A 57,671-nucleotide genomic window follows, 5' to 3' on the forward strand; every position below is an offset into this window, starting at 1 on the left:
TCTGGTCGACGTGGGGCAGCGCGGACGAGCTCAAGCGCTACCAGGACTTCGACAAGGAGTTCATGAAGCGCCACCCCGACATCACGGTGAAGCTGCAGCCCGTCGCCGGCTACGACGATTACCACTCCAAGCTCCTCGCGCAGCTGACCAGCAACACGGCGCCCGACGTCTTCTACGTGGGCGACGACATGATCGGCCAGTTCGTCGGATCCAACCGGCTGATGCCGCTCAAGAGCCTCATGAACGGCTCGAAGAGCCAGAGCAAGGTCGATGACTTCTCGCCGGGCCTGTTCGGTGCGGCGGAGAAGGACGGCGAGATCTACGCGGCTCCGAACGACTCGAACCCCGACGTGTTCTGGTACGACAAGGAGGCGCTCAAGGCCGCGGGCGTCACCGACGACCCCGCGACCCTCGCCGCCGAGGGCAAGTGGACGACGAGCGCGTTCCTGGACATGAACAAGAAGCTGCACGACGCGGGCCTCACCGGCACGATGTTCTGGAACTACTGGGCCACGCAGTGGAGCTGGCTGAGCTCGCAGGGCGTGTCCGCGCCGTATGACAAGAGCGGGAAGTTCGTCGCGAACAAGGACGCCGACGCCGTCAAGGCGCTGGACCAGTTCGGATCCCTGTTCCAGGACAAGACCTTCCTCGTCGCCGACACCCTCCCCGACGGGGCGGGCGCCGACAGCGTCTTCGTCGCGCACAAGGCCGGGTTCTTCGTGCAGGGGCGCTACACGATCGGCACCGTCGAGGGCGCCGGCGTGAAGGACTCGTACGACATCGCGCCGTGGCCGACGCCCGACGGCAAGGCCGCGCCGACCGGCGTCGCCACCTCGTTCCTCGCGATCAACAAGGGCACCAAGGTTAAGGACGCGGCGTTCACGTTCTGGACCGAGTTCCTCTCGGCCGAGGGCCAGACCCTGCGCCTGCAGGGCGGCGGAAACGCGGTCCCGTCCATCAAGGGCGCCGACAAGGTGGTGCTGGACGGCTACCCCGCGCATGCGCAGACCTTCCTCGACATGCGCGACATCGGCTTCGTCAATTACCCGACCGAGGCGCGCCTGCCCGGCATCCGCGGCGGCATCGGCGATCAGTTCCTCGCCCTCTACCAGGGCAAGCAGGACGCGCAGGCCACGCTCGACGCGGTCGGCAAGCTGGTCCAGGACGGCAAGTGAGCATGACTGCACCGTCGGTGAGCACCCGGGCGTCGTCGTCGACGGCGCCCGGGTGGCGGCGCGAGGCCGCCTGGCGCCGCCGCGACCGGCGCTGGGGATACGCCTTCGTCGGGCCGCAGCTGATCGGCATGGGGCTGTTCGTGGTGGTGCCGTTTCTCGCGAGCCTCGTGCTCGCGTTCGCGCACTGGGACGGCCTGTCCGACCTCAGCTGGGTCGGTTTCGACAACTTCGGCGCCGAACTGGCGGATCCGCTCTTCGGCCGCGCGATCCTGAACACGCTGCTCATCGCGATCATCACGGTGCCGATCGGCCTTGCTCTCGCCGTGACCATCGCGGTGGCGCTGGAGAAGCTGAAGACCCGCACGCTCTACCTCGTGCTCTTCTTCGCGCCGGTGGTCACCTCGACGGTGGCGGTCGCGATGATGTGGCAGCAGATGTTCCGCGCGGACGGTGTGCTGTCGTCCGCCATCTCCACGATCTTCGGGATCGCGCCGCCGGACTGGTTGCAGGATCCGCGGCTCGCGCTGATCGCCGTGTGCATCGTGACGATCTGGTCGTCGCTCGGGCTCAACGTGATCATCTTCCTCGCCGGACTGCAGAACATCTCGCCGTCGGTGATCGAGGCCGCGCGGATCGACGGGGCAGGCGCCTGGCGGCTGTTCACCGCGATCCGGCTGCCGCTGCTGTCGCCGATCGTCTTCTTCTCCTCGGTGATCGCCTTCATCTCGTCGCTGCAGACCTTCGACACGGTCTACGTGCTCGTGCGGAACGCCGGCCCGGACAACGCCACCCGCACGATCGTCTATCACATCTACGACCTGGGCATGAAGAAGTTCGACTTCGGCCTCTCATCGGCCGCGAGCATCATCCTGCTGCTGCTGACCCTCGTGATCACGGGGATCCAGTTCGCCGCGCAGAACAAGTTCGTCCACTACGAGGATGACCCCGCATGAGCGTCGACACCACGCGCATCACGACCGGCGGCCACGCGCCCGCCACCGACTCCACGATCGCCCTCGTCGCCCCCGGCCGGCGGATCCGCCCTCGCGCCGCGGGCAAGGGCCGCCGTCGGCTGTCCGCCACGATCCTGCACGTCGTGCTGATCGTCGCGGGGCTCGGAATGGTGTTCCCGTTCGTGTGGATGCTGCTGACCTCGTTCAAGACCCTGCCGCAGCTGCTCAAGAACCCGCTCTCGCTGCTGCCGAGCCCGTGGACGTTCGACAACTACGTCCAGGCGTGGAACGCGGTGCCTTTCGCGCAGGCCTATCTGAATAGCGCCTACATCGCCGTGCTCGTCGTCGCCGGCACGCTCATCACCGCGTCGATGGCGGGCTACGCGTTCGCCCGCATCCGCTTCCGCGGATCCAAGGTGCTGTTCATCGTCTTCCTCGCCACGCAGATGATCCCCAAGCAGGTCACGCTCATCCCGTTCTACCTGCTGATGTCGCAGCTGGGCTGGGTGGATTCGCATCTCGCGCTCATCATCCCCGGCATGATCGCGAACCCGTTCGCGGTGTTCCTGATGCGCCAGTTCGTGCTGTCGCTGCCGCGGGAGCTCGAGGAAGCGGCGCTCGTGGACGGCGCGGGGCGGATCCGCACGTTCTTCCAGGTGATCCTGCCGAACCTGAGGCCGGGCCTTGCCGCGCTCAGCATCATCGTCGCCCTCGACGTGTGGAACTCCTTCCTGTTCCCGCTCGTGCTGCTCAACACACCCGACCTGTTCACGGTCCCGCTGCTGCTGCAGTCGTTCCAGGGTCAGTTCGGCTCGGTGAACTACGGGCTGGTGATGGCCGCCTCGGCGATCTCGACCGTGCCGATGCTGTTCGTGTTCGTGATCGGACAGCGGCGGATCCTGAACAGCATGGCCGCCTCCGGACTCGGAGGGCGCTGAGGTGACGGATGATGGTGCGCCGTCCGCGGCAGAGCTCGCACTCGCGGCTGGCGGCCATCTCGATCTGGTGACCGCCCCGTTCACGATGCCCCGTTCGCGTCTGCTGGTCTTCCGCGAGGGCGACGGCGTGCGCGTGCACACGTCCGAGTATGAGCGGGGGCTCGACGAGTGCCGCGTGCTGGATGCGCTCGAGGTGCTCGACGGCGCCGGCCGCGTGCTGCCCGTCGTCGACGTCCAGCCGCACCGGATCTCGTTCGGCAGCGTCACCCTCACCTTCGACGGGCTGCGTGCGCTCAGCATCGGCGGAGACCCGTCGGCCTCGGTTCTCCTCGCGCTGCCGGACGGCGCCGAATCCCGCCACGCGATCGGACCGGGCCTGCGCATCGATGTGGCCGCCGACCGTGGTGCGCTCGTCTCCGCACAGCCCGCCCCGGCGCACGACGATGCGCTCGCGGCGCTCGAACGGGAGTGGGGCGCCTGGTTCGACCGCTGCCCGCGGGTCCGCGAGGACCTGCAGGACATGGCGGCGTTCTGCTGGTGGGTGCTCGGCGCGAACATCGTGGAGCTGCCCGCGCTCGAGGGCGCTCGTGCGATCGTGCCGTCGAAGATCGGCTACGTCGGGCTCTGGCAGTGGGACGCGTACTTCATCGCGGTCGGCCTGCGCCACGGCGACCCCGAGCTCGCCAGGGAGCAGCTCGAGCTGGCGTTCCGGTTCCCGCGCGAGAACGGGCAGCTGCCCGACGTCGTGCACGAGCAGGGCGTGCTCGCCACGAGCGACGACCTGCCCGAGTCCGACCGGGCGACGCTGCGGCGCGCGGGCTCGCAGGTGGCGGATCCGAGCGCCCCTGTGCCGCTCACCAAGCCGCCGCTCGCCGCGTGGGCGCTGCGCAAGGTGCTCGAGGCCGAGGACGCGCCGGAGTGGGCCGCGGACCAGCTCGAGCGCGTGATCCGGTCTCAGGACTGGTGGTTCGCGGGGCCGGAGCGGAACGGATCCGACCTCGACCGCGACGGTCTGCCGGAGTACGGCCACCCGTACTCGTCCGGCCTCGACGACAGCCCCGTGTTCGACGGGCCGATCCCCACGACCGCCCCCGACCTCGCCGCCTACCTCGTGCAGCAGGACCGGGAGATCGCCGCGCTCGCGGCGCGCTACCTGCCGTGTCATGACACCGCGCCGCACCTGGCCCGCGCCGAACGCACGGCCGCGCTCCTCATGGAACGGCTGTGGGATCCGGCCGAGCGGCGCTTCATCGCGCGCGGTCCCGGATCCGGCGACCATGCGTCCGGCCACGACGGCGAGCGCATCGCGAGCGACACCGTGGTGGGGCTCATGCCGCTGCGCGTGGAAGGGCTTCCGCAAGACGCCCGCGCCGCCCTGCTCGCGGCGATCGACGACCCGGAACGCTACGCGTTGGAGTGGGGGCTGCCGACCGTGTCGGCGTCGGATCCGGACTTCTCCCCGGAACGGATGTGGCGCGGCCCGATCTGGATCAACACCAGTGCCCTCATCGCCGAGGGGCTGGACACAGCGGGTCAGCCCGAGCGGGCGAGGGCGCTGCGCGAGCAGACCGTGCGCCTGGTGATCCACGGCGGCGGCCCGCACGAGTACTTCAACCCGCGCACGGGCCTCAAGGCCGAGCGCGCGACCACGGCGTTCGCGTGGTCGGCCGCGCTGTTCCTCGACCTGGCGGTCGAACTCAGCCGCTGACCCGCGGCCCGCGCCCCCTCTGAGCATCGAGACCCCCTCCTGCCTGCGCGGCTGCGAGGGGGTCTCGGCGTTGCGAGGGGGCCTCGACGCATTCGCCGGCCCTGCCTCGACGAACCCTGGTGTTAGCGTAACCACGCGTGTACTGTATGCAATATCCAATATTGACGAGGAGGTCATGATGAAGCGACGCGGCATGCTCGCGCTGGCGATGGGGACTGCGGCGACCGTCGCCCTGTCCGGGTGCGCGTTCGGCGGAGGGGCGCAGACCGGCGGCGAGGCGCTGAAGCCGGGCGCCCAGGCCACAGGCACGATCACGATCTGGTCGTGGGACGTCGCCGCGACAGCGCTCAAGCGCCTCGGCGCCGACTATGAGAAGGCGCATAAGGGCACCACGATCAAGGTCGTCGACATCGGCTACGACAACGCCTACGACAAGATCTCGGTCGGGTTGCAGGCCGGCACCGGCCTCCCCGACCTGATCACGCTCGAGACCGACCACAACCAGAGCTACCTCACGCAGTTCCCGAAGGGCTTCGCGGACCTCTCGCCTGTGCTCGGCGACAAGAAGGCCGACTTCGACCCGTTCAAGTGGTCGACCGGCACCGACAAGGGTGGCGCGCTGCGCATGGCGCCGTGGGACTCCGGCACGGTCGGGCTGTACTACCGCACCGACTACTTCCAGGCCGCGGGCGTGGATCCCTCCGCCGTGAAGACCTGGGACGATCTCGTCGCCGCCGGGGAGAAGATCAAGGCGGCCACGGGACACACGCTGCTCACTGCCGACCTCTCCGCGGGCGGATCCCTCTCGATGTACCTGCAGCAGCAGGGCGCCGGCTACTTCGACGACAAGGGCGACATCACGGTGAACTCGCCGGACGCCGTTCGCGCGCTCACCCTGCTGCAGACCATGCAGCAGAAGGGGCTGATCACCAACGCCAAGGGCTGGGACGCGAGCGTCACGAGCGCGAAGGACGGCGACTCCGCCGTTACCCCCGAGGCGGTCTGGTGGATCGGCACCCTCGAGGGCGAGGCGCCCGAGCTTAGCGGGAAGTACGCCGTGCGGGACCTGCCGGTGTTCGACGACGCCAGCGCCCCGACCTCGAACAACGGCGGATCCGGTCTCGCGATCCCGGCGCAGGCGAAGAACCCGCAGCTCGCGGCCGACTTCATGAGCTACGTGCTGGCCAACACCGACAACCAGTCGAGCATGATGCAGAAGGAGGGGCTCTTCCCGGCGTATCTGCCGGCGCTGAAGGCCGACTTCTTCGAGCAGCCGAGCGAGTACTTCGGCGGGCAGAAGGTGTTCCAGACCTTCGCCGAGCTGACGCCGAAGATCCCGTCCATCGCCTTCACCTCCGACCAGTCGGTCGCGAGCGACGCCGTGATCAACGCGGTCAGCGCCGCGGTGCTGAACGGTGAGGATCCGAAGAAGGCGCTCGACGACGCGGCCGCGCAGATCGCGAACTCGACCGGTCGCAAGATCGCGGGCTGACATGACGGTCGCCACCATGCGGCGGTCTTCCGCGGAGGGGAGCCGAGACGAGAACCGTCACGACTCCCCTCGCACGGGCCGGCGCTTCGCCGCGCGCATGCAGCGCCCAGGGCTGTGGTTCGCCCTTCCGGCGGCTGCGCTGCTCGCGCTGTTCTTCGCGTACCCACTCGCGGTGTCGCTGCTGCAGAGCTTCTTCCGCACCTCGGGCGGCGTCAGCACCTTCGTCGGTCTCGACCAGTACGCGCGGATGTTCCGGGATCCGCTCGTACTGAAGAGCCTGGGCAACGCGCTGCTGATCCTGGTCGTGCAGGTGCCGATCATGATCGCGCTCGCCGTGGGCCTCGCCTACCTGTTGAACCAGGCATGGCTGCGCTTCCGGGCCGGGTTCCGTCTGCTCACCTTCCTGCCGTCGATTACGACGCTGGTCGCGTACTCGGTCGTGTTCCGGGTGATCATGACTACGGACGGCGGCATGCTGAACCAGTTCCTCGCCCTGTTCGGTGCGGGCCCCATCGATTGGCTGAACAACGAGTGGTGGGCGCGGGTGGCGGTGATCGCCTCGATCACCTGGCGCTGGACCGGTTACAACATGGTCATCATCCTCGCCGGGCTCCAGTCGATCCCGCCCGAACTCTACGAGGCGGCGCGCATCGACGGTGCGGGGCGCTGGCAGATCTTCCGGCACATCGTCGTCCCCCAGCTGCGGCCGGTGCTGATCTTCACCAGCGTCACGTCGACGATCGGCGCGCTGCAGCTCTTCGACGAGAACTTCATCCTCACCGGCGGCGGCCCGAACAACGCGACGCTCACGCCGGTGCTCTACCTGTACAAGATCGGCTTCCAGCAGTTCGACTTCGGCTACGCGAGCGCGATCGCCTGGATGCTCGTGATCCTCACCGGGATCATCGCCGTGATCCAGTTCCGCATCATGAGGGAGAAGCCATGACGACCCAGCTGATCACCACCGGCCGCGGCCGGCGCCTCGGTCAGCCCGCGGACCGTTCCGGCGAGCCGCTGCTGCGCAGGATCGTGCTGCGGGCGCCGGTCTACGCGGTCATGATCGTGGCGAGCGTGCTCGCACTGATCCCGTTCCTGTGGATGGTCATCGCCTCCACGCACAAGACCAGCGACCTCTTCGTCACCCCGCTGCCGATCCTGCCCGGTGGCGAGTTCTGGCAGAACCTCGGCCGGCTGCAGGAGAGCATCGGCTTCGGGCAGGTGATGCTCAACAGCGTGCTCGTGGCCGTGGTCTACACGGTGTTCAGCTCGCTGGTCAGCATCATGTGCGGATATGGGCTCGCCACCTACCGGTTCCGCGGTCGCAGCGTGCTGCTGGGCGTGATCCTCGTCACCATGATGATCCCGATGCAGGTGCTGCTCGTGCCGCTGTTCCAGATGATGGCCAGCGCCGGATGGATCGACAGCTACCAGGCGCTGATCGTCCCGTTCCTCGCGAACGCGTTCGGCATCTTCCTGATGCGGCAGGGGTTCCTCGATTTCCCGGCCTCGCTCATCGAGGCGGCTCGGATCGACGGCGCGAGTGAGCTGCGCACCTTCTACCGGATCGTGCTGCCGGTCGCGCGCCCGCAGATCGCGGCGCTCGTGATCTACACGTTCATCAGCCAGTGGAACTCGTTCATCTGGCCGCTGCTCATGCTCAACTCGGAGGACCGGTACACCGTCCCGGTCGCGCTGAACACGATGATCGGCCTGAGCCGGGTCGACTACTCCGGGCTCATGCTCGGATCCTTGCTGGCGACGCTGCCGCTGCTCGTGCTGTTCCTGGTCTTCCAGAAGCAGTTCGTGGCGGGCCTGCTCGGCGGCGCCGTCAAGGGATGACCCGGCGCGGGCGCTCGCCGCAGCGGGCGCTCGCCGCGGCCCGGAGCACCCGGCGGATGCGGCGTTTCCCTCCCCCGGTCGTCTTTCCCTCCTCGCAGCGACGTCTGTGCGGGGAGGGGAAGACGGCGAGGGGAGGGAAACGCGTGTGTCGCCGGCGGGGCGGGGCGGGCTGGAGTCAGGCGCTGAAGTACGCGCTGGAGGAGTTGTCGAGGATCCGGCGCATGCCATGCATCCAGTTGACCTTGAGGGCGTCGATCGCGGCCGGCACGTCGCCGTCCGCGAGGGCGTGCGCGATCGCGGCGTGCTCGGCGGCGACCCGATCGATCTTCACGTCATCCGCGACGAGGAGGGCCTCATAGCGGTGGAAGGATCCGCGCACGCTCTCGATCACGTCGAGCAGGCGCCGGTTCGGGCAGACGGACAGCATGAGGGCGTGCCACTCGTCGTCCTTGGTCATCACGAGGGCGTGCTCGACGTGCTCGTCGGTGAACGCGTCGGCGAGCTCGACCAGGCGCACGCCGACCTTCTTCAGATCCTCGACCGCGCTGAGCTCGAGGGCGAGGCTCTCCAGGGTCGCCATCACCGGCGCGAGGTCCTCGAACTCGCCGGCGCTGAGCGGCACGAAACGGAAGCCCTTGCCGTTCTCACTGGTGATCTGGCCCTCGGACTCCAGGGCGATCAGGGCCTCCCGCAGGGGGGTGCGGCTCACGCCGAGCTCAGCGGCGAGCTGCACCTCGTTGATGCCCTCGCCGGGCCTGACCTGTCCGGCGCGCATGCGGGTGAGCAGCTCCTCGCGCACCTGGGAACGCAGGTTCTTGCGTTCGATAGCCATTCGTTCTCCCCTTCGGCCGGTGCGGTCAGCCTACGGCTTGACCGGATCCAGCATTCGCCATACGCTTGCTGTATACAGAATACATTGAACAGCGTTTCTGTACAGACTCAGGGAGGAGCCGTCGTGGCCCAGCATCTCGACGACGAGCGGATCCGGGAGGTCCGCATCGACGCCCTGGCGTTCGGCGGCGACTACAACCCCGACCAGTGGTCCGAGGATGTGTGGCGTGAGGATATCCGCCTCATGCTCGACGCGGGCGTGAACATGGTGAGCCTGCCGATCTTCAGCTGGCCGCAGCTCGAGCCCGAGCCCGGTGTCTACGACTGGAGCTGGCTGGACCGGATCCTGGATCTGCTGCACGAGGCGGGGATCCGCATCGACCTCGCCACCGCCACCGCGACCCCGCCGTCCTGGCTGCTGCGCGCGCACCCCGAGATGGCGCCGTGGGACTCCGACGGGCACCGCCTGGAGTTCGGCTCGCGGCAGACCTACTGCCCGTCCTCGCCGATCTGGCGCGAGAACGTGGCCCGAATGACCCGCGCGATCGCCGAGCGCTACGGCGAGCACCCGGGGCTTGCGATGTGGCACATCTCGAACGAGTACGGCGATCACGTGTCGCGCTGCTGGTGCCCCGAATCCGCTCGGCACTTCCGTCGCTGGCTGCAGGACCGCTACGGCGACCTGGACGGGCTGAACGAGGCCTGGGGCGTGAACGTGTGGGGCCAGCGCTACACCTCCTGGGAGCACATCGAGACGCCGAAGAAGGCGCCGGGACCGATCAACCCCACCAAGCTGCTGGACTTCGAGCGGTTCTCCTCCGACGCGATGCTCGAGCTGTTCCAGATCGAGATCGACGTGCTGCGCGAGGTCACCCCCGACATCGCCGTGACCACGAACTTCATGAGCATGTTCCGCGACCTCGACTACTGGCGCTTCGCCGAGCGCGAGGACGTGGTCACCGATGACGCATACCCGGATCCGATGGATCCGACCTCGCACGTCGGTGCCGCCCTCAACTACGGGCTCATGCGCGCGCTCAAGGGCGGGCGGCCGTGGCTGCTGCTGGAGTCGTCGGCGAGCGCGACCAGCTGGCGCGACGTGAACGTGCCGAAGGCGCCCGGCAAGATCCGGGTGGAGAGCCTGCAGGCCGTGGCGCACGGATCCGACGCCGTCATGTTCTTCCAGTGGCGCCAGGCGAAGTACGGCCAGGAGAAGTTCCACTCGTCGATGCTGGGTCACCGCGGCGAGAAGTCGCGCAGCTTCCAGGAGACGAGGGCGCTCGGACACGAGCTGCGCCGGCTCGAGCCCGTGCGCGGCAGCCGGGTGCGCTCGCGCGTGGGCCTCGTCGTGGACTGGGATTCCTGGTGGGGCTCCAGTGCGCTCGAATCTCTGCCCTCGCAGCGGCTGCAGTGGGCGCAGCAGGCCCGTGCCTGGCACCGCGCGCTCTACACGCTCGGCCACCCCGTCGACGCCGTGCGCGTGGGCGGCGCCGCGAGCGGCACCCCGTTCGAGCGCTACGACGTGATCGTGGCGCCGAATCTGTACATCCTCGAGGAGTCGCAGACGGCCGCGCTGCGTGCCTTCGTCGCTCGCGGCGGGACGCTCGTCGTCGGGCCGTTCTCCTGCGTCGTCGACAGCACCGAGAAGGTGCACGACGGCGGCGCCCCGGGTCCGCTGCGCGACCTGCTCGGCATCGAGGTCGACGAGCAGTGGCCGATCGCGGACGGGCTCGTCGAGCATCTGGCCTACGCGGGTGCCGAGCTCGCCGTGCCGCACTGGGGCGAGTGGATCGAAGCGGGCGACGACGTCGAGATCCGCGGGGCATACACCACCGGCGAGCTCGCGGGCCTCCCCGCGATCACCCGCCGCACGGCCGGATCCGGATCCGCCTGGTACGTCAGCGCGATGCTGTCGCCCGAGGGTCTGGTCACGATGTTCCGCGACGTGCTCCGCACGGCGGGCCTGCCCGCCCGCGACGAGGTGTCCGTGCAGGCCGAGGCCGTCACGCGCTCGGACGACAAGACCGACTACACCTTCCTGCTGAACCACGCGGCCGACCCCGTGACCTTCCACCTGCCGGTCGCCGGCCTCGATCTGATCACCGGATCCGAGACCGCGGACACCGTGACGCTCGATGCCTACGGCGTCGCCGTCGTGGCCACGCCGCGCGCCGCGCAGATCCCTTTCCTCACCCTGACCCATACCCCGCGGCCCACCCCGCCCACCCCGTCGAAGGAGCTGGCATGACGCAGACGTTCGTGCACCCCTACATCCCGAACTCGGCGCCCGAGATCCGCGCCGAGATGCTTGCCGCCGTCGGCGCCGCCTCCGTCGAGGATTTCTACGCCGACGTGCCGGAGGACCTGCGCCTGCGCCGTCCGCTGGACGTTCCGGCCCCGCTGCCGGCCGAGCAGGACCTCGCCCGGCACGTGCGGGGGATCCTGGCGCAGAACCGCACCACCGAGGAGCGCCTGAGCTTCCTCGGCGCGGGCACGTACAACCACTACGTGCCGGCGGTCGTGGACGAGGTCATCCGCCGCAGCGAGTTCCTCACCGCCTACGCGGGGGAGCCCTACGAGGATCACGGCCGGTTCCAGGCGCTGTTCGAGTACCAGTCGCTCATGGCCGAACTGCTCGCGATGGACGTCGTGAACGTGCCCACCTATGACGGCTACCAGGCCACGGCCACGGGCCTCGCGATGGCCGGCCGGCTCACCGGCCGCGGCCGTGTGCTCGCCGTGAGCGACGTGCTGCCGGAGAAGGACTCGAAGGTGCGCGACTACACGCGCGCCGGCCTCGAGATCGAGCGGATCCCCACCGCGGGCGGCGTCGCGGACCTCGCGGCGCTGCGGGAGCGGCTCGGCGACGACGTCGCGGCCGTGTGGGTCGAGACGCCGAGCTTCACCGGTGCGGTCGAGACCCAGTTGCGCGAGATCGCCGGGGCGGCGCACGCGGCCGGGGCGGTCGTCGTGGTCGGCACCGACCCGATCGGCTACGGCGTGCTCACCCCGCCCGCGCTGCAGGGCGCCGACATCGTCACGGGCGACATCCAGTCGCTCGGCCTGCACCAGTGGTTCGGCGGCGCGCACGCCGGGTTCATCGCGGTGCACGACGAGCCCCGGTTCGTGATGGAGATGCCTTCGCGCCTGTTCGGCCTGGAGTCCACCGACGTGCCCGGCGAGTACGGCTTCGGCGACGTCGCCTACGACCGCACCTCCTTCGCGCATCGCGAAGAGGGCAAGGAATGGGTCGGCACCGCCGCCGCGCTGTGGGGCATCGCCGCCGGCGTGCACCTCGCGCTCATGGGGCCGCAGGGCATGGCCGACCTGGGCGAACTGCTGCTCGCCCGCACCGCGTACGCCCAGCAGAAGCTCGCCGCGCTCGACGGCGTCGCCCTGGGTGACGACGCGCTGCACTTGCGCGAGTTCACGATCCGCTTCGACACCGCTCGCGCCGCCGACGTCGTCACCGCGCTGCGCGCCGAAGGAATCGAGCCCGGCGTCGTCGTGGACGAGCACACCCTGCTCGTCTGCGTGACCGAGGCCACCTCCGCATCCGACATCGACCGCCTCGCCGCCGCGCTCGCGACGGCCATCGACACCGAGGAGCAGGCCGCGTGACCCTTCCCGTCGCCCCCAAGCAGAGCCCCCGCCGGTTCCAGCAGGCCAGCTGGGACGAGCCGATCGTCTTCGAGCTGTCCACGACGGGCGAGCGCGGCGTGCTCGTGACGCCCGTCGAGCCCGCCGTGCGCGAGGCGGTCGGCGATGTCGTCGCCGCCCTCCCCGAGGGGATGCGCCGTCCCATGCCGCCGGCGCTGCCCGAGATCGCGCAGATGCGCGTGCTCAAGCACTACCTGCGGCTGTCGCAGGAGAACCTCGGATCCGACCTCAACGTCGACATCGGTCAGGGCACCTGCACGATCAAGTACTCGCCCAAGATCAACGACCAGCTCATCGAGGTGCCGCAGCTGCGCGCACTGCACCCCGCGCAGGATCCCGCCGACACGCAGGGCGCACTCGAGACGATCTGGCGCCTCGAGCGGCTCATGGCCGAGATCTCCGGCATGGACGCCGTCTCGCTCGCCTCCCCGGGCGGATCCGCGGGAATCTGGACGAACATCGCGATGATCCGCGCCTACCACGCGTCGCACGGCGAGGCCGAGCAGCGCGACGAGGTCATCACGACGATCTTCAGCCACCCGTCGAACGCGGCCGCGGCCAAGGTCGCCGGGTACAAGGTCATCACGATCTACCCGGACGCCGACGGCTACCCCGACCTGGCCGCGCTCAAGGCCGCGCTCTCGGAGCGCACCGCGGCGATCATGGTGACCAACCCCGAGGACACCGGCATCTACAACCCCGCGATCAAGGAGTGGGTCGACGCCGCGCACCAGGTCGGCGCCCTCGCGTCCTACGATCAGGCCAACGCGGCCGGCATCCTCGGCATCACCCGTGCCCGCGACGCCGGATTCGACGTGTGCCAGTTCAACCTGCACAAGACGTTCTCAGCGCCGCACGGCAGCGGTGGTCCGGGAGCGGCGGCCAATGCGGTCAGCGCCGCCCTGGCACCGTTCCTGCCCGGCCCGCGCGTGGAGCGGGTAGACGGACGCTTCGTGGTGCGCGAGCCCGGCGAGCTGTCGATCGGGCACGTCGCCCCGGCGCACGGGGTCATCCTGCACGTCGTGCGGGCGTATGCGTGGATCATGGCGCTCGGTGCCGAGGGCATGCTCGAGGCCTCGCGGATCGCGGTGCTGAACAACAACTACCTCCTTAAGAAGGTGCTCGAGATCCCCGGGGCGTCCGCACCCTACGCGACCGGTCGCCGCCGTATCGAGCAGGTGCGGTACTCGTGGCAGGAGCTGTTCGAGGAGACCGGAATCTCCTCGGAGGAGATCGGCATCCGGATGGCCGACTACGGCTTCCACTACTGGACGAGCCACCACCCCTACGTCGTGCCGCAGCCGTTCACGCTCGAGCCCACCGAGTGCTACTCGAAGGCCGAGATCGACGAGTACGTCGCGGCGCTGGCGCAGGTCGCGCAGGAGGCGCGGGAGAACCCCGAGCTCGTGCGCACAGCGCCGCACAACCAGACCGTGCACCACACGCACCACGACGACCTGGACGACCCCGAGCGCTGGGCGATCACCTGGCGCGCGTACCGCCGGAAGTACTTCGGCGAGGCGCCGGCCGGTCCCGCGGAGAGCGCTCTGCCGAACGCGGAGCTCGTCGCGGCGGCAGGAGTCTGATCGCGTGATCGGACTGGTCGTCAACCCTGTCGCCGGAGTCGGCGGGCCTGCGGGTCTCGCCGGCTCAGACGGTGCGGTCGTGCAGGCGCGGGCGGCGGAGCACGGTTCCCTCCCGCGGGCGCACGAGCGTGCCGTGCAGGCGCTGACGATCATCGCCCGCTCGCACCCCGCGGAGCGGATCCTCACCGCCGCCGGGGCCATGGGTGGCACCGCCGTGGCGGAGGCGGGGCTCGAGCCGGTCGTGGTCTTCACGCCGTCCTCGGCCACGACCACGCCTGACGACACCGCCGCCGCGGTCGCCGCCGTGGCGGCGGCCGGCGCATCGCTCGTGCTGGTGGCAGGAGGCGACGGCACTCTGCGCGATGCCGTGCGGGGGCTGGGCCCGTCGTCGGGGAGCCCGGGTGCGCCGGCCGTCCTGGGCATCCCCGCCGGCGTCAAGATGTACTCGCCGGTGTTCGCGGTCACGCCGGTCGCGGCGGGATCCCTCGCCGCCGACTGGCTCGGGCCGGATCCGGTCGCCACTGCCGAGCGCGAGGTGCTCGACGTCGACGAGGCGGCACTGCGCCGCGCCCGCGTCGAACCCGCTCTGTACGGCACGCTGCGCGTGCCGCAGCGCCTCGGGCGAACCCAGGCGCGCAAGGCGCCGACCCCGGTGAGCGAGGAGGCGGCCGTTGCCTCGGCCGCACACGCGGCGGTGGCTGCGATGCAGCCGGGCATCCGCTACTTGCTCGGCCCCGGTGGCACCACGGCGCGGATCGCCGCCGTGCTCGGCATCGCGAAGACCCCGCTCGGCGTGGATGTCGTGCTCGACGGGCGCCTCGTCTCTGCGGGCGCCGACGAGCACCGGCTGCTCGAGGAGGTCGCCGCCGGTCCCGCGCAGGCCGTGGTCACCGTGATCGGCGGCCAGGGCTTCCTGCTCGGCCGGGGCAACCAGCAGCTCTCCGCGCACGTGATCCGCGCGCTCGGGCCGGATCCGCTCCTCGTCGTCGCCCCCGAGCAGAAGCTCGTCGACCTCGGCGGACGCCCGCTCCTCGTCGACACCGGTGATCCCCACGTCGACGCCTCCCTCGCCGGACACATCCGCGTCATCACCGGCGCCGCAGCCGCCGCGTTCTACGCTGTCGCCGCGCCCGAAGCCTCCGTCCCCGTCTGACCCGATCCCGCCCCCTCTCGGTCCCCAAGCACCGCACGAAACCCCGGTCCCTGAGCACCACACCAACCCGGTCCCTGAGCCTGTCGAAGGGGCCGCACCGAACCACCGACCCGCAAGGAGCATCCCATGCGTCTGCAGAACAAGAACGCCATCGTCACCGGAGGCGCCGGCGGCATCGGCCGCGCCACGTCCCTCGCCTTCGCGGCCGAGGGTGCCAACGTCGCCGTCGTCGACCTGAACGCCGAGGCCGCCGAAGCCGTCGCGGAGGAGATCCGCGCGGCCGGCGGCACCGCTGTCGCGATCGGCGCCGACGTCTCCAGTGAGGCCGACATCGAGCGCGTCGTGGCCTCGGTCGTCGACGGATTCGGCGGCGTCGACGTCGTCTTCAACAACGCGGGCATCATCCGGCGCACCACGGCGGTCGAGACCACGGTCGAGGAGTGGGACCGCGTGTTCGGCGTGAACGTGCGGGCGATCTTCCTGATGTGCAAGCACGTCGTGCCGGTCATGGCCGCGAACGGCGGCGGATCCATCGTGAACACGGGATCGGGCTGGGGCCTCAAGGGCGGCGGTCAGGCGATCTCCTACTGCGCCTCGAAGGGCGCGGTCGTGAACATGACCCGGGCGCTCGCGATCGACCACGGCCCGCAGGGCATCCGCGTCAACTCGGTCAATCCGGGCGACGTCGACACCGGCATGCTGCGCGACGAGGCGCGCCAGCTCGGTCAGGACCAGGCCGGCTTCCTCGCCGAGGCTGCGGAGCGCCCGCTGAACCGGATGGGCCAGCCCTCAGAGATCGCCGCGGCGGTCGTCTGGCTCGCGAGCGACGAGTCGTCGTACGTGACCGGTTCCGCCCTCGTCGTCGACGGCGGCGGCGGCATCGCCTGAGCCCCGGCGCCTGGGTGCACCGGGCACCCCGGGGCCCTGGGTACCCGGTGCCTCAGTGCGCCCGGGTGCGCCCGTGCGCCCAGGTGCGCGTTTCCCTCCCCGTGTGGTCTTTCCCTCGCCGTGCAGACGCCACTGCGGGGAGGGAAAGACGGCCATGGGAGGGAAACAGGACGGGATCCGGGTCTCGTCGCGGACGGGATGCGGGTCACGTCGCGAGTGAGATCCGGGCCGGGCTCTCATCCAGCCTGTTCGCGTAAAATCGTGACAATGACCGACGCCCCCTCCGACGCCCCGTCGACGCAGAGCGACCTCAGCGCCACGACAGGCGGCGACGCCGTCGGATCCGGCATCGACCCGGCCGACCTCGCGACCACCCTTCGAGTGCTCGCCGAGCTGCACGGGCTCGAGCAGGACCACCCCGACTTCATCACCGTGCGCCGTGCGACCGCGGCCATGTTCAAGGCCGCCAAGCGGGTGCGCCGCCGGGAGATCCGCGATGCCATCGCCGAGGCGGACAAGGCCGTGATCGCGGCGACCGCGACGGGCGCCCCGGACCGCATCGACGACGAGACCCGCGGCCTGGATCTTGCTTCCAGCGTGGTCGACGCTCCGATCGCGGGGGAGCTGCTGAAGCCCCGCAACTGCTACATCTGCAAGCAGTCGTACACGACGGTCGACGCGTTCTACCACCAGCTCTGCCCCGACTGCGCGCGGTTCAGCCACGGCAAGCGCAACGCCCGCACCGACCTCACCGGCAAGCGCGCGCTGCTCACCGGCGGTCGCGCGAAGATCGGCATGCACATCGCGCTGCGGCTGCTCCGCGACGGCGCGCACACCACGATCACCACGCGCTTCCCGCGCGACGCGGTGCGCCGGTTCGCGGCGCTCGAGGACTCGGCCGACTGGCTGCACCGGCTGCGCGTGGTCGGCATCGACCTGCGCGACCCGGCCCAGGTGATCGCGCTCGCCGACTCCGTCGCGGCCCAGGGTCCGCTCGACATCCTCATCAACAACGCCGCGCAGACCGTGCGCCGCTCGCCCGGCGCGTACTCGCTGCTGGCCGACGCCGAGCTGCAGCCGCTCCCGGACGGGCCGCTGCCCGAGATGGAGACCTTCGGGCACACCGCTGATCCGCACCCCGAGGCGCTGCAGGCCTCGGTCGACGCGCATCCGCTGCTGTCGATCGCCTCCCTCGGCGGCACGATCGCCGAGCAGGGCGGTCAGGCGCTGACCGCAGAGGAGCTCGCCCGGCTCGCGATGGCCCCCGGATCCTCTTCGCTCGCGAAGCACGCCGACGGCACCGCCATCGACGCGGGCGGTCTCGTGCCCGACGTGAACCGCGTGAACAGCTGGGTGCAGAGCGTGGACCAGGTGGATCCGCTCGAGATGCTCGAGGTGCAGCTCTGCAACACGACCGCGCCGTTCCTTCTGATCAGCCGGCTGCGTCCGTCGATGGCCGCGTCGCCCGCGCGGCGCAAGCACATCGTGAACGTCTCGGCGATGGAGGGTCAGTTCTCCCGCCGGTACAAGGGACCGGGGCACCCGCACACGAACATGGCGAAGGCGGCGCTCAACATGCTCACCCGCACCAGTGCCGGCGAGATGCTGGAGACCGACGGGATCCTGATGACCGCGGTCGACACCGGCTGGATCACCGACGAGCGGCCGCACTACACGAAGGTGCGCCTGGCCGAGGAGGGCTTCCACGCGCCGCTCGACCTCGTCGACGGCGCCGCCCGCGTGTACGACCCGATCGTGCGCGGCGAGGCAGGCGAGGACATCCACGGCGTGTTCCTGAAGGACTACGAGCCCAGCCCCTGGTGACCGCTCGCGTCCGGTGATGCGTCGCTGAGCCGGCCGTTCTGCAGGGAGGAGCCGGCGTTCTGCAGGGCCGCAGCGCCGGATGGTGCGTTCGAGGCCGGGAATCGCCGGGATCCGACACCCCCGCCCTGCGCAACGGCCGGACCGCCTTCTGCAACGGCGGAGCCGCGGTGCTCCACGGGTGACGGGATCCGCCGCGGTACCCTGAGCGCACCGGATCGCGGGTGCGGACCCGCCCGATCGAGCGAGGAGCACGACGATGGTTCCTGAGATCAACTACTGGGCCGTTCTGCTGGCGACTGCGTCGAGCATGGTCGTCGGATCCATCTGGTACGCCCGCGGCGTGCTCGGCACCCGCTGGGCGCGGTTGGCCGGCGTGGACCTCGACAACCCCAAGGGCAACCCTGTGCTGGCCATCATCGCGACGGTGATCGTGAGCTTCGTCACGGCGTGGGTGCTCGCGGGGGCCACGGCGATCGCCTGGCACTTCTACGGCGGATCGTTCTTCGTCTCGGCGCTGGTCACCGCAATCACGCTGTGGATGGGCTTCACGGCGGCGCGGTTCATCACGCACGACGCCTTCGAGGGGCGCCCCAGCTCGCTGACGGTGATGAACATCGCGCACGAACTCGTGACGGTCGTCGTGATGGCCGTGCTCATCGGGGTCTGGCCGCCGGCACTCGGCTGACCTCGGCGCGCTGTCGGCTGTGCCCGCGCGCCTGCCTCCCGAGGCTCCCGGGGGCCCGAGCGACCCCGCACGCCCGGGCTGAGCCGCGCCTCAGCGCCGGATGGCGTAGCGGTGCAGCGTGACGCCCTGGTCGTACGCGGCCTGCTCGAGCAGGTCGAGGATCACCGGATCCCGGGTCTCGCCGGGGCGGGGCTCGTCGAACAGCGGGCGACCGGATCCGAGGATCGCCGGGTGCGTGAACAGCAGCAGCTCGTCGAGCAGGCCGGCATCGAGCAGCGCCGTGGCGAGCGTCGCTCCGCCGACGCCGATGGCGCCGTCGGTCTCGGCGCGGACCTCGGCGAGCCGGTTGACCGCATCCTCGCCGATGACACGCGTGTGGAATGGCGCCTCGGTGCGCGTGCGCGAGACGAGGATCTTCGGCTTGTCGGTCCAGATCGCCCCGTACTCCTGCATGAACTCGGGCAGCGACCGGTTGTCACGCGCCGCGGGCCAGTACGACTCCATGATCTCGAACACGCGGCGGCCCTGCACCATGAGCGCGAGGTCTGCCGCACGCCGGTTGAACTCGCGGTGCAGCGGTTCATCGATCCGCATCCAGTCACCGCCGCCGTCCTCGCCGGGAGCGGCCTCGATCTGCAGGTCGAGGGACACGTTCATCCAGTACACGAACCGGCCGGCCATGCGCTTCTCCCATCCTCGGGGACGGGTTCGACGCTAGCCCCGGGGATCCGCGGACGCAATGGATACGGATCCGTCTCGGGGGCGGCAGGCGCCATGGATCCGGATCCGCCCGGGGGTTCAGCGTCCTCCGCAGCGTTCACCCCCTCCCGCGTCGACACCTCCCCGTATGGACGTCGCTCAGCGGGGGTAATGACGCGGCGAGGGGGTGAGGGCGAGGTGCCTGGAGGGGCGCCGCGATCGCGGGTTCGTACGAAGATCGCGGGCTCGTACGAAGAATGAGTCGTCCCCCTCAGCACGACCTATGGACCGTGCTGAGGGGGACGACTCGGAAGTAGAAAGAGAAAGGGGGCGGATTACGCCGCGATGCGGACGACCGCGGCGATCGCGCTCGTGAAGAACGGCAGGCCGTCGACGCCGCTGCGCATGGCCGCGGATGTATCCGGGCCGAAGCCGGGCTCGGTGGCGTGCTCGGGGTGCGGCATGAGGCCCACGACGTTGCCGGCGGGGTTCGTGAGGCCGGCGATGTCGCGGAGGGATCCGTTCGGGTTCACTCCGGCGTAGCGGAAGGCGACCAGGCCCTCGCCCTCGATGCGGTCAAGGGTCTCGTCGGAGGCGATGTAGCCGCCCTCGGCGTTCTTCAGCGGGATGATGATCTCCTGGCCGCGCGTGAACTCGTTCGTCCAGGCGGTGTCGGCGTTGGTGACCGTGAGCTTCTGGTCGCGGCGAACGAAGTGCTGGTGGTCGTTGCGGATCAGGCCGCCGGGCAGCAGGTGCGCCTCGACGAGCATCTGGAAGCCGTTGCAGATCCCGAGGATCGGCATGCCCTTGGCGGCGGCGTCCTTGATCTCGGTCATGATCGGCGAGAGCGCGGCGATGGCGCCCGAGCGCAGGTAGTCGCCGTAGCTGAAGCCGCCGGGCAGGATCACGGCGTCCACGCCGTCGAGGTCGTGCGAGCCGTGCCAGAGGGCGACGGGCTCGGCCCCGGCGATGCGGACGGCGCGCTGCGCGTCGCGGTCGTCGAGGGATCCGGGGAAGGTGACGACCCCGATCCGAACGGTCACTCCGAGACCTCGATGCCCACGACGTCCTCGATCACGGAGTTGGAGAGCACCTCTTCGGCGATCCGCCGGGCCTCGGCGAGCACGTCGTCGGTGACCTCACCGTCGACGGTGAGCTCGAAGCGCTTGCCGATGCGGACGTCGCTGAACGCGGTCACGCCGGTGCGGGCGAATGCTCCGGAGACGGCTTTCCCCTGCGGGTCGAGCAGTTCGGACTTGGGCATGACGTCGACGACGATGGTGGGCATTCGAGGCTCCGAAATGTCGCGGGCGGGGGCAGAGGCCAGTCTATCGCGCGGAAACAGGGCCTCCGGCCGGGGTTCGCGGAGCCGGGCCGGCGGGCAGGCTCGAAGGAGTCCGGCCGGCGGGCAGGCTCGAAGGAGTCGGGCCGGGCAGCGGGCTCGCGGCGTTGCCCGTCGACCGAGCGGGTCGGCCCGGGTCAGCTGCGGAACACGGTGTGCACGTCGCCGACGACGTCGCGGCCGCCCAGCCCGTCGATCTCGAAGAGCACCGAGATCCCGGCGACCGTGTAGCCGAGCTGCTCGACGATCTTCCGGCCGGCGGCCAGCGTGCCGCCGGTGGCGAGCACGTCGTCGATGAGTAGGATCCGGGATCCGGCGGGCAGGTCCTCGTGCATTTCGATGGTGGCGGTGCCGTACTCCAGCGCGTAGTCGACCGACGCTGCTGGCAGCGGCAGTTTGCCGGCCTTGCGGATCGGCACGAAGCCGGTCCCCGCCTCGATCGCCGCGGCCCCGGCAAGGATGAAGCCGCGCGCCTCGATCCCCGCAACGACGTCGAAGGCGCCGCGGAACGGCGCGACGAGAGCCTCGGTCGTGGCCTGCAGCGCCTCGCGGTCGGCCAGCAGCGGAGTGATGTCGCGGAACAGGATGCCCGGCTCCGGGTGGTCCGGGATCGAGCGGATGAGCGATTCGGCACGGACGAGCGCGGGCGATGAGGTCACCGCACCAGGCTACGCGGTGCAGTGCCTCGTGCGGGGGCGTCTGAAACTCAGTCGAAACCGGAACTTGCGGCGGCGAACGGCGCCAAGCGGCACGGATCGACTGAGTTTGGCGCGGCTCGCCCCCCGGACGGTGCGGTGAACGGGTGAGGGATGTACTGCGGAGGATCCGCTGAGCGCTGTTGACAGTCGTGGGAGCGCTCCCATAGCCTATCCGGAATGCGCGGCAACCCGCCGATGACCCGCGCGCACCGCCTTGAAGCCGCCACCATGAAGGAGCGTCCGCCCGCATGAGCACCGTGGATCCGTCCGCCCGCCGATTCCCCGACGGCTTCCTGTTCGGTGCCGCCACCGCCGCCTACCAGATCGAGGGCGCCGCCTTCGAGGACGGCCGCACCGCGTCGATCTGGGACGCCTTCGCCCGCGTGCCGGGCGCGGTGCACGACGGCGACACCGGCGACGTGGCGTGCGACCATTACCACCGCTATGCCGATGACGTGAAGCTCATGGGCGAGCTGGGCCTGCAGGCGTACCGCTTCTCCACCTCCTGGGCCCGGGTGCGGCCCGACGGCGGTGCGGTGAACCCCGCCGGGCTCGCGTTCTACGACCGTCTCGTCGACGAGCTGCTCGGCGGCGGCATCGTGCCCTGGCTCACGCTGTACCACTGGGACCTGCCCCAGGCGCTCGAGGAGAAGGGCGGCTGGACCTCCCGCGACACCACGGAACGCTTCGTCGAGTACGCGCTCAGCGTGCACGATGCCCTCGGCGACCGCGTGCAGCACTGGACCACGCTGAACGAGCCGTGGTGCTCCTCGTTCCTGTCCTACACCGCGGGCGTGCACGCGCCGGGCCGGCTCGGCATCGAGGACGGCATGCTCGCCGCACACCACCTGCTGCTGGCGCACGGCCGCACGATCCGGGCGCTGCGCGAACGGGATCCGCAGCTCGACCTCGGCATCACGCTGAATCTGACGGTCGCCGATCCTGCCGACGCCCGTGACCCCGCCGACGTCGACGCCGCGCGCCGCATCGACGGGCAGTTCAACCGCTGGTTCCTGGATCCGGTCCTCCGCGGCGCCTACCCGGCAGACGTCGTCTCCGACATCCGCGAGGTGGATCCGGTCGCCGTCCGTCGATGGGCCGCCGCGATCCACGAGGGCGACCTCGACACCATCGCCGCGCCGCTGGACTGCCTGGGCATCAACTACTACCACGGCGAACTGTTCTCGGGCACGCCGCAACCGGGCAGCGAGGGCACACCGCACGACGGCGGCGGAGCGGGCGAGAACGCGCGTCGCACGCGTTCGCCGTTCCCCGCCGCCGACGACGTGCACTGGGTCGAGCGCGGGCTGCCGCGGACGGGCATGGACTGGGAGGTGCAGCCCGAAGGCCTCACCCGGCTGCTGCGCCGGATCGGCACGGAGTACGCACCGGGGCTTCCGCTGTACGTCACCGAGAACGGCGCGGCCTACGACGACGTGCTCGAGGGTGCTCGGGTGGACCCTGCGACGGGGCACAGCACAGGCGGCGACGTGCACGATTCGGAGCGGGCGATGTTCCTGCGCGAGCACATCGCGGCGACCTACGACGCGATCGACGAGGGCGTCGACGTGCGCGGTTACTTCGCGTGGTCGCTGCTGGACAACTACGAGTGGTCGTTCGGCTACAGCAAGCGCTTCGGGATCGTGCGGGTCGACTACGACACCCAGGCGCGGATCGTGAAGGACTCCGGGCGCGAGTACGCCAGGATCATCGCGGCCCGGGCGGTCTGAGACGTGGTCGCCAGGTCTCGCGCCGGTGCCGGACGCATCGGGCCGGCGGCACCGGGATCCCCATCGGGAGAGGGAACCACGGATCGGACGGCGTCCGGACGGGCCACGATCGAGGAGGTCGCGGCGGCGGCAGGGGTCTCCCGGTCGACCGTGTCGCGGGTCGTGAACGGGTCGACCGCGGTGAGCCCGCACGCGCTCGCGGCGGTGCAGGACGCGATCGCCCGGCTCGGCTACGCGCCGAACCGCGCGGCGCGCTCGCTCGCCCTGCGCCAGACCCACGCGATCGCGCTCGTCGTGCCCGAGGACACTCGGCGCTTCTTCGGCGACCCCTACTTCGGCGCGGTCGTCGCGGGGATCAGCGACCGGGTCGCGCGCTCGGACTACATCCTGAACCTGCTGATCGCGAGCGATGACCCGGGCGGCAGGATGACGGGCTTCGTGCGCAACGGAGGCGTGGACGGCGCGATCATCCTGTCGCACCACAACAGCGACGCCTTCGTCGACCGCATCGTCGAGGCCGTGCCGGTCGTGTTCGGCGGACGCCGCACGAACGGCCGTGACGACGACTGGCTCGTGGACGTGGACAACGTCACGGGCAGCAGGCAGGCCGTCGACCACTTGCTGGCCACTGGGCACCGACGGATCGCGACCGTGACAGGGCCGCTGTCGATGGCGGGCGCCGTGGATCGGCTCACCGGCTTCCGCGAGCGCCTCGCCGAGGACGGTCTGGAGCCGTTCGCCGAGATCGCCGGCGACTACTCCGAGACCAGCGGGGTGCGGGCGGCCCAGGAGCTGCTCGACCGCGCCGCCGAGCCGGGCGGAGGGCTGCCCGACGCGGTCTTCGCCGCCAGCGATCTCATGGCCCGGGGCGTGCTGCGTACGCTCCGCGGCGCGGGCGTGCGCATTCCCGAGGACGTCGCGATCGTCGGCTTCGACGACTCACCCGTGGCCCTGTCGACGGATCCGCCGCTCACCACGATCCGCCAGCCGATGCACGCCCAGGGCGAGGCACTCGCGGGCGTGCTTATCGACCGACTGACCGGATCCGCTCCGCCGCACCGCACGACCCTCGGCACCGAGCTGGTGGTGCGCGGCTCGGCGTGACGCGCAGACCGAATTCAGGATGGATTCGGCTTCGGAGACGGAAACGCGGCGTGTGGACGTGAACACGGGCGATCCAACCTGAATACGGCACGGAAGGTGTTGGTGTGTTGCAGGCGCCGACCGGCGGCGGGCAGCGGGCGGGCAGGCGGTCTGCGGCGTACGACGTCCGCCGGCGGCAGGCGGCAGCCGCCCTGGGCGCGGAGCCATAGCCGATCGGATGATGCGGTTCCGAGCGCGGCGTTCGTAGGCTGAGCCCATGCGATCGCGGACCGAGCTGCAGGACGAGAGGTCCCTCGGCGACGGCGTGCGGGGCATCCTCGCTCCCGTACGGTTCGGGCGGGCGCTGCAGGTCGTGCTCATCGCGCTGATCGTGGTGAGCGCGATCCGCTACTTGCTTCGCCACGGCGAGGGCGAGAACGCCGTCCTCGTGCTCGCCGGCGCCGCCCTGCTCACCGTGACCGCCGTACTGCAGGGCCTGGTGCCGCGTCGCGGTGTGTGGCCCGCGGCATGGGCGCTCGTGGCGTGCGCGCTCTGGGCCGTGCTCACGCTGGTCGCGCCGTCGTTCGGCTGGTGTGCCGTTCCGCTCGCCTTCGCGGTGCTGCAGATCCTGCCGTTCTGGCCGGCGACGGCAGCGATCGCGGCGATGACCGCGGTCGTGATCGTCGCAGAACTGCGCCTTTCCTCGCTGTTCGACCCGACGCTCGTCGCGGGCCCGATCGGCATCGCGTTCGCCACGATCTTCGCCTACCGTGCACTCGACCGCGAGGCGCGCGCCCGGCAGCAGCTGCTCGACGAGCTCACCGCGACGCAGGCGGACCTCTCCGCCGCGCAGCACCGTGCGGGCGCGCTCGCCGAACGCGCCCGCCTGTCGCGTGAGATCCACGACTCCGTCGGGCAGGACCTGTCCAGCATCAACCTGCTGCTGCAGGCGGCCGAGCAGGGCTGGGAGCGCCGCCCCGACACCGCCAGGGAGCAGGTGCGCTCGGCCGCCGGCACCGCCCGGTCGGCGCTCGACGAGGTGCGCCGCGTGGTGCGCGACCTCGCCCCCGGCGAGCTCGAGGGCGCCGCCGGATCCCTCCCCGCCGCCCTCGCCCGCGTGGTCGAGGAGGCGTCGGGGCGCGGCGTCGACGTGCAGTTCCGCAGCCACGGCACCGCCACGGAGGTGCCGCTGCCGGTGGCGTCGGCCATCATCCGCACGGTGCGCGGCGCCCTCGCGAACGTCGCCGAGCACGCCCGCGCGACCCGGGCCGTGGTGAGCCTGACCGCCCAGCCGGACGAGCTGCGCCTGGACATCCGCGACGACGGGGTCGGCTTCGACGCGCGGCCCGCCGCGATGTCGGCCAGGGCGGCACAGCGACGAGCGGCCGGCCGCGGCCAGGGCATCCCCGGCATGGCGGAGCGGATCGCTCAGCTGGGCGGCGAGCTGCACGTCGAGAGCGCTCCGGGGGAGGGCACGACGCTGTCGCTGGTGTTCCCGCTCAGCGCCGACGGAACCCGCGCGGAGCCCGGATCCGGTGCGAGGACCGGGTCCGATCGCGCGGCCGGTTCCGATCCGGCGGCCGGTTCCGATCTCGCAGCGGGTTCCGATCCCGCGAGCGGATCCGACACGAAGAGCGGATCCGACACCGAGAGCGGATCCGATGCGGATCCGCAGAAGGAGAACCGATGACTCTGCGGATCGTGCTCGTGGACGACCATCCCGTCGTGCGCGCCGGCGTGCGCGCGCTGCTCGAGTCGAGGGACGACCTCGTGGTCGTGGGCGAGGCGTCGAACGCCGCCGACGCCGTGCGGGCGGTCGAGGCCGAGCGGCCGGATGTGGTGCTCATGGACCTCAGCCTGGGTGACGGCGAGAGCGGCATCGCTGCCACCGGGCGGATCCGGGCGCTGCCGGAGCCGCCGGCCGTGCTCGTGCTGACCACCTACGACAGCGAATCCGACATCCTGCGCGCGCTGGACGCCGGTGCCGCCGGATACCTGCTGAAGGACTCCCCGCCGGACCAGTTGTTCGCCGGCATTCAGGCGGTCCACCGGGGCGAGCCGGCCCTGGCTCCCTCCGTGGCGGCGGTGCTCATGCGCCGTGCCGCCTCGCCCGAGCCGCGTATGACCGAGCGCGAGGTCGAGGTGCTCGAGCTGCTGGCGGACGGCCTCGGCAACCGCGAGCTCGCCAAGGCGCTGTTCGTGTCGGAGGCGACGGTGAAGTCGCACCTCTCGCACATCTACGGCAAGCTCGGCGTCGACACCAGGGCCGGCGCCGTCGCCGCGGCGATCGAGCAGCGCATCATCCGGCGCTGAGCGCGGCGGGCGCAGGGCGCACATCATCGCGCCGACCCGGTCCCGGTCGCAGACGCCGAGACGCCCCGTCCCCTGCCGTGCACAGCAGGGGACGGGGCGTCGGTCGCCGATCCCCCCAAGAGATCAGCGCCTGCGGTCACCCCCCTGATCGCAGGATCGCCCCGCCGAACAGCGCGAACGCCGTGATCCCTGCGGAGAGGATCACCGCCGCCGATACGCCGGCCACGGCCAGCAGGGACACGCCCTGTCCGCCGAGGCGCTGTCCGCCCAGCCCGATCGCAACTCCCTCCGGTCGTACGATCGGGCCGGTGCTCTCGTCGCGGTACGGCCCCGTGCGTGCCGCGAAGCGTCGGTGCAGCTCTTCGGCGAGCTGCACGGTTCCCTGCATCACGTCCGGTCGATCGAACCGGGTGCTGCCGGGCAGGTACACGTAGGCGCGATCCTCGACGAGTTCGATCTCGGCACCGGATCCGAGATCCAGGATCCGCGCCATCAGATCGGGCGTGAAGATGTAGAGCGCGTCACGCTGATACCCCTCGGGCACCAGCAGCTGGAACGTCGACGCGAAATGGCCTTCCAGATCCATCCGTGCCCCGCCCAGACCCAGGGTGGGCACGATGCTGCGGCGGCGGTTGCGCAGCACGATGTGCGGAACCTTCGCAGGCAGCGGCAGCTCGACGAAGGCGAAAGGGCGCTGCACGGTCGCGGCCTCGTCCCGGCCGCCGACCGAGCGCGCGATGCCCAGCTCGAACGGGATGCGTTCGTCCTCCGACGCGACCACGCCGCGCTCGATCGAGCGGCGCATGCGCGTGAACGCCGAGCCGGGTCGGCGGGTGCCCTGCAGCAGGTCGGCGTAGGCCCACCCGTTGCCCCACGCGAACATCGCCAGGCGCGTGCGGCGGGACAGGCCCACGGCGTACCAGACGAAGCCGACCGCTCCCATCACGCCGTAGAGGGCGCCGAACACGGCGATCAGCGGCACCCGCGCGAGCATCCCGATCGAGCCGAGCCACCAGAGCGCGGCCACGATCGCCGTCGTGAGCAGCAGCACGCCGGCGAGCACCGCGACGAAGCGCCGGTGCAGGGGGATGCGCGCCGCGCGCTCGTAGGCGAGCAGCGTGCGCATTCCCGGTGACGTCCGCAGTGCGGAGAGATCGACCCGGATCGGCTCCGCGGTGCGCGGATCCGTGCTCATACGGCCCTCGCTCACCCGATTCGCCAGGGCAGCGACGCCCACGGCCCGTTGCGCTTCGCGGTCGCGGCCGCCTTGAACTCGGACCAGCCGTCGCCGAACTTGTCGAAGGTCTTCTCGCCGATCACGCCGTCGCTCCAGTGCATGACGCGACCCGTGATGTAGCTGAGGCCGAAGTCGGCCCACGAGGAGAACGCCGGGCGTCCCTCCTCGTTGATGCGGTGGATGATCGCTCGCGCCTCGGGGATGTCGGCGTGGCCCAGCGCGACACCCCAGGTCGCGAGTGCGACGGCCTGGCCGAGCGCGTAGCCGTCGAGCGTGCGGACGTAGACGTCCGGCGTCACGATGTCCTTGCCGACGAGCTTGCGCACCTGCCCCTCGACGCCCTCGATCGCGGCGACGAAGGAGCGGGCATCGCGCTTGTCGCCGCCGGCCTCGATGATCGCGGACGTCCACTCCTTGCTCTTCGGCACGCGACCGAGCCGGCCGGCCAGCTCGGCGCGGATCGCCAGGCAGGTCACCCACACGTCGCGTCGGCGCCGGCCCGTGACGAGACGTTCGATGCCGGCGAGCCACTCCTCACGCGTCGCCACGCCCCACATCTCGACGAGCCGCTTCTTCTCCCCGTCGCTGAGCGCGGACGCGGTCGGATCGTTCCACGGCCCGGACGGCTGGTTCACGATCTGCAGGAAGCCCAGCGCGATCTCGTTCGCCTCGCGGTCGTCGGTCGGGTACGCCTCGGAGGGCTTCACCTTCGCGGCCGGCATGATCCACACGACGAGGAAGAACAGCACGACGACACCGACGATCACCCACACCCACCACTGGGCGAAGAGCCAGCCGATGATGCTGCCGAGGTCGTTCAGATCCACGCGCGCGCTGCCGTGCATGAAGGCGCCTCCAGTCTGGGGGGAATCGTAGGTTGAACACTTGTTCAGTGATTAATGTAGCGAAAGGATCCCTCACCCGGAAAACGGATCCGGAAGGCACGTCGCATGGCACGCTCCCCGGAGCAGAACCGCGTCGCCAGGGAGCGCTCCCGCGAGAGCCTGCTCGAGGCGGCGATCGACGTCTTCGCCGAGCGCGGGATCGACGGCGCGACGATCGCCGACATCACCGGACGCGCGGGCGTCGCACAGGGGCTGGTCAACTACTACTTCGGCGGAAAAGAGCAGCTCGTCCAGGCGGTGATCGACCGCTGGTTCGAGATGCTGCTCGGCATCGCGCACGGCGGGGCGGCGGCCGACCCCGGGAGCGCGGCCCGAGGCGAAGAGATCGCCGCGCGGCCTGAGCCCGAGTCGGAGCCGGCCACCGAGCCCGAGCAGCCCGAGTCGGAGCGAGTGCCGCCGCCGTCGGCCGCGTCGCTCCCTCCGGAGGTGCGGCTGGCAGCCATCATCGACACCGCGCTCGGCATGACCGCCGTCGCCCTTCCGTTGCAGCGCGTGGTCATCGCCCTGCAGCAGCAGCCGACCACGCGAGCTCTGTTCGCCGAGGGGGAGCGGCGGCACATGGCAGGGGTCATCGCCGCGGAGGACGCGGTGCGCTCGATCTTCCGCGACCGCGGCGACGCGGATCCGGCGCTCGAGGAGATCATGCTCCGCAGCGTGCTCGACGGGATCGTCGGGCAGCGCATCATGTACGGCGACTCGTATCCGCTCGAGGAGGCGCGCCGCTGGGTGCACCGCCGCTACGGTCTGCCGGAGCCTGAAGCGCCGCTCCCCGGAATGACGAAGCCCACGCCCGGCTCGGGATCCGAGCTGCGGGCGCGGGCTTCGCGCTGAGCAGTCGCGCGGATCAGGCCGGGTCGCCGCCCATCGGCCCCACGGCCTCGAGCGGACGGGGGTCGTCCGCACCGGTCTTGCGCAGCCGGGCGATCGCGTTGCCGCCGTGATAGATGATGATCGCCGCCACCGTGGCGATGACGATGCCGCCGAGCATGAAGCCGGAGTCCTTGATCGCGATCGAGAAGCCTCCGACGGCGATGATGAGCGCGACGGCGGCGGTGTACTGGTTGACCGGGCGGGAGAAGTCGACGCGGTTGTCGACCCAGATCTTGATGCCGATCACGCCGATGAGGCCGTACAGCCCGGTCGTGATGCCGCCGAGCACGCCCGCGGGTACCGAGTTGATGATCGCCCCGAACTTCGGGGAGAGGCTGAGCAGGATCGCGGCGATGCCGGCGACCCAGTACGCGGCGGTCGAGTACACCCTGGTCGACGCCATGACGCCGATGTTCTCGCCGTAGGTGGTGGTTCCGGATCCGCCGAAGAAGCCGGCGATCGTGGTCGAGACGCCGTCGGCGATGAGCGCCTTGCCGGTCTGCTGGTTGATCTCCGGGTCCTCGACCATGGTCGCGACGCCGCGCACGTGGCCGACGTTCTCGGCGATGAGCACGAGCACGACGGGGAGGAACATCGCGATGCCGCTCCACACGCTCGGGGTGCCGAAGTCGGGGAAGTGGAAGGTGGGAAGCCCCACCCACGCGGCCTTGTCGACCGCCGAGAAGTCGAGCTCGCCGCGGAAGCCGGCGAAGATGTAGCCCGCGATCACGCCGAGGAAGATCGAGATCCGCCCCAGGAACCCGCGGAACAGCACCGCGAAGATGATCGTGATCGCAAGCGTGAAGGTCGCGGTGACGGGCGCCTTGGCGAAGTTGCCGTACGCGGCGCCGGCGAGGTTGAACCCGATCAGCGCGACGATGGTGCCCGCCAGCACCGGCGGCAGGAACCGGTCCACCCACTTCACGCCGGCGACATGCACCACGACGCCGATGAGCGCGAGCAGCACGCCGACCGCGACGATGCCGGCGAGGGCGGCGCCGATCCCACTGTCGCCGCCGGTCGCGTGGGCGGCGGTCGCGGCGGTCACCGGGGCGATGAACGCGAAGGAGGATCCGAGGTAGCTCGGCAGCTTGTTGCGCGTGATCAGCAGGAACAGCAGCGTGCCGACGCCGCTGAACAGCAGGGTCGTCGGCACCGGGAAGCCGGTGAGGATCGGCACCAGGAAGGTCGCGCCGAACATCGCCACGACGTGCTGCACGCCGATCGCGATCGTGGCGGGCCAGTTCAGGCGCTCATCGGGGTGGACGACGGCGCCGGGTTCGACGGTGCGTCCGTTGCCGTGGATCTTCCACAGGGCCATGCGGGCTCCTCGGGATCGGGGGAGGGGGCTGTGGAAACCCTATCCTGGGCGTTCCCTGGGAGCAGGGATCCCCGTCGCCTGGTCCCGCCGGCGACACGGCCCCGCAGACACGCGGCCTCGCCGCTGCGCGGCGCCCGGCCGGCCGTTCGCGCCGAAATCAGGAGGAATGACCGAGATCAGGATCCTTCCGCGCGAAACGTCCTGTTCTCGGTCACTTGTCCTGATCTCGGCACGCGGCGGCCGGTACGCGACCCGTCAGGCCGTCAGGCGCTGCAGCAGCTCGGCGTAACGTGCGGCGGTCTGGGCGACCACCTCGTCGGGCAGCACGGGCGGGGTGCCCTGCTTGTCCCAGTGGGCGCTCAGCCAGTCGCGCACGATCTGCTTGTCGAAGCTCGCCATCCGCTCGGCGGGGGTGGATCCGGTCCGCCACGACTCCGCGTCCCAGTACCGGGAGGAGTCGCTGGTGAGCACCTCGTCGGCGAGCCGCAGCACACCGTCGGCATCGACGCCGAACTCGAACTTCGTGTCGGCGAGGATCAGTCCGCGCTCCTCGGCGATGGCCGCAGCCCGGCGGTAGACCGCGAGAGAGACATCCCGCAGCTGGGCGGCGCGCTCGGCGCCGACGAGCTCGGCGGTGCGCTCGAACGTGATGTTCTCGTCGTGCTCGCCCATGGGGGCCTTGTACGCCGGGGTGAACAGCGGCTCGGGCAGCCGGTCGCCGTTCTGCAGGCCGGCGGGCAGCGCGATGCCGCAGACGGTCCCGCTCTGCTGGTACTCGGCCCAGCCGGATCCGGTCAGGTATCCGCGCACCACGCATTCGATCGGCAGCATCTCCAGGGACATCGCGAGCATCGCGCGGTCGGCGACCTCGGCCGAGATGTCGCCGTCCACCAGGTGGTTCGGAATCGGATCCGGTCCCTCTGCGAGCCGGTCGAACCACCAGCGGCTGAGCGCGGTGAGCAGGGCGCCCTTCTCGGGGATCCCTGGCTCGAGGGCGAAGTCGAAGGCGCTCACGCGGTCGCTCGCGACGACGAGCAGGCGCTTGTCAGCCGGATCCTCGGGGGCGTACAGATCGCGGACCTTGCCGGAGTAGAGGTGACGCCAGCCGGAGAGTTCGAGGGGTGTGCTCACGCGTCCATTATCGCGGTGGCCGGAGCCGGCGATGTCCGTGGCGACGCGTAGGTTGCTCTCGTGAGCGCCGCCTTTCCCCTCGAGACCACGACCGACCGCCTCCTACTGCGTCGACCTGTCCCGGGCGATCTCGCATCGGTGTTCGCGATCCATGCGGATCCGCGGGTCTGGACGCATTTCCCCAGCCTGCGGCCCACCGATCCCGACCAGATCCAGACGATGATGGCGCGGTGGGGGCGCAGCTGGGAGGGTGCGGGGCTCGGCACCTGGACGGTGCTGCTGCGGGGGACCGGCGAGATGATCGGCAACGGCGGATGCACGCTGCTCACCGCCGATGGCGATGACCCCGCGGCGGGCGTCTGGAACCTCGGCTACCGGCTCTCGGCCGAGCACCACGGTCACGGCTATGCGACCGAGCTGGCGCAGGCGGCGCGGGCGGCTGCTGCCGAGGTCGCGCCCGAGCGTCCGGTGATCGCCTACCTCGTCGAGCACAACCGCGCGTCCGCGGCGGTCGCGGAGAAGGCGGGTCTGACTCTCGTGCACCGCGCGCCGGACGTCGGGAATCCGGATCCCGCCGTGATGCGCCTGGTCTACGCCGATCGCGAGCTCACCTCCGCCCAGCTCGCCACGGCGCTGCGATGAGCGACGGCTCCGGGCTGGCGTCGGCTGTTGTTTCGGCGTATAGTCCTATCCGACTAGTCCACATGGACTAGTCGGATCGGAGTGATGGTGAAGGATCCGGCGCTCACACCCCTGGGGGTGATGGTGCTCGCCCTGCTGAGCGAGGGCGACATGCACCCTTACGAGATGGCGCGGCTGCTGCGCGCCCGTCGCGACGACAGGATCATCCCGATCTCCAACGGCACGCTCTACCACACGGTCGCCCGCCTGCACGGGCAGGGGCTGCTCGAGGAGGTCGGCGTCGATCGCGACGGCAACCGCCCCGAACGCACGACCTACGCGGTCACGGCGGCCGGCGCTGACGCGGTGCGCGAATGGGTGCGCCGCGAACTCGGCGGCAGTCGGCGGCAGACCCCGTTCCGCGTCGCCCTGGCCGAGGCGCACAACCTCGACCGGGACGAGGCGGTCGACCTGCTCACTCAGCGGCTCGGGCTGCTCCGGCAGGAGCTCGACACGATCTGCGGCGCGCTGGACGGCGCCGCGACGCGCGACGTGCCGGAGCAGTACCTCCTCGAACCGTTCCGACACCGCCTGATGCTGCAGGCGGAGATCGACTGGCTCGACACCCTGATCCCCCGGATCTCGTCCCCCGACTTCGCGTGGGGGCCGGATCCGGACCACCTTCTTGCCAAGCGAAAGGCACACCAGAATGGCTGAAACCATCGGTACGTCGACCGGCGCCTACGCCGCCGGCCACAAGCCGAAGAGCCCCTGGCCCGCCCTCTGGGCGCTGGTCATCGGCTTCTTCATGATCCTCGTGGACACCACGATCGTCTCCGTCGCGAACCCGGCCATCAAGGCTGCGCTCGACCCGAAGACCAACAACCTCGACAACGTGGTGTGGGTGACGAGCGCCTACCTGCTCGCCTACGCCGTGCCGCTGCTGATCACCGGCCGCCTCGGCGACCGGTTCGGCCCGAAGAACATCTACCTCATCGGTCTGACGATCTTCACCCTGGCCTCGCTCGGCTGCGGTCTCTCCGGCACGCTGGAGATGCTGATCGCGTTCCGTGCCGTGCAGGGACTCGGCGCCGCGCTGATGACGCCGCAGACCATGGCGGTCATCACCCGCACGTTCCCGGCCGAGCGCCGGGGCGCCGCGATGGGGCTGTGGGGCGCGACGGCGGGCGTCGCGACGCTGGTGGGCCCGCTGGCCGGCGGCCTGCTGGTGGACGCCTTCGGATGGGAGTGGATCTTCTTCATCAACCTTCCGGTCGGCGTGATCGGCTTCGTGCTGGCCGCGGTCCTCGTCCCGCGGTTGAAGACGCACGAGCACCGGTTCGACATGGTCGGCGTCGTTCTCAGCGCCCTCGGGCTGTTCCTCATTGTCTTCGGGCTGCAGGAGGGGCAGCACTACGACTGGGCCGGATGGATCTGGGCGATGATCGGCGCGGGCGTCGTGGTGATGGCGATCTTCATCTGGCAGCAGGCGAAGACCCGCAGCGAGCCGCTGGTGCCCCTCGGTCTGTTCCGCGACCGCAACTTCTCGGTCGCGAACTTCGGCATCGCCGCCGTCGGCTTCACGGTGACCTCGATGTCCCTGCCGATGATGTTCTTCTACCAGCTCGCCCGCGGCCTCACGCCGACCGAGGCGGCGCTGCTGCTGATCCCGATGGCGGTGCTGTCGGGCGTGCTCGCCCCCATCGCGGGCCGCATCCTGGACCGGGTGGATCCCCGCGTCCTGCTCGTGCCGGGCCTCGGCCTGACCACGGTCGCGCTGATCTGGTACGGACTGCTGATGAACCCGGACACCCCGATCTGGATGTTCCTGCTGCCGTCGGCGCTCATGGGCATCGGCCAGGCGGGGATGTGGGGCCCACTGGCCACCACCGCGACGCGCAACCTCGCTCCGCGCCAGGCGGGCGCGGGTGCCGGCATCTACAACACCACCCGGACGATCGGATCCGTCCTGGGATCGGCAGCCATCGCCGCCCTCATGCAGGGCCGACTCGAGGCGAACCTTCCGGGTGCGGCCAGCCACGGCGGCGACTTCGGCACGGGCAAGCTGCCCGAGTTCGTGGTGGCGGGGTTCTCGACCGCCATGGCGCAGTCGATGATCCTGCCCGCCACCGTGCTCTTCCTCGGCGTGATCGGGGTCCTGTTCATGCAGCGTCCGGAGCACCTCGTGAAGCGCTGACGCAGCGCTCGTCTCGTCCGCGCCCTCTGAGCGCCGATACCCCGCCTGAGCGCCGATACCCCCTCGTACGGACGATCGTACGAGGGGGTATCGATGATGCGAGGGGGCGTCGGCGTTCGCGGTCGGCGTCTCGCGGGCCTTGTGCAGACCAGGCCCGTGCGCGCGCGCTCGGGCTACTGCGCGACGCGGGCGGCGATGTCGGTGCGGAAGTGCGCGCCGTCGAGGCGGATCCGGCCGATCGCCTCATAGGCGCGGGCGCGGGCGTCGGCGAAGTCGGATCCGGTCGCGACCACGTTCAGCACCCGGCCGCCGGTGGCGATGAGGTTGCCGCCCGGTGCGTCGGGGCCCGCAGTCGCCGCGTGCACGATGCCGACGCCCTCGACCGCCGCGGCCTCGGCCAGGCCCTCGATCGGGCGGCCGGTCTGCGGCGCCTCGGGGTAGCCCTCGCTCGCGAGCACCACGGTGATCGCGACGTCGTCCGAGAACTGCGGCTGCGGCTGGTCTTCGAGCGTGCCGGTGGCTGCCGCGAGCAGCAGTCGCGACAGCGGGGTGCGCAGGCGCGGCAGCACGACCTGGGTCTCCGGGTCGCCGAAGCGCGCGTTGAACTCGATCACGCGCACGCCGTTCGGGGTGAGGATGAGGCCGGCGTAGAGCAGGCCGATGAACGGCGTGCCCTCGGCGTCGAGCTGCTTCACGACGGGGAGGGCGACGGTGCGGGTGACCTCCTCGACGAACGCCACCTCGCTGCCGAACTGCTCGTCGAGCCAGGGCAGCGGGGAGTAGGCACCCATGCCGCCGGTGTTCGGCCCCTCGTCGCCGTCGAGGGCGCGCTTGAAGTCCTGCGCGGGGCTCAGGGCGCGCACCGTGTCGCCGTCGCTGAGGAAGAACAGCGAGACCTCGGGTCCGGTGAGGAACTCCTCGATGAGCACCGGGCCGTGGGGCAGATAGTGCTCGGCGTGCGCGAGCGCGGCCGCACGGTCCTCGGTGACGATGACGCCCTTGCCTGCGGCGAGGCCGTCGGCCTTCACCACGTAGGGGGCGCCGAGGTCGTCGAACGCGGCCTCGACCTGGGCCGTCGAGCTCGCGCGCACGGCACGGCCGGTCGGCACGGAGGCCGCCTCCATGATCCGCTTCGCGAACGCCTTGGACCCCTCCAGCTGCGCGGCGGCGCGACCGGGGCCGAAGACGGGGATCCCGTGCTCGCGCACCACGTCGGCGACGCCCGCGACGAGCGGCGCTTCGGGGCCGATCACGACGAGGTCGACGGCGTGCTCATCGGCGAAGGCGCGCACGGCGGAGCCGTCCATCGGATCCACCTCGACCAGGGTCGCGTGCTGCGCGATGCCGGCGTTGCCGGGGGCGCAGAGGATCTCGTGCCCCTTGTGCTCCGCACGCAGGGCGAGGATGATCGCGTGCTCACGGGCACCGGAACCGAGGACGAGGATCTTCACCCCGCAAGCCTACCGAGCGCGCGCATGCCGATGACGGCCGTGCGGCGCCCGGTCGGTCACACCTCGAGCCGGATCGGCCTCTCATCGGCGCGGTTCCACGGCAGGGTCCACCCCGCGGCCTCGAAGACGCCGTCGAGAACCATCGCCGTGAAGCCCCACACGATGGTGCCGTCCACGTCGAAGGCGGGCCCGCGGAAGATCTGCCCCATCCGCGTGAGGGTGGAGGTGAACCGGGTCGCCGGATCCAGCAGCGTGGCCACCGGCACGCGGAACACCTGCACGGTCTCGGCATGATCCACCGCGACCACGCGCGAGGGCTCCCGCCACCAGCCCAGCACCGGGGTGACGAGGTGGTTGCTGGCGGCGAGGGGGATCTCGGGCAGAGTCGCGAGGATCTCGACGCCGGCCGGATCCAGTCCTGTCTCCTCCTGCGCCTCGCGGAGGGCGGTCGCGGCGGGATCCGGATCCGCGTCCTCCCGGCGTCCGCCGGGGAACGAGACCTGGCCGGGGTGTGAGGAGAGCGTCGCCGCACGACGCTGCAGCAGCACGTCGAGGTCGGCCGGCACGGTCACGGCGTCCGCATCGGACGGCTCGTCGTCGAGGCGGCCGAACAGGATCAGCACGGACGCGGCGTGCGCGTCGTCGTCGACTCCGGGGAAGCGGCCCAGTCCGAGTGCGCCCTTCGCCGCTGCCGCGAGCAGGTCGGCGCGCGCCCCGGCTGCGGTGTCCGTGGCGGGCGTCTCGGCGGAGGAAGTCATCGTGCCGAGCCTATGCCCGGCGTGCCTAGCATGGACCCATGGCGAGCAGGATCGACACGACGGCGGGGCGCGCGGCGCTCGAGGCGGCCCGCGCCGCGCTCACGGCCGGGGAGAAGCCGGCCCGCTCCGACTACGCCACAGCCGTGCGCTACCTGTTGCAGCTGCTCGACGAGAAGGCTCCGGGCAACAGCGTCGAGGTGCGCGTGCCGCCGTTCGGTGCCGTGCAGGTCGTGCAAGGGCCGCGGCACACGCGGGGCACGCCGCCGAATGTCGTCGAGCTGGATCCCGCCACGTGGATCGCCGTCGCGATCGGATCCGAGACCTGGGCCGCCGCCGTCGCTGCGGGCCGCATCCACGCCTCCGGCACGCGCGCCGACCTGACCGAGCTGCTGCCGCTGCGGCCCTGATCATCCGCCGGATCCCCGCACAGGTGCGCGTGGGACAATGGATCCATGAGCACGTCGCAGCCGCATCGCACGCCCGAGATCGAGATCGCGCGCGTTCGTCGAGCGCCGCGCTGGGGCGTCTTCCTCGGCATCGGCGTGGGCCTGGGCGTCGTTCTCGCGTTCCTGCTGACCGTGTTCGGCAACTTCGGCGCCTCGGAGGCCACGCAGGTCTCCTACCCGTTCGGCCAGGTGTTCGGCTTCCTGCTGCTGTGGACCGTGCCGGCCGGTATCGCCGTGTTCGGCGTCATCGCGCTGCTGCTCGAACGCGCCGCCCGCCACAGCGAGCGCGTGGTGCGCGTCGACCACGAGACCGTCGTCGAGTAGCCCGCGCGAGGGCACGAGCGCAGGCAGCCGTCAACCGGTCAGGCGACCTCGGCGATGACGGGGCGGATGGCGCTGTCGAAGTCGACCGGGTCGTGCCGGAGGCTGTCGGTCACCGCGATGCTGAACGCCCCGATGCGCCAGATTCCGCGCTGCGCGAGCGGCAGCACGTGCACGTTCAGCTCGAAGGAGTGCGCGCGGCGCCCGGTGTCGCGCTCGAACTCCGCGAGCGCCGCGGCGTATGCCCGATACGGATCACCGGTGCCGGAGACGGACCGGGAATAGCGCTGCTGCGCCTCGTTCGCGTAGCGCACCACCTCGGCGGCGAGCGGGGCGATCGCGGTGCGCAGCCGCTCGGCTCCGACGGCGGGGAGCGCGACGATCGTGTCGAAGCCGTCGATGAGCTCGAGCGGAGCGGCGGACGGGTGCGTCTCCGGCTCGACCGTCATGTCCCAGTACGCCCGCCATTGCCGTTCGAGCACGTCGTCCGCCCCGGCGTCGTCGAAGGCGCGCAGCGGATGATCCCTCAGCGTGGGAAGCTCGGCGGGGGTCCGTACGCCGAGCCGCTGGCGCAGCGCGAGTGCGACGAGCACCGGGATCCCGGCCTCCTCGCGCACCAGCCACTGCGGCTTGTCGACCATGGCCCCATCGTACGGATTCCGGGGCCTCGCGGGGCGGCTCGATTCACGATTCAGGGAGCGATGTCCGTCCTGATCCGTGCAGGAACAGGACCGGCATCGCTCCCCGAACCGGAAATGCGGATCCGGTGCCGCGAAACGCGCCGGTCAGCCGATCGTTCGGGCGACGGCGTCGAAGGCTTTGATCGTCCACAGCAGCCGCTCGGCATCCTGCGGCGTCGGCCAGCTGGAGAGCTTGGCGGCGACGACGTTCGCGGCACGGTTGACGTAGATCATCTGTCCGTGGATGCCGAGCGCGAGGAAGACGTCGGACCCCGGGTACGGGAACCAGAACCCGTTGCGGTACATGCCGCCGGGCATGAGCGTGGGCTCCGCCGCGTTCGCGAACGCCGCGCGGGAGTCGGGTGCGCCGGCCATGGTCTCCGCGATCCAGGACGAGGGAAGTACCTGCTTCCCGTCCATCGCTGCGCCGTCGCGGAGGAACAGCGTGCCGAAGCGCAGCAGATCCCGCAGGGACGCCGAGACGCCGCCGTCGAACATGCCCGCACCGACCGCGTCCACGCCGACGTTCGCGCCGAACTCCGCCCCCATCGGACCCCACAGCCGCTCGGACATGAGATCGGCCGCGTGCACGCCGGTCGCGCCCTCGAGCACGAACGCGAGCGCGTCGGTCTCGCACGACTTGTAGTCGAAGCGGCCGCCGTGCGGGCCGTCCGCGCCCAGCGTCGCGAGGAAGTCGCGCAGCGTGCCAGGGGTGTCGGGGTGCCTGCGCGGCGCCCAGCCGATGGCCTCCTCGAGCAGGCGGACCTCGGCGTTCTCGTCCAGATACGCCTCGGAGAACCGCACGCCCGTGCGCATGTCGAGCAGGTCGCGCACGCGTGCGCCCTCGTAGCCGGATCCGGCCAGAGCCGGGACGTAGGCGGTGACCTGCGCTCCCGCATCCAGCGCTCCGGCGCCCATGAGCGTGCCGGCGACGGCCGTCGTGAGCGACTTGCTCACCGACATCAGCAGGTGCAGCACGCTCGCTGACATCGTGCCGGTGTACTGCTCGCCCATGACCGCGCCGTCGCGCGAGACGATCCATCCGTCTGTGAAGGTCGAGGCCATCACGTCCTCGAACGGCGCCGAACGCGGCTCCCACGGGTGCGGGACGTCGATGTGGCTGAGATCGGCCGGCACCGAGGGCAGCGCGAGCGTGCGCCCTCGCGAGGAGATCTCGTGCACCGGCAGGAAGTCCGCCATGTGCTGCATCGACCAGCGCAGGTTGGGCTCCTGCTGCCAGGCCTCGAGCGGGGGGATGAACCCGTCGATCGGTCGCGGGCCGTCCGGTGCACCGCCCGCCGCCGGTATGGTGCCGTTCCAGGTGTCCGTCGACGGGGGTGTCACATCACCGCTCATGGTGTCGGTTCGGTTCCGATCTGCTCGTGCTCGTCGATCTCCGCCGCGGGCGGCAGCGGCGTGGCCGCGTACATCGCCCGGATGGACTCGATGAGATGCTTCGCGCGGATGGACAGGCGCCCTGTGGGCGTCTGCAGCCGGCCTTTGGTGACCAGGATCCCCAGATCCGCGCCCTTCCAACGGTAGTCTCCCGGGCCGTAGATCCGCAGGAAGAACGATTCCGACTCGCTGCCGAGCAGGTGCCAGTCCAGGTCGCCCTGCGAGAATGCGAGGCGACCGTACGCATCCAGCACGTAACGGCCGGTGGGCGGAGCCACATCGATGTGCTCCACGGTCGGATCCGTGTGCTTGATGATCATGTGGCTCCACTGGTCGGCGGCGGCGAGCTCCTCCCAGCGGTCGTTGATCTCGTCGACGTCGAGGTCGAACTCCACCCCGGAGAACTCGAGCAGGTGGAACACGAACAGCGGGATGTCGGCGTACGCGCCCGCGGTCACGTTCGTGATCGCGGAGGCGCCGGAGATGCGCGGGTTCAGCTCGCCCAGGTACACGTCGCCGGTGTCGGTGTCCAGCAGCACGTCGACCTCGAAGAAGCCCCGGTAGCCCTCCGCGCTCAGCGCGTCGCCCAGCTTGCGCACGAGGCTGGTCGCCGCATGCCGGGTGGGCTCGTCGAGCACGCCCGGGAACATCTCGTTGCCGGCCCAGCCACCGCGATACGGGGTGAGCTCCTTGTGCCCGGTGATCTCGGTCATGAACGGGCCGACGATCGTGCCGTGCCGGGTGAGCACCGCCTCGACGGCGATCGGGCGGTTGTTGATCCGCTTCATGACCTTGATCTCATGGCCGATCACGTCGGCCGCGTTCTTGTCGAACGAAGCGCGGTCGGTGACGAAGTACGTGGTCTTGCCCGAATCGCCGTAAGCGGTCTGAACGACGAGGTCGGATCCGAGACCGGCCTTCTCGGCCTGCGCCATCAGGTCCTCGAAGGACTCCGCCTTCGTGATCACGTTCGGCACGCTGGGAACGCCGACGGAGTCCGCGATCCGGGTGGTCACCATCTTCGAGTCGAGGCGCTCCCGCAGTGACGCCTTGGGCAGGATCAGCTCGTAGCCGAGCTCCTCGCAGATCGCCTCGGTCTCCTCGTCGAAGAACACCAGCGCGATGCGCGGCTTCTCTCCCGCCGGAGTGAGTCGGGCGATGTGCGCTCGCACCTCGTGGTGGCGCAGCAGCCAGTTGTTGATCTGCTCGCCGCTCTCCCACTCGATGTACGGCTTGTGGATCGGGCTGAACACGCGCGGATGCGCGCCCTGCCAGCTGTCGTAGTAGGCGATGTACGAGAATCCGCGCACCCAGCGATCCAGGCCCAGCAGGTTGAACGACGACGCGCCCACGAAGAAGATCGGGGTGCGGTTGGTGCGGAAGAAGTGCCGGATCTCCGACATGTTCCGCAGGCCGTGACGACGGACCGGCGGCTCCCCGGGAGCGATCTCGGGATCGAGCGTGGGGGCGGCCACCGGCAGCGGTCCGGTGTTCGCCGACGTGGTGGGCATCGGCACCGGCTTGCGGGCGCGTGATCGCGATGCGCCGGCTGTCTTCGCCACGGGCGTGACCGGAGCCTTCGCGGCCGCAGCACTCGCCGCGCGGCGACGCGGCGCCGATCTCTTCACGGCGGCCGCCTCCTCCGCCGGAGCAGGTGCGGATCCCTTGTCCTTCTGAGTGCGTGCCACGATCGTCCTCTCCACTTGCCACCGCACGGCGTCGTTGCCGTGCGGTCTCACATCCAGCGCGTCACACGCCTTCAGGGGTCTCTCAGGATCGGGGGAGTCAAGTATTACCAGGTCCGCGGACGATGCACCAGGACATTTCGGATCGGTCCGTCCGACCGCCCTGCGGGCGGGCCGGGACGGCGGCGGTCTCCCGGGTCTTCGCACAGTCGCCCGCCGGTAGGATTGACGGGTGTCCTCCCGCACCTATGCTGAGGCCGGCGTCGATACGGCAGCCGGCGATCGCGCCGTCGAACTCATGAAGTCCGCCGTCCGTGCCACGCACGGACCCGAGGTGCTCGGCGGGGTCGGCGGATTCGCCGGTCTCTTCGACGCCTCCGCCCTGCTCGGCTACCGCCGGCCGCTGCTCGCCTCGAGCACCGACGGCGTCGGCACGAAGGTCGCCATCGCGCAGGCGATCGACAAGCACGACACGATCGGGCACGACCTGGTCGGCATGGTCGTGGACGACATCGTCGTGGTCGGCGCGAAGCCGCTGTTCATGACCGACTACATCGCCTGCGGCAAGGTGGTCCCCGAGCGCATCGCCGACATCGTGCGCGGCATCGCCGAGGCCTGCGAGCTCACCGGCACTGCCCTCGTCGGCGGCGAGACGGCCGAGCACCCGGGTCTGCTGGGCGTCGACGACTACGACGTCGCGGGCGCGGCGACCGGCATCGTCGAGGCGGACCGGATCCTCGGATCCGAGCGCGTGCGGGACGGCGACGTCGTGCTCGCCCTCGCGTCCAGCGGCCTGCACTCGAACGGCTACTCGCTCGTGCGGCACATCCTCGCCAAGGCCGGCATCGGCTACGGCGACCGCGCCGACGACCTCGGCGCGACCTGGGGTGAGGCGCTGCTGACCCCCACCCGCCTCTACACGACTCCGCTGCTCGGCCTGACCGATCGCTTCGAGGGCGCCGTGCACTCCCTCAGCCACGTCACCGGCGGCGGCATCGCCGCGAACCTCGCCCGCGTGCTGCCGCAGGGATCCTGGGCCGAGGTCGACCGCTCCACGTGGTCCCCGGCCCCGGTGTTCCGTGTGCTGAGCGATCTGGCGGGCACCTCGCTCGAGTCCAGCGAGGGCACCTGGAACCTCGGCATCGGCTTCCTCGCGGTCGTCGACGCCGCCTCCGCCACCGCGATCGCCGACGCGCTCACGGCCGGGGGCATCGACACCTGGCAGGTCGGGACGGTGCGGCTCGATGCCGTCGCCGCACGCCCGGCCGGCGATTTCGAGCAGGGCGCCAAGGGCGTCGACGGTGGTGCCGTGCGCCTGGTCGGCGCCTACGCGGACGGAGCGAACTGACCTCATGTGCGGCATCGTCGGAATGGTCGGGCACGCCCCGGTCAACCAGGACATCTATGACGCGCTCCTGCTGCTGCAGCACCGCGGCCAGGACGCGACCGGCATCGCCACGGCCGAGCCGAGCGGGGTCATGCACATGGCCAAGGCGGAGGGCATGGTGCGCGAGGCGTTCCGTACCCGCGACATGCGCTCGTTGCTCGGCAACGTCGGCCTCGGCCACGTGCGCTACGCCACCAAGGGCACGGCGTCGAGCGAGGAGGAGGCCCAGCCGTTCTACGTGAATGCGCCGTACGGCATCGTCCTCATCCACAACGGCAACCTCACGAACACGCGCGAGCTCACCGCCGACATGGCGCACCGGGATCGCCGTCATCTGAACTCCTCGAGTGACACCGAGCTGCTGCTGAACGTGCTCGCGCACGAACTGCAGACCTCGACCTCGACCGTCGACCTCGACTCGGAGCGCATCTTCGAGGCGGTCGCGCGCACGCACAAGCGCATCGAGGGCGCGTACGCCGTCATCGCCATCCTCGCCGGATACGGGCTGCTCGCGTTCCGGGACCCGTTCGGGATCCGCCCGCTGATCCTCGGCAAGCGCACCCGCGAGGGGGCCGAGGAGTGGGTCGTCGCGAGCGAGTCCCTCGTGCTCGAGAACGGCGACTACGAGATCGTCCGCGAGGTGGAGCCGGGTGAGGCCGTGTTCATCACCAACGAGGGCGAGCTGTTCACGAAGCAGTGCGCGGCGGATCCGGTCCTCGCGCCCTGCGCGTTCGAGTACGTGTATCTGGCCAGGCCCGACTCGGTCATGAACGGCATCTCCGTGTACGAGTCGCGGCTGCGCATGGGCGACCGCCTCGCCGACACGATCGCGAAGCACGTGCCGTTGGACGAGATCGACGTGGTCATGCCCATCCCCGACTCCTCGCGGCCCGCCGCGATGGAGGTCGCCCGCAAGCTCGGCATCGAGTACCGCGAGGGCTTCTACAAGAACCGCTACGTCGGCCGTACCTTCATCATGCCGGGGCAGGCGGTGCGCAAGAAGAGCGTGCGTCAGAAGCTGAACGCGATGTCGACTGAGTTCAAGGGCAAGAACGTGCTGCTCATCGACGACTCGATCGTGCGCGGCACCACCTCGAAGCAGATCATCCAGATGGCGCGCGACGCCGGCGCGAAGTCGGTCATCTTCGCCTCCGCAGCCCCGCCCATCCGGCACCCGCACGTGTACGGCATCAACATGCCGTCCAAGCACGAGCTCATCGCGCACGGCCGCACGATCCCCGAGATCGCCGAGGTGCTCGGCGCCGACCGGCTCGTGTACCAGGAGGTCGAGGACCTCAAGGCCGCGATCACCGAGGGATCCGAGCTCACCGATCTCGACCTGAGCCCCTTCGACGGCCGGTACGTCACCGGAACCGTCACCGAGGAGTACCTGGGCTGGCTCGAGGGATCGCAGAGCTCGTGACGGCGGGCGGACCCGAGGTCCGACCGCTCTGGCGCGGGCGCGTCCTGGCGGTGCTCGGCATCGTCCTCGTCGCGTTCTCGTTGCGCTCCGCCGTGGCCTCGCTGTCACCGGTCGTCGACCACGTGGCGCGCGACTTCCCCATGCCGGCTGCCGTGGTCGGCCTGATCGGAACCGCGCCGCCGGTGTGCTTCGCGCTGTTCGGGCTGCTCACCCCGCTCATGGAGCGCCGGCTCGGTCTCGAGCGGGTGGCCGTCATCGCCTTGAGCGCCGTGACGGTGGGGCTCGTCGGGCGCGGGTTCGCCGTCGACGCGACCACGCTGCTGATCGCCACGGCGCTCGTGTTCGCCGGCGTCGGCATGGCGAACATCCTGATGCCGCCGCTGGTGAAGAAGTACTTCCCCGACCGGCTCGGCCTGATGATGACGCTGTACACGACGGTGATGGCGTTCTCGACGTTCCTGCCGCCGCTGGTCGCGGTCCCGGCGGCGGACGTCGCCGGCTGGCGGGTGTCCCTCGCGATGTGGGCCGTGTTCGCGCTCGCCGGGACGATCCCCTGGATCGTGATGCTGCTGCGCGCGCGGACCGAGGGCACGGCTGTCGGTGCCACGGCCCCGCCCGCGGAGACCGAGGCAGCGCCCGCGGTCGGCGACCGGGCACAGGATCAGGTCGAGGCCGACGTGACGGATCCGGCCGGGACCGCATCAGCCCGGCCGTCGTTCGAGGACGCCGCGGCGCTTTCCACTGGTCCGATCGTGACGGCGCCGTCCAGCTCGCGCGTCTTCTCCCGGCTGGCCCGCATTCCCCTCGCCTGGACGCTGGCGGTCGTGTTCGGCACGTCTGCGAGCATGGCCTACACGGCGTTCGCCTGGCTGCCCACGATCCTCGTCGAGCACGTCGGCACGACTCCGCAGCAGGCCGGTCTGCTGCTGTCGCTGTTCGCGTTCACGGGCTTCCCCGCGTCCCTGATCGTGCCGGTGCTCATCGTGCGCTTCCACGCGACCACCTGGCTCTATGTGATCGGCGCGCTCGGCGCGGTGCTGGGCCTGCTCGGCCTGCTGCTGTTCCCCGCTCCGTCGATCGTGTGGCTGTGGGTGCTTCTGTACGGGCTCGCCGGGTTGCTCTTCCCGCTCGCGCTGGTGCTGATCAGTATTCGCGCGCGCGAGTCGGAGACCGCGGTCGCGCTGAGCGGGTTCGTGCAGAGCTGCGGCTACGTGCTCGCCGCGATCTTCCCGCTCCTGCTCGGCATCGTGCACACCGCGACCGGCGGCTGGCAGGTGCCGCTGATCGTGCTCACCGCTCTGCTCGTCGCATCCATCCCCGCCGGCGTCTACGCCGGGCGTCCGATCACGGTCGAGGCCGCGTGGGAGCGGCGCCACGGCCGGCGCTGGTAGGCCCGAGGTCTAATCGCCTCCATCGGAGCGTGACCGGTCGGGCGCGTGCGGCGCGAGGACATGCGTGAGGCGTACGGCGCCGTCGAGCGTGCGCATCTCCAGGCGCAGGGCCTCGGGATCCGCCCGGAGGTCGATCCAGGTTGCGGCCTCGAGGGACGCGGCGTCCAGATCCGGGCCGCCGGCGACGACCTGCGCGTACGGGAACGCCGTGTCCGCGGGGATCAGGGCGGGCTCGTGGGTGTGGCCGGAGACGATCAGCTGCGCGCCCCACGCGACCAGAGCATCGTGCCAGGCATCACGGCTCATCCGGCTGAACCAGTCGTACCCGTCGCGGTCGTAGTCGGCCGGGGTCTCGTCGAGCCAGCGCAGCGGGATGTGGCAGAAAACGAGACGGTAGGGCGCGTCGCGGATCTCCGGCCGTGCGATCGCCTCGCGCAGCCACAGCGCCTGCTCGGCACGCAGCGGCTCGAACGCGACGCGACCCTCGAAGGTGGGGTGCGCGTCGGGCTTGTCCTCGCCCGTGTGCAGGAAGAGGCACGCCACAGGCCCGATCCGCGCGGCGGAGAAGGGCCGGCCGTCCCTGGTCGCCACGTAGTCCTGCAGCTGGAACGCCCAGTCCCCGCGGACGTCGTGGTTGCCGATCGTGATCTCGAGCGGCCGGTCGGCGCTGATGTCGCGCTGGGCGGGGGAGAGCACGGTGCTCACGAACTGGCCGGGGGTTTTCCAGTCGTTGCAGAGGTCGCCGTTCCACACCAGCAGGTCGACCGCCGGAGTCTGCTCGTCGAGGGCGCGGATCGTGTCGTCGCGCTGGTGCGTGTCGTTCCACACCGCGATCCGGGCGTGTGCGGCGGACGCATCCAGCAGGCGCACGGTCTTCCATGCGCTCACGTGCTGCGCGCCGGGGTCGCGGACCGCCTCGGTGACCGCGCGCACCTGCACCGTCGTGCCGGGGTGCATCCCCTCGGCGCGCACCCGCAGCACCTGCTCGCCCTGGGGCGTCATGCCGAACGGATCCATCCGCGCTTCACCCTCGGCGCGGTCGGTGCGCCACTCGAGCCGTCCACGGCTGAGCCGGCTCACCGCCCACACCGCCTCGAACCCGTCCGGACGCACGGCCATGATCACCAGCGGGCTCGTCACGAGTGCGTCATCGGCGGCGGACGTGCGGCGGACGTCGGTCATCGGTTCTCCTCTGCGGGGATGGGGGGCGCCGTCGAGATCCAGCTCGAACCGGTAGCGCAGATCGTCATCGAACCACATCCGGAAGTTCGTGCCCCACACGTTGTTGTGCAGGTTCACGGCGAATCCGTCGGCCGGATCCGGGATCTCGTCGTCGAAGCGCAGCAGCGCAGGGGTGCCGACCGCGACGAGCGGGGCGTCGACGGTGCGCAGGCGCAGCGGACGGGATCCGCGGCGCTCCACGGCCGTCACCGCGTGCAGCGTGCGGTTGCCGCGGCTCACCACGCGCCGGGGGTCCACCGGCACGCCGAGCTTGCGCAGCGCCCAGGCGTCGGCGGCGGCCCTCTCGGCCGGCGCCGGACGGAAGCCGAACCAGCTCGCCTCGGGCAGCCGAGACGCCTCCCGCCCGCACACGTCGAGCAGGATCCGGATCGGGCCTTCGCCCTGCGGGAACCGGTACTCGATGCGGACCTGCCGCGGCGCCCCCGTCTCGGCGACGAGCTCTTCCGGGAGGGTCAGCTCGAGAAGCGCCCTGCCGTCGCCCTCCGGCGCAGTGCGGATCGTGAGGCCGCGGAGCTCGGGCGCCGTCACGCGCGCCGGCAGGGTCTCGGCGATCGCGAGCCCGGGGCTCGCCTGGTCGGGGATCGCCCAGACGCCGGTGTGTCCGAGATCGCGGCAGTACTGCTGCAGCCAGCGCTCCTCGTCGCGCTCGTCGAAGGTCTGATGCCGGAAGGCGCCGAGCGTATGCTCCGGATCCGCCCACACGGCCCCGAGCTCGTCGCGCAGCCCGGTGATCGCGCCGTCCGCCCCGAACGTCACCCGGAACCGCCCCAGCGCGACTTCCTCGCCGACGCTCACCTCGGCCTCGGGGGTGGCGGAGCCGGCACCGGTGTCCGCCGACGGACGCAGCTCGGCCAGCGCTGCGCGCGCCTCTGCGGCGCGCTCAGGGGCGAGCGCGGTGAGCGCGGCATCCAGGTGCGCGCGCTGCTCGGCCCACGACGCCTCGAAGCCGGAATAGGTGAGGCCCTGCGGCGACGGATGCTCCGCCCACGCCCAGTCGTAGGCGCGGGTGTCCGCGGGATTCGCGGACGGATCCACGACATCGCGGGCGCGCGCGGCACGGAAGTCGGCCTTGGCGTAGTTCACGTAGTCGGGGAGGTACGTCTTCAGATCCTCGCCCCAGGTGTGCTCGACGATGCGAAGCAGGGCGACGCCGAAGTCGTGGTGCTCCGCGGACGACGGATCCAGCGCGCCGTCGCGCAGCCACGTGGTCCGCAGCCCCTGCAGCACGCCCAGTCCCGCCGTGAGCAGGGGATCGGCGCCCGCGCCGTGGATCCAGGTGTCGCCGATCTCCGCGGTCACGACGGGGAGGGCGTCGCGGTGCGCGAGCACGGCGCGGGCGAAGTCGTCCAGGTTCGATGCGACGATCCGTGCGCCGGGGTGCGCGGCCGTCAGGGCGGCGAACAGCTCCTCGACCTCGGCAGCCGAGGGCGGGCCGTTGTTGTCACCGGTGTGCGCGAGGTGCAGCGCGTCCGTGCCGCCCGGCACCACGGCGAGGTCGAGCCCCTCCGAGCCGTAGGAGCGGGCGTAGTTCACCACGACCTCGGCGCCGTCGGGTGCGCGCCACACGAAGAACTCGGGCACGTCGGGGACCGCGGAGGCGCCGTTCACGCCCAGGTGCAGGTACTCGATCCCCGCCGCGGCGAGCACAGGCACGAGCCCGATGGTGTGCCCCGGCACGTCGGTCATCTTCGCGGCGATGGTGCGCCGACCGTACCGGGCGTCCAGCCCCTGTGCGATCGACGCGGCGAACGCGGCGAGCGACGGATCCATGAGCTCGGTGTGCGTCGTGAGCGGCAGTGCGTGCCAGTGGATCCGTCCCTCTCTCAGGGCGGCGTCCAGCCGGTCCTGCTGGGCGGGCGTGCCGGCCCGCAGCACGTGATCGATCAGCCAGGACCCGGTTGTCCAGACGAACCGGGCGGGCCCGCCGCGGCGCTCCAGTTCCTCGGAGAGCTCGATCGCGCGCGGCAGGTAGCGCTCGGTGTACCCGGCGATCACGTCGCGCGCGAGCGCCGTGAAGCCGATGTCGAGGTGGGTCTTGAAGACGACGTGGATCGTGTCGATCACGGCGGATCCTTCCGGGGTGGGGAATGCGGTGCAGGGGTCGGGTCGAGGGGCGCTGTCGCGTCGCGCAGGGTCGTGCGCCTGTCCCGGAGCGACGGTACGCCGTCCGGGACAGGTGCATGGGTCAGTGCAGCGGCTTGCAGAGCAGAGCGCTGGGCACGCCGCCCTGGACCCGCTGATAGGTGTAGGCGATGCCGGCGACGTACTCGCCGTCCGCGCACTGCCCCTTGAAGCGTCCGGGCGCCCAGTCGCTCGCGGTCGAGCCTCCGCCCGCAGGCCGGTTGTCCGCGCGGTCGAACCAGAGGGTGCGGCCGGCGCTCTGCGGCAGCGCGGTCGTGCTCGGCGCGCAGAGCAGCGTGGACGTGGCCCAGCGGTTGACCGTGCCGATGGTCAGGCTGAGGCCCACGGCGATCTCGCCGTTCGCGCACTGCAGCTTGCTGTAGCCGCCGGCCCAGTCGGACTGCACGTTCGCCTCGTTGCCGACGACGTGGCGCACGGTCGTGAGGGACGGCTGCCCGGCGTCGGTGCACAGGGCGCGGTTGCTGCTGCGCGACACGCCCTGGAGGCGCTCGGTGTCCGGGCAGACGCCCTTCCACTGGCCCGGATCCCAGTCGGGACGGTCCTGCATGAGCACAGAGGCGTTCGTGTCGGGCAGGTAGCTGTCGCTGCCCAGCATGTTCCAGCGCGTCGGGGGGTCGACGTGCCCGGTCTTGCCGACGGAGGTCACGAGCTTCTGCCACCCCGCGTATCGCCAGTCATCGGCGATGCTGATCCTGCTGCCGTCCGGCCGGTATCCGAGCAGAGCGTAGGTGTCGGCGAACGTGCCGGCGGCATCGGCCTGCGTGACCAGCGGCCATGCCGCGAAGTCGGTGTCGTTGGCGGCGAGCAGGTCGGTGAAGTTGTTCCACCAGTCGATGTTCTTCTGATCCGTCTCCCCGGCCCCGCGGATGCCGAACTCGCTCATCCACACCGGCGCCGTGTAGTGCTGCCCGGCGGTGGTGACGAACAGCGCCTCCTGCGTCACGGCATCGGCGAGCTGCGCCGCCGTCATGTCCCGATAGCGCAGGTCGTGCGTCTCGCCGAGGCCCGTGGCACCGGTGTGCTGCGGGCCGGTGTACGCGTACACGTGCGCCGAATAGACGAGCTTGTCGGGGTGCAGGATCGTGTTCGACGTGTTCGCGACCGGCTTCAGCATCGGCCGGTCGTGGAAGAAGCCGTCGATCGGCACCCCCTGCCAGTTGATGCCCTCCATCACGATGAGGACGTCCGGGTTCACCTTCTGGATCGCGATGGCCGCCTGCTGGTACGCCTTGTACAGGTCGTTGCCATCGCCCATGCCCCAGTTCGCGTCGTCGGTCACATCTCGTCGCACCTCATTGCGCAGATCCATGCCCACGACGCGCGGGTTCGTCCGATACCGCTGGGCCAGCATGACCCAGTCCGAGATCCACTTCTCGGTGGTCTGGCTGCTGTACCACTTGGTGTTGGCGTCCACGCCGCAGCACCACAGTGATGTCGTGGTGTGGTTGTTCAGGATCACGGCGAAGCCGTCGGCGGTGAGCGCGTCGATCACGGCGTCGAAGACCTGCAGGGGCGTCTTGCCGCGCAACTGCGGGTTCGCCGCGACCGCTGCGTCCGGCACGGCCGCCGTCATCCCGAGCATTTCGTTCGAGAAGGGGAGGCGGATGCTGTTGATCCCGATCGAGTGGAAGTCACTCATCAGGGTCGGCAGCGCCACCCGGTCCAGACCCATCGGGATGTCGTAACTGTCGCCGCTGTTGTGCGTGGTCGGGTCGGACTTGGATCCGTTCCCGCTCCAATGCCCCTGCGCGCCGTCCCAGTTCGCGGAGATGAGCTTGAACCGGTCGCCGTCCGCGTCCACCACGTAGCGCCCGCGCGTGCTCAGCGGCGCCGTCCAGCTCGCGGAGAGCTCGGCACCGGTGAGCTGCGGGATCTGGGTCGGCGCGGGGCCGGCGGCCGGTCGCGTCGAGGTCGTGGCGGCCTGAGCCGGCACGGCGAGGGCAAGGGCGAGGATCGCGCCGCTCAGCGCGATCGCCCCCTGCGTCCATCGTCGTCGTTGCATGGATCCAACTCCTTCGTCTTCTGTCCATCTGGTCGGCCTCCGTCTGCCTCCGCACATCGTCCATACGGTGGAACTTCGACGGATTGGCAACGTAAACATCACGTTTCCGAACCGTGAGTTGTTTACGTAACCATAGTGTGCCTATAGTGCTCTTGGTAACGCAACCAATCACGAGGAAGTGACTTGATGTCGATGGCGATGACGGGGCTCCGACGCTCCCGGCGGTCCTGGGCCGGCTGGTGGTTCGTCGGTCCTTTCATGCTCGTGTTCACGCTGGTGCTCATCGCGCCGCTGCTGTACGCGATCTATCTCAGCCTGTTCCGCGACTCCCTGATCGGAGGCACGCATTTCGTCGGCTTCGAGAACTACGCACTGGCGATCGTGGATCCGAAGTTCTGGGACGCCACCGGCCGTGTCGTACTGTTCCTCGTGGTACAGGTGCCGATCATGCTGATCCTCGCACTCGTCGCCGCCCTGGCACTGGACAGCGCGCGACTGCGCTTCGTGCCGTTCTACCGGCTCAGCATCTTCCTGCCCTACGCGGTGCCCGGCGTCGTCGCCGTGATGATCTGGGGCTACATGTACGGCGACCAGTTCGGTCTCGTCGCCGATCTGAACCGCTGGCTCGGCGACGTCGTGCCCTCCCCGCTGTCGGCGACGTTCATCCTCCCCGCGATCGGCAACATCGTCACCTGGGAGTTCGTCGGCTACAACATGCTGATCTTCTTCTCCGCGCTGCAGGCGGTGCCGCAGGAGCAGTACGAGGCGGCCGAGATCGACGGCGCCGGTGCGCTGCGCACGGTGTTCAGCATCAAGCTGCCGGCCATCCGGGGCGCGATCGTGGTCGCGACCATCTTCTCCATCATCGGCAGCTTCCAGCTGTTCAACGAGCCCGCCGTGCTGCAGAAGATCGCGCCGAACTCGATCTCCAGCTACTTCACGCCGAACATGTACGCGTTCAACCTGTCGTTCGCCGGATCCCAGTTCAACTACGCCGCCGCGATCGCGATCATCTCCGGCGTGATCACGATGATCATCGCCTTCGTCGCGCAGTCCATGGGCTCGAAGGAGCAGAAGTGATGAGCGTCATGACCTCGAACAGCGCAGAGCCGAGGGACACCGAGGCCATTGTCACCGGACGGCGCCCGAGCCGGCTCGCGAGCGGACGGGTCGCGCAGCGCCCGGTCCGGCGCACGCGGCGCACCTCGCCGCGTCGCACCCGCACCTCGATCACGCTGATGATCGTCATGTCTCTCATGCTGCTGTACAGCCTGGGGCCGCTGTTCTGGCTGGTGGTGAACGCCACCAAGTCGAAGTCCGACCTCTACACGACGCCCGGACTGTGGTTCGGGCCGACCTTCTCGTTGTTCACGAACATCGCGGACACCTTCGCCTACGACGACGGCGTCTTCCTGCGCTGGTTCCTGAACACCGTGCTCTACGTCGTCGTCGGCGCCGGCGGAGCCACCCTGCTGGCCACGCTCGCCGGCTACGGCCTCGCGAAGTACCGCTTCCCCGGGCGCAAGGCCGTGTTCGCGATCATCCTCGGCGCGCTCGCCATCCCCGGATCCGTGCTCGCCGTGCCGCAGTTCCTGCTGTTCAGCAAGCTCGGTCTGACGAACACGCCTGCGGCGGTGATCATCCCGTCGCTGGTGAGCGCGTTCGGTCTGTACCTGGTGTGGGTGTACGCCGCGGAAGCGATCCCCGACGAGCTCATCGAGGCCGCGCGTCTGGACGGCGCGGGGGAGCTGCGGATCTTCTTCTCGATCTCGCTGCGCCAGCTCGCCCCGGCCTTCATCACCGTGCTGATGTTCGCGGTGGTCGCGACGTGGAACAACTACTTCCTCCCGCTGATCATGCTCTCCAGCCCCGAGTGGTATCCGCTCACCGTGGGGCTCAGCCAGTGGGCGTCCGCCTCCGCCTCGATCGGAACGGCGCCGATCCCGCAGCTGGTCATCACCGGCTCGCTGCTCACGGTCCTGCCCATCTCCGCCGCGTTCCTGTACCTGCAGCGGTACTGGCAGTCCGGCCTCGCCGCCGGAAGCGTCAAGTAGCCGCGCATCCATCCACCCTCCCCGCATCACGAATCCCACGCACGAAAGAACTCTGCATCACCTCCCGAAAGGAAACCCGCAGTGAAGAAGAACATCTGGATGCGCGCCGCCGTCGTCGTCGGCGCCGCCTCACTCATGATGGGCGCCCTCGCCGGCTGCCAGGGCGGCAGCGACGCCGCCTCCGGCGGCTCGAAGGCCGACATCGACGCCGCGCTGAAGAAGGGCGGTGAGCTCACCTGGTGGACCTGGGGCGACACGACCCAGGACTGGGCGGACGCTTTCACCAAGGAGCACCCGAACGTCAAGATCAAGGTCGTCAAGCTCGACAACCCCGATGCGACGGTCACCAAGCTGCAGAACGCGGTCAAGGCCGGATCCGGTGCTCCGGACATCGTGCCGGTGGAGTACCAGACGATGCCGCAGCTCACGATGAGTGGTGCGCTCGCGGACATGACCCCCTACGGCCTGGACGGCTACAAGGACAAGTTCACCGCCTCCACCTGGAACGCGGTCAACGTCGGCGGCAAGCTCGTCGGCCTCCCGCTGGACTCCGGTCCCATGGTCATGATCTACAACACCAAGCTCTACGCCGCCGCGGGCATCACCGAGGCGCCGAAGACCTGGGACGAGTTCACCGCGGACAGCGCGAAGCTGCACGCGGCGAACCCGGACGCCTACATCGCCACCGGCGGCGACGCCGGCTTCTTCACCAGCATGATCTGGGCCTCGGGCGGTCACCCGTTCAAGACGGACGGGGAGAAGGTCACGATCGACCTGCAGGACACCGGCAGCAAGAAGTTCGCGGACATGTGGGGCGGGATGCTGCAGAAGGGCGAGCTCTCCCCGCTCGCCACCTGGTCCGACGAGTGGACCAAGGCGCTCGCGCAGGACAAGCTCGCCACGCTGATGATGGGCTCCTGGATGATCGACATGGGCGAGGACTACGGCGTGGACAAGTGGAAGGTCGCGCCCATGCCGACGTGGGACGGCACTCCCGGTTCCGCTGAGAACGGCGGCAGCGGCATCACGGTCACCGAGCAGAGCAAGAACAAGGCCCTCGCCGCGGCGGTGCTGCAGTTCCTCGCCGACGGCAAGGGACGCGACCTCGTCAACAAGGGCGGATTCCCCTCGACCGTCGCCACGTTCGACGACCAGGCGTGGGCGAACCGCACCTTCCCGGCCTTCGTCGACAGCCAGAAGGCGAACCAGGTCGGCGTCGCGGCGTCGAAGTCGGTCATCCCCGGCTGGCAGTACCTGCCCTTCCAGGGCTACGCCAACAACGTCTTCGGCGACTCGGTCGGCAAGGCGATCGGCGCCAAGGGCGATCTGAATGCGGCGCTGAAGGAGTGGCAGAAGACGCTCGTCGACTACGGCAACCAGCAGGGCTTCCAGGTCAACAAGTAACCCGGATCCGCCCTCGGGGGTGCGGGGTCCGCCGATGCGGATCCCGCGCCCCTTCCGTCCGGCGTCCTCCGACGCCGATCCTCACGAACCCCGGAGACCCCATGCCCGCCTTCGCCATCGGCGAGACCGACTTCCTCCTCGACGGAGCACCGTTCCAGGTGATCTCCGGGGCCATGCACTACTTCCGCATCCACCCGGATCAGTGGGAGGACCGGCTGCGCACCGCCCGGCAGATGGGCCTCAACACGATCGAGACCTACGTGCCCTGGAACGCGCACGAACCACGGCGCGGGGCGTTCGCCGCCGAGGACGGCCTCGATCTCGGACGCTTCCTCGACCTGGTCCGGGCCCAGGGCATGTTCGCGATCGTGCGACCCGGCCCCTACATCTGCGCCGAGTGGCACAACGGCGGCCTTCCCGAGTGGCTCATCGAGGACGGCACGATCGCCGTGCGCTCGCGCGATCCGCGCTACCTCGCCGAGGTCGAGCGGTATCTGGGCGCGGTGTACGACATCGTCCGGCCGCGCCAGCTCACGCACGGCGGCGGCGTGATCCTGGTGCAGATCGAGAACGAGTACGGCGCCTACGGATCCGACAAGACCTATCTGCGCGCGCTCACCGACATGACCAGGGCGGCGGGCATCGACGTGCCCCTGACCACGGTCGATCAGCCGACCGATGCGATGCTCGACGACGGCACTCTGCCCGAGCTGCTCAGCACGGCGTCGTTCGGGTCGCGCGCGGTCGAAAGGCTCGCGGCACTGCGGCGGCATCAGCCGAGTGGGCCGCTCATGTGCGCCGAATTCTGGTGCGGCTGGTTCGACAGCTGGGGCGAGCCGCACCACACGACGTCGGCGGCCGACAGCGCTGCCGAGCTCGAGGCGATCCTCGCCGCGGGCGCGAGCGTGAACATCTACATGGTGCACGGCGGCACCAACTTCGGGTACATGGCCGGCGCCAACGACAAGGGCGTCTACCGGCCGATCGCGACCTCGTACGACTACGACGCGCCGATCGCCGAGGACGGGACGCCCACCGAGAAGTACTGGCGGTTCCGCGACGTGATCGCGGCGCATGCGCCGGTGCCGGATGACCGTCCCGCCCCGCGCTCGCCCTCGCGCGTCCTGGAGGCGCCGCTGGAACGCGCCGTCGCGCTCGCGGACGCCGGAGCCGAGCGCTGGAGCGCGCACGACACGGCTCCCGCCGCGACCGCCTTCGGGTCGCCGCGCGGATACTCTCGCTACGCGATCGAGATCCCGCGCGGTGGCGCGCTCACTGTGGCAGAGGTACGCGACCGCGCGCACGTGCTGCTCGACGGCCACGCTGTCGGCATCCTCGATCGTGAGGCGCACGACCGCGTGCTCGCGCTGCCCTCGGGTGGGGAGCTGTCGATCTTGGTCGAGCACCTGGGCGGCGTGAACTACGGACCCAGGATCGGCGAGGCCAAGGGCCTGATCGGCCCGGTGCGCCTGGACGGCGAGGAGCTGCACGGCTGGCTCGTCTCGCCCCTGGAGCTGGAGGCCGACGGAGTCCGCGCCGCGCTCGCGGCGCACGGGACGCCCGTGCTGCGGGGGGTCCCGCTGGGCGGGCTCGTGCTGCTGGCCGGCAGCTTCGATGCGGACGCATCAGGCGATCTTCACCTCGACGTGCGGGGGTGGGGGTCCGGCGCGGTCTGGATCAACGGCTTCGCGCTGGGCCGTTACTCGGCGCGGGGACCGCAGGAGACCCTGTACGTGCCGGCTCCGCTGCTGCGCGGGGAGGGCAACGAGATCCTCGTGCTCGAGCTGCGCGGCCTGGAGCGACCCACGGTCCGGTTCGCTCCGGAGCCGCGGCTCGGCCCGATCGAGTTCTGAGGTGCGGTCAGTCCTGAACCGGCACCGGGCCGGTGCTGTCGCGGACCACGAGCCGGGTCGTGATCAGCGGGTTCTCGGGCAGCGGCTCCCCGTCGATCATCGCGATGAGCAGTTCGGTCGCACGCTGGCCGACGACGTCGAAATGCTGGTGGATGGTGGTCAGCGGCGGCCAGTAGCTGCCGCTGTCGTCGCTGTCGTCGAAGCCGATGACACTGAGGTCCTGCGGAATGCGCAGGCCCGCCTCGTGCGCGGCGCGCATCACGCCCAGCGCCATCTGATCGTTGGCGGCGAAGACGGCCGTGGGACGCGGCTCCTCGGCGAGGATCTCCCGGCCGGCGGCGTAGCCCGACGCCGCGGACCAGTCGCCGCGGTGCCGGGCGGGGGTGGCGAGGGCGTGCTCCTGGCAGACGCGCGCGTAGGCGTCCTCGCGTCGGTGCGCGGAGAACGACTTGAGCGGCCCGGCGACGTGGGCGATGCGTCGATGGCCGAGGTCGAGCAGGTGCCGCATCGCGGTGCGAGCGCCTTGCTCCTGATCGGTGTCGACGAGCGTGTGATCCGCCGTCGCGGTCGAATCGACGATGACCAGCGGGAGCCCTGCCGTGAGGGCGTAGTCGTCCGGCGAGCCGAACTCGGCGGACATGATCAGGATGATGCCGTCGACGGCCTGCTCCTCGAGGCGCCCGAAGGCGCCCGCCACCGAGATGCGGGTGGGATCCGTCACGGGGATCAGGGTCGTCGTGTAGCCCGCGGCCGCGCCCGCCTCCGCGACGGCCTCGAGCGTGCGCTCGTTGCCCAGCGTCGTGATGTTGAAGGTGACGACCCCGAGACTGCGGAACCGGCCCGACTTCAGGTTGCGCGCCGCGCTGTTCGGCCGGTAGCCGAGCTCCTTCATCGCGGCCAGTACCTTCTCGCGCTTCTCGGGTCGCACATGCACGTACCCGTTGGCGACCCGCGACACGGTCTGCGGCGACACGCCTGCGCGCTGGGCGACGTCCTTGATCGAGGCGCGTGGTGCGCCGTCCTTGATCCGTTGCACGTTGGTCCCTTGCATGGCAACGTAAACAATACTCGAACCGCCCAGGAAGGGGAATCATGTCGTCACTGACTCTCGACGGCCATGAGGCGAGCGCCGGAACCGTGGATCTCGGCATCGTGCTG

General features: G+C 70.4%; 49 protein-coding genes (2 of these 49 running past the window's edge). 32 read left to right on the top strand and 17 right to left on the bottom strand.

What is annotated here, in order from left to right:
* The 7 genes from AC1DCT_RS12770 to AC1DCT_RS12800 all read left to right on the top strand — a co-directional run.
* Window positions 1–1,175 carry the 3' portion of an ABC transporter substrate-binding protein gene (locus AC1DCT_RS12770; protein WP_441977402.1) on the top strand. Its footprint begins 133 nt before the window's first position, so only the last 1,175 of its 1,308 coding nucleotides appear in the window; its start codon lies beyond the left edge, outside the window; its stop codon occupies window positions 1,173–1,175.
* A 2-nt stretch (window positions 1,176–1,177) separates the two neighbouring features.
* The gene (locus tag AC1DCT_RS12775; protein WP_477429670.1) at window positions 1,178–2,128 is read left to right on the top strand and encodes a carbohydrate ABC transporter permease; all 951 of its coding nucleotides are present in this window, start codon (window positions 1,178–1,180) and stop codon (window positions 2,126–2,128) included.
* The gene (locus AC1DCT_RS12780) at window positions 2,125–3,066 is read left to right on the top strand and encodes a carbohydrate ABC transporter permease (RefSeq protein ID WP_477429588.1); all 942 of its coding nucleotides are present in this window, start codon (window positions 2,125–2,127) and stop codon (window positions 3,064–3,066) included. The genes AC1DCT_RS12775 and AC1DCT_RS12780 overlap by 4 nt, the downstream gene beginning before the upstream one ends.
* A 1-nt stretch (window position 3,067) precedes the next feature.
* Window positions 3,068–4,774, top strand: coding sequence for an amylo-alpha-1,6-glucosidase (locus AC1DCT_RS12785; protein WP_477429590.1), 1,707 nt, complete (start codon window positions 3,068–3,070; stop codon window positions 4,772–4,774).
* Between the two features lie 175 nt (window positions 4,775–4,949).
* Window positions 4,950–6,266: an ABC transporter substrate-binding protein gene (locus AC1DCT_RS12790; RefSeq protein WP_477429592.1), complete on the top strand. Its 1,317-nt coding sequence runs from the start codon at window positions 4,950–4,952 to the stop codon at window positions 6,264–6,266.
* Window position 6,267: 1 nt separating this feature from the next.
* Window positions 6,268–7,212 carry a carbohydrate ABC transporter permease gene (locus AC1DCT_RS12795; protein ID WP_477429594.1) on the top strand — a complete coding sequence of 315 codons (945 nt, stop codon included), beginning with the start codon at window positions 6,268–6,270 and terminating at the stop codon, window positions 7,210–7,212.
* Complete coding sequence (locus AC1DCT_RS12800) at window positions 7,209–8,105, top strand: carbohydrate ABC transporter permease (protein ID WP_477429595.1); 897 nt, start codon at window positions 7,209–7,211, stop codon at window positions 8,103–8,105. Before AC1DCT_RS12795 ends, AC1DCT_RS12800 begins: the two co-directional genes overlap by 4 nt.
* Before the next feature lie 175 nt (window positions 8,106–8,280).
* Here AC1DCT_RS12800 and AC1DCT_RS12805 read toward each other — a convergent pair whose 3' ends face one another.
* Window positions 8,281–8,937, bottom strand: a complete 657-nt coding sequence (locus tag AC1DCT_RS12805; protein ID WP_441977396.1) for a GntR family transcriptional regulator — start codon at window positions 8,935–8,937, stop codon at window positions 8,281–8,283.
* A gap of 123 nt (window positions 8,938–9,060) precedes the next feature.
* On the opposite strand from AC1DCT_RS12805, the gene AC1DCT_RS12810 reads away from it, so the two are divergent.
* From AC1DCT_RS12810 to AC1DCT_RS12840, 7 genes are all read left to right on the top strand, one after another.
* Window positions 9,061–11,184 carry a beta-galactosidase gene (locus tag AC1DCT_RS12810; protein ID WP_477429597.1) on the top strand — a complete coding sequence of 708 codons (2,124 nt, stop codon included), beginning with the start codon at window positions 9,061–9,063 and terminating at the stop codon, window positions 11,182–11,184.
* Complete coding sequence (gene gcvPA, locus AC1DCT_RS12815; protein ID WP_477429599.1) at window positions 11,181–12,557, top strand: aminomethyl-transferring glycine dehydrogenase subunit GcvPA; 1,377 nt, start codon at window positions 11,181–11,183, stop codon at window positions 12,555–12,557. Before AC1DCT_RS12810 ends, gcvPA begins: the two co-directional genes overlap by 4 nt.
* Complete coding sequence (gene gcvPB / locus AC1DCT_RS12820; RefSeq protein ID WP_477429601.1) at window positions 12,554–14,182, top strand: aminomethyl-transferring glycine dehydrogenase subunit GcvPB; 1,629 nt, start codon at window positions 12,554–12,556, stop codon at window positions 14,180–14,182. The genes gcvPA and gcvPB overlap by 4 nt, the downstream gene beginning before the upstream one ends.
* A gap of 4 nt (window positions 14,183–14,186) precedes the next feature.
* Complete coding sequence (locus AC1DCT_RS12825; RefSeq protein ID WP_477429603.1) at window positions 14,187–15,335, top strand: ATP-NAD kinase family protein; 1,149 nt, start codon at window positions 14,187–14,189, stop codon at window positions 15,333–15,335.
* A gap of 126 nt (window positions 15,336–15,461) precedes the next feature.
* Entirely contained in the window at window positions 15,462–16,223 is a 762-nt protein-coding gene (locus AC1DCT_RS12830) for an SDR family NAD(P)-dependent oxidoreductase (RefSeq protein ID WP_477429605.1), read from the top strand.
* Window positions 16,224–16,490: 267 nt separating this feature from the next.
* Window positions 16,491–18,047, top strand: coding sequence for an SDR family NAD(P)-dependent oxidoreductase (locus AC1DCT_RS12835; RefSeq protein WP_477429607.1), 1,557 nt, complete (start codon window positions 16,491–16,493; stop codon window positions 18,045–18,047).
* Window positions 18,048–18,303: 256 nt separating this feature from the next.
* A complete protein-coding gene (locus AC1DCT_RS12840) occupies window positions 18,304–18,732 on the top strand; it encodes a DUF1761 domain-containing protein (RefSeq protein ID WP_440733057.1) in 429 nt (142 codons plus the stop codon).
* Between the two features lie 90 nt (window positions 18,733–18,822).
* Here the strand turns inward: AC1DCT_RS12840 and AC1DCT_RS12845 are convergent, their stop codons facing one another.
* From AC1DCT_RS12845 to AC1DCT_RS12860, 4 genes are all read right to left on the bottom strand, one after another.
* Window positions 18,823–19,413 carry a dihydrofolate reductase family protein gene (locus AC1DCT_RS12845; RefSeq protein WP_477429609.1) on the bottom strand — a complete coding sequence of 197 codons (591 nt, stop codon included), beginning with the start codon at window positions 19,411–19,413 and terminating at the stop codon, window positions 18,823–18,825.
* 353 nt (window positions 19,414–19,766) lie between these two features.
* A complete protein-coding gene (gene purQ / locus AC1DCT_RS12850) occupies window positions 19,767–20,474 on the bottom strand; it encodes a phosphoribosylformylglycinamidine synthase subunit PurQ (protein ID WP_477429610.1) in 708 nt (235 codons plus the stop codon).
* Window positions 20,471–20,719: a phosphoribosylformylglycinamidine synthase subunit PurS gene (purS, locus tag AC1DCT_RS12855; RefSeq protein ID WP_440733060.1), complete on the bottom strand. Its 249-nt coding sequence runs from the start codon at window positions 20,717–20,719 to the stop codon at window positions 20,471–20,473. The genes purQ and purS overlap by 4 nt, the downstream gene beginning before the upstream one ends.
* A 191-nt stretch (window positions 20,720–20,910) precedes the next feature.
* Complete coding sequence (locus AC1DCT_RS12860; RefSeq protein ID WP_440733061.1) at window positions 20,911–21,432, bottom strand: adenine phosphoribosyltransferase; 522 nt, start codon at window positions 21,430–21,432, stop codon at window positions 20,911–20,913.
* Window positions 21,433–21,719: 287 nt separating this feature from the next.
* Here AC1DCT_RS12860 and AC1DCT_RS12865 point away from each other — a divergent pair, with 287 nt between their 5' ends.
* From AC1DCT_RS12865 to AC1DCT_RS12880, 4 genes are all read left to right on the top strand, one after another.
* Entirely contained in the window at window positions 21,720–23,201 is a 1,482-nt protein-coding gene (locus AC1DCT_RS12865) for a glycoside hydrolase family 1 protein (RefSeq protein ID WP_477429612.1), read from the top strand.
* 36 nt (window positions 23,202–23,237) lie between these two features.
* A complete protein-coding gene (locus AC1DCT_RS12870; RefSeq protein ID WP_477429671.1) occupies window positions 23,238–24,305 on the top strand; it encodes a LacI family DNA-binding transcriptional regulator in 1,068 nt (355 codons plus the stop codon).
* A gap of 256 nt (window positions 24,306–24,561) precedes the next feature.
* On the top strand, window positions 24,562–25,974 hold the full coding sequence (locus AC1DCT_RS12875; RefSeq protein ID WP_441977388.1) for a sensor histidine kinase: 1,413 nt from the start codon (window positions 24,562–24,564) through the stop codon (window positions 25,972–25,974).
* Window positions 25,971–26,597, top strand: coding sequence for a response regulator (locus tag AC1DCT_RS12880; RefSeq protein ID WP_477229771.1), 627 nt, complete (start codon window positions 25,971–25,973; stop codon window positions 26,595–26,597). Before AC1DCT_RS12875 ends, AC1DCT_RS12880 begins: the two co-directional genes overlap by 4 nt.
* Window positions 26,598–26,733: 136 nt before the next feature.
* On the opposite strand, the gene AC1DCT_RS12885 is transcribed toward AC1DCT_RS12880, so the two are convergent.
* Window positions 26,734–27,792, bottom strand: a complete 1,059-nt coding sequence (locus AC1DCT_RS12885; RefSeq protein WP_440733065.1) for a hypothetical protein — start codon at window positions 27,790–27,792, stop codon at window positions 26,734–26,736.
* Window positions 27,793–27,803: 11 nt separating this feature from the next.
* Window positions 27,804–28,679 (bottom strand): DUF1266 domain-containing protein, encoded by an 876-nt coding sequence (locus AC1DCT_RS12890; protein ID WP_440733066.1) that lies wholly within the window; start codon window positions 28,677–28,679, stop codon window positions 27,804–27,806.
* Window positions 28,680–28,784: 105 nt separating this feature from the next.
* On the opposite strand from AC1DCT_RS12890, the gene AC1DCT_RS12895 reads away from it, so the two are divergent.
* On the top strand, window positions 28,785–29,570 hold the full coding sequence (locus AC1DCT_RS12895) for a TetR/AcrR family transcriptional regulator (protein WP_440733067.1): 786 nt from the start codon (window positions 28,785–28,787) through the stop codon (window positions 29,568–29,570).
* A gap of 13 nt (window positions 29,571–29,583) precedes the next feature.
* Here AC1DCT_RS12895 and AC1DCT_RS12900 read toward each other — a convergent pair whose 3' ends face one another.
* On the bottom strand, window positions 29,584–30,930 hold the full coding sequence (locus AC1DCT_RS12900) for a uracil-xanthine permease family protein (protein WP_441977386.1): 1,347 nt from the start codon (window positions 30,928–30,930) through the stop codon (window positions 29,584–29,586).
* Between the two features lie 255 nt (window positions 30,931–31,185).
* Window positions 31,186–32,061: a phosphoribosylaminoimidazolesuccinocarboxamide synthase gene (locus AC1DCT_RS12905; RefSeq protein ID WP_441977385.1), complete on the bottom strand. Its 876-nt coding sequence runs from the start codon at window positions 32,059–32,061 to the stop codon at window positions 31,186–31,188.
* A 60-nt stretch (window positions 32,062–32,121) separates the two neighbouring features.
* On the opposite strand from AC1DCT_RS12905, the gene AC1DCT_RS12910 reads away from it, so the two are divergent.
* The 3 genes from AC1DCT_RS12910 (at window position 32,122) to AC1DCT_RS12920 (ending at window position 34,879) form a co-directional block, all read left to right on the top strand.
* Entirely contained in the window at window positions 32,122–32,703 is a 582-nt protein-coding gene (locus AC1DCT_RS12910) for a GNAT family N-acetyltransferase (protein WP_441977384.1), read from the top strand.
* Between the two features lie 84 nt (window positions 32,704–32,787).
* On the top strand, window positions 32,788–33,399 hold the full coding sequence (locus AC1DCT_RS12915; RefSeq protein WP_440733071.1) for a PadR family transcriptional regulator: 612 nt from the start codon (window positions 32,788–32,790) through the stop codon (window positions 33,397–33,399).
* Window positions 33,392–34,879, top strand: coding sequence for a DHA2 family efflux MFS transporter permease subunit (locus tag AC1DCT_RS12920; RefSeq protein WP_477429615.1), 1,488 nt, complete (start codon window positions 33,392–33,394; stop codon window positions 34,877–34,879). Before AC1DCT_RS12915 ends, AC1DCT_RS12920 begins: the two co-directional genes overlap by 8 nt.
* Before the next feature lie 173 nt (window positions 34,880–35,052).
* Here the strand turns inward: AC1DCT_RS12920 and purD are convergent, their stop codons facing one another.
* Together purD and AC1DCT_RS12930 are read right to left on the bottom strand one after the other, a co-directional pair.
* On the bottom strand, window positions 35,053–36,330 hold the full coding sequence (purD, locus tag AC1DCT_RS12925; protein WP_477429617.1) for a phosphoribosylamine--glycine ligase: 1,278 nt from the start codon (window positions 36,328–36,330) through the stop codon (window positions 35,053–35,055).
* 56 nt (window positions 36,331–36,386) lie between these two features.
* Window positions 36,387–37,088, bottom strand: a complete 702-nt coding sequence (locus tag AC1DCT_RS12930) for an NUDIX hydrolase (RefSeq protein WP_477429619.1) — start codon at window positions 37,086–37,088, stop codon at window positions 36,387–36,389.
* 38 nt (window positions 37,089–37,126) lie between these two features.
* Between AC1DCT_RS12930 and AC1DCT_RS12935 the strand changes: the two genes are divergently transcribed.
* Together AC1DCT_RS12935 and AC1DCT_RS12940 are read left to right on the top strand one after the other, a co-directional pair.
* Window positions 37,127–37,495, top strand: a complete 369-nt coding sequence (locus tag AC1DCT_RS12935) for a sterol carrier family protein (RefSeq protein WP_477429621.1) — start codon at window positions 37,127–37,129, stop codon at window positions 37,493–37,495.
* A 45-nt stretch (window positions 37,496–37,540) separates the two neighbouring features.
* Window positions 37,541–37,858: a potassium transporter Trk gene (locus AC1DCT_RS12940; RefSeq protein WP_440733076.1), complete on the top strand. Its 318-nt coding sequence runs from the start codon at window positions 37,541–37,543 to the stop codon at window positions 37,856–37,858.
* Window positions 37,859–37,896: 38 nt separating this feature from the next.
* Here the strand turns inward: AC1DCT_RS12940 and AC1DCT_RS12945 are convergent, their stop codons facing one another.
* The 3 genes from AC1DCT_RS12945 to AC1DCT_RS12955 form a co-directional block, all read right to left on the bottom strand.
* Window positions 37,897–38,496 carry a zinc-binding alcohol dehydrogenase gene (locus AC1DCT_RS12945; RefSeq protein ID WP_440733077.1) on the bottom strand — a complete coding sequence of 200 codons (600 nt, stop codon included), beginning with the start codon at window positions 38,494–38,496 and terminating at the stop codon, window positions 37,897–37,899.
* A 144-nt stretch (window positions 38,497–38,640) separates the two neighbouring features.
* Entirely contained in the window at window positions 38,641–39,891 is a 1,251-nt protein-coding gene (locus tag AC1DCT_RS12950) for a serine hydrolase domain-containing protein (protein ID WP_440733078.1), read from the bottom strand.
* Entirely contained in the window at window positions 39,888–41,618 is a 1,731-nt protein-coding gene (locus tag AC1DCT_RS12955; RefSeq protein ID WP_441977380.1) for a biotin carboxylase, read from the bottom strand. Before AC1DCT_RS12955 ends, AC1DCT_RS12950 begins: the two co-directional genes overlap by 4 nt.
* 229 nt (window positions 41,619–41,847) lie before the next feature.
* On the opposite strand from AC1DCT_RS12955, the gene purM reads away from it, so the two are divergent.
* Genes purM through AC1DCT_RS12970 form a run of 3 tightly spaced genes read left to right on the top strand, consistent with a single transcriptional unit; the run spans window position 41,848 to window position 45,816 of the window.
* On the top strand, window positions 41,848–42,963 hold the full coding sequence (gene purM, locus AC1DCT_RS12960; RefSeq protein ID WP_477429622.1) for a phosphoribosylformylglycinamidine cyclo-ligase: 1,116 nt from the start codon (window positions 41,848–41,850) through the stop codon (window positions 42,961–42,963).
* 4 nt (window positions 42,964–42,967) lie between these two features.
* Window positions 42,968–44,425: an amidophosphoribosyltransferase gene (gene purF / locus AC1DCT_RS12965; protein WP_441977378.1), complete on the top strand. Its 1,458-nt coding sequence runs from the start codon at window positions 42,968–42,970 to the stop codon at window positions 44,423–44,425.
* Entirely contained in the window at window positions 44,422–45,816 is a 1,395-nt protein-coding gene (locus tag AC1DCT_RS12970) for an MFS transporter (RefSeq protein WP_477429624.1), read from the top strand. The genes purF and AC1DCT_RS12970 overlap by 4 nt, the downstream gene beginning before the upstream one ends.
* 9 nt (window positions 45,817–45,825) lie before the next feature.
* Here the strand turns inward: AC1DCT_RS12970 and AC1DCT_RS12975 are convergent, their stop codons facing one another.
* Window positions 45,826–49,122, bottom strand: coding sequence for a DUF5054 domain-containing protein (locus AC1DCT_RS12975; RefSeq protein WP_477429626.1), 3,297 nt, complete (start codon window positions 49,120–49,122; stop codon window positions 45,826–45,828).
* A 121-nt stretch (window positions 49,123–49,243) separates the two neighbouring features.
* The gene (locus AC1DCT_RS12980; RefSeq protein ID WP_477429627.1) at window positions 49,244–51,202 is read right to left on the bottom strand and encodes a glycoside hydrolase family 5 protein; all 1,959 of its coding nucleotides are present in this window, start codon (window positions 51,200–51,202) and stop codon (window positions 49,244–49,246) included.
* Between the two features lie 192 nt (window positions 51,203–51,394).
* Between AC1DCT_RS12980 and AC1DCT_RS12985 the strand changes: the two genes are divergently transcribed.
* From AC1DCT_RS12985 to AC1DCT_RS13000, 4 genes are all read left to right on the top strand, one after another.
* Window positions 51,395–52,282 carry a carbohydrate ABC transporter permease gene (locus tag AC1DCT_RS12985; protein WP_233312527.1) on the top strand — a complete coding sequence of 296 codons (888 nt, stop codon included), beginning with the start codon at window positions 51,395–51,397 and terminating at the stop codon, window positions 52,280–52,282.
* Window positions 52,283–52,290: 8 nt separating this feature from the next.
* Complete coding sequence (locus tag AC1DCT_RS12990) at window positions 52,291–53,256, top strand: carbohydrate ABC transporter permease (protein ID WP_441977538.1); 966 nt, start codon at window positions 52,291–52,293, stop codon at window positions 53,254–53,256.
* Between the two features lie 81 nt (window positions 53,257–53,337).
* Window positions 53,338–54,660, top strand: a complete 1,323-nt coding sequence (locus tag AC1DCT_RS12995; RefSeq protein ID WP_441977373.1) for an ABC transporter substrate-binding protein — start codon at window positions 53,338–53,340, stop codon at window positions 54,658–54,660.
* 101 nt (window positions 54,661–54,761) lie between these two features.
* Window positions 54,762–56,513: a glycoside hydrolase family 35 protein gene (locus tag AC1DCT_RS13000; protein WP_477429629.1), complete on the top strand. Its 1,752-nt coding sequence runs from the start codon at window positions 54,762–54,764 to the stop codon at window positions 56,511–56,513.
* A 7-nt stretch (window positions 56,514–56,520) separates the two neighbouring features.
* Here the strand turns inward: AC1DCT_RS13000 and AC1DCT_RS13005 are convergent, their stop codons facing one another.
* Window positions 56,521–57,564: a LacI family DNA-binding transcriptional regulator gene (locus tag AC1DCT_RS13005; protein WP_477229760.1), complete on the bottom strand. Its 1,044-nt coding sequence runs from the start codon at window positions 57,562–57,564 to the stop codon at window positions 56,521–56,523.
* A 41-nt stretch (window positions 57,565–57,605) separates the two neighbouring features.
* Here AC1DCT_RS13005 and AC1DCT_RS13010 point away from each other — a divergent pair, with 41 nt between their 5' ends.
* Window positions 57,606–57,671, top strand: the start of a protein-coding gene (locus AC1DCT_RS13010; protein WP_477429631.1) for an alpha-galactosidase. It continues 2,166 nt past the right edge of the window; 66 of the gene's 2,232 nt are visible here — the first part of the coding sequence; it begins with the start codon at window positions 57,606–57,608; its stop codon lies off the right edge, out of view.

The organism is Microbacterium sp. 10L49, from assembly GCF_056395125.1.

Excerpts from the sequence above, each read along its gene's own strand:
- AC1DCT_RS12950 (WP_440733078.1), bottom strand. The coding sequence starts at position 39,891 with ATGAGCGGTGATGTGACACCCCCGTCGACGGACACCTGGAACGGCACC.
- AC1DCT_RS12940 (WP_440733076.1), top strand. The coding sequence starts at position 37,541 with ATGAGCACGTCGCAGCCGCATCGCACGCCCGAGATCGAGATCGCGCGC.
- AC1DCT_RS12945 (WP_440733077.1), bottom strand. The coding sequence starts at position 38,496 with ATGGTCGACAAGCCGCAGTGGCTGGTGCGCGAGGAGGCCGGGATCCCG.
- AC1DCT_RS12985 (WP_233312527.1), top strand. The coding sequence starts at position 51,395 with ATGGCGATGACGGGGCTCCGACGCTCCCGGCGGTCCTGGGCCGGCTGG.
- purS (WP_440733060.1), bottom strand. The coding sequence starts at position 20,719 with ATGCCCACCATCGTCGTCGACGTCATGCCCAAGTCCGAACTGCTCGAC.
- AC1DCT_RS12805 (WP_441977396.1), bottom strand. The coding sequence starts at position 8,937 with ATGGCTATCGAACGCAAGAACCTGCGTTCCCAGGTGCGCGAGGAGCTG.
- AC1DCT_RS12935 (WP_477429621.1), top strand. The coding sequence starts at position 37,127 with ATGGCGAGCAGGATCGACACGACGGCGGGGCGCGCGGCGCTCGAGGCG.
- AC1DCT_RS13000 (WP_477429629.1), top strand. The coding sequence starts at position 54,762 with ATGCCCGCCTTCGCCATCGGCGAGACCGACTTCCTCCTCGACGGAGCA.
- AC1DCT_RS12835 (WP_477429607.1), top strand. The coding sequence starts at position 16,491 with ATGACCGACGCCCCCTCCGACGCCCCGTCGACGCAGAGCGACCTCAGC.
- AC1DCT_RS12875 (WP_441977388.1), top strand. The coding sequence starts at position 24,562 with ATGCGATCGCGGACCGAGCTGCAGGACGAGAGGTCCCTCGGCGACGGC.
- AC1DCT_RS12780 (WP_477429588.1), top strand. The coding sequence starts at position 2,125 with ATGAGCGTCGACACCACGCGCATCACGACCGGCGGCCACGCGCCCGCC.
- AC1DCT_RS12865 (WP_477429612.1), top strand. The coding sequence starts at position 21,720 with ATGAGCACCGTGGATCCGTCCGCCCGCCGATTCCCCGACGGCTTCCTG.
- AC1DCT_RS12830 (WP_477429605.1), top strand. The coding sequence starts at position 15,462 with ATGCGTCTGCAGAACAAGAACGCCATCGTCACCGGAGGCGCCGGCGGC.
- AC1DCT_RS12775 (WP_477429670.1), top strand. The coding sequence starts at position 1,178 with ATGACTGCACCGTCGGTGAGCACCCGGGCGTCGTCGTCGACGGCGCCC.
- AC1DCT_RS12790 (WP_477429592.1), top strand. The coding sequence starts at position 4,950 with ATGATGAAGCGACGCGGCATGCTCGCGCTGGCGATGGGGACTGCGGCG.
- AC1DCT_RS12915 (WP_440733071.1), top strand. The coding sequence starts at position 32,788 with ATGGTGAAGGATCCGGCGCTCACACCCCTGGGGGTGATGGTGCTCGCC.
- gcvPA (WP_477429599.1), top strand. The coding sequence starts at position 11,181 with ATGACGCAGACGTTCGTGCACCCCTACATCCCGAACTCGGCGCCCGAG.
- AC1DCT_RS12800 (WP_477429595.1), top strand. The coding sequence starts at position 7,209 with ATGACGACCCAGCTGATCACCACCGGCCGCGGCCGGCGCCTCGGTCAG.
- AC1DCT_RS13005 (WP_477229760.1), bottom strand. The coding sequence starts at position 57,564 with ATGCAAGGGACCAACGTGCAACGGATCAAGGACGGCGCACCACGCGCC.
- AC1DCT_RS12880 (WP_477229771.1), top strand. The coding sequence starts at position 25,971 with ATGACTCTGCGGATCGTGCTCGTGGACGACCATCCCGTCGTGCGCGCC.
- AC1DCT_RS12920 (WP_477429615.1), top strand. The coding sequence starts at position 33,392 with ATGGCTGAAACCATCGGTACGTCGACCGGCGCCTACGCCGCCGGCCAC.
- AC1DCT_RS12840 (WP_440733057.1), top strand. The coding sequence starts at position 18,304 with ATGGTTCCTGAGATCAACTACTGGGCCGTTCTGCTGGCGACTGCGTCG.
- AC1DCT_RS12795 (WP_477429594.1), top strand. The coding sequence starts at position 6,268 with ATGACGGTCGCCACCATGCGGCGGTCTTCCGCGGAGGGGAGCCGAGAC.
- AC1DCT_RS12900 (WP_441977386.1), bottom strand. The coding sequence starts at position 30,930 with ATGGCCCTGTGGAAGATCCACGGCAACGGACGCACCGTCGAACCCGGC.
- AC1DCT_RS12930 (WP_477429619.1), bottom strand. The coding sequence starts at position 37,088 with ATGACTTCCTCCGCCGAGACGCCCGCCACGGACACCGCAGCCGGGGCG.
- purF (WP_441977378.1), top strand. The coding sequence starts at position 42,968 with ATGTGCGGCATCGTCGGAATGGTCGGGCACGCCCCGGTCAACCAGGAC.
- AC1DCT_RS12890 (WP_440733066.1), bottom strand. The coding sequence starts at position 28,679 with ATGCACGGCAGCGCGCGCGTGGATCTGAACGACCTCGGCAGCATCATC.
- AC1DCT_RS12980 (WP_477429627.1), bottom strand. The coding sequence starts at position 51,202 with ATGCAACGACGACGATGGACGCAGGGGGCGATCGCGCTGAGCGGCGCG.
- AC1DCT_RS12990 (WP_441977538.1), top strand. The coding sequence starts at position 52,291 with ATGACCTCGAACAGCGCAGAGCCGAGGGACACCGAGGCCATTGTCACC.
- AC1DCT_RS12845 (WP_477429609.1), bottom strand. The coding sequence starts at position 19,413 with ATGGCCGGCCGGTTCGTGTACTGGATGAACGTGTCCCTCGACCTGCAG.
- AC1DCT_RS12895 (WP_440733067.1), top strand. The coding sequence starts at position 28,785 with ATGGCACGCTCCCCGGAGCAGAACCGCGTCGCCAGGGAGCGCTCCCGC.
- AC1DCT_RS12885 (WP_440733065.1), bottom strand. The coding sequence starts at position 27,792 with ATGAGCACGGATCCGCGCACCGCGGAGCCGATCCGGGTCGATCTCTCC.